The organism is Sphingomonas sp., assembly GCF_035490575.1.
Taxonomy (GTDB): domain Bacteria; phylum Pseudomonadota; class Alphaproteobacteria; order Sphingomonadales; family Sphingomonadaceae; genus Sphingomonas.
This window is the reverse complement of record NZ_DATJLI010000044.1, coordinates 1-43,450: the sequence shown is the minus strand read 5'-3', so window position 1 is coordinate 43,450 and position 43,450 is coordinate 1. Positions and strand designations below refer to the sequence as shown.

The following is a 43,450-nucleotide window of genomic DNA, read 5'->3' as shown; positions in this document are numbered from 1 at the left end:
ACCTTCTGGTCGACCTCGACACCCGGCAACGGGGTGACCGACGAACCCGTCGCGATGACGATGTCGCGCGCGGTGACGGTGCGGTCGCCGACCTTGACCGTGGTCGAATCAACGAAACCGGCTCGGCCCTTCAGCCATTCGACCTTGTTCTTCTTGAACAGATATTCGATGCCGCCGGTCAGCCCCTTCACCGCGTCAAGGCGCTGGGCGTGCATCGCGCCGAGATCGAGTTCGGGCGTCACCTTGATGCCCATCTTGGCCATCGCGCCATTGGCGGCCGCGTCGAAATATTCGGACGCGTGCAGCATCGCCTTTGACGGGATGCAGCCGACATTGAGACAGGTGCCGCCCAGCGTCTCGCGCGATTCGGCACATGCGACGCTGAGGCCCAGCTGCGCCGCGCGGATCGCCGCGACATAGCCGCCGGGGCCGGCACCGATCACCAGAACGTCGAAATCATATTCAGCCATGTTCATTCTCCGCCGCGCCGGGTGTCCGGTGCGCCACTTTGTCTCAAAGGTCGATCAGCAGCCGCGTCGGATCCTCGATCGCATTCTTGAGCGCGACGAGGAACGTCACCGCCTCACGACCGTCGATGATGCGGTGGTCATAGCTGAGCGCCAGATACATCATCGGGCGCACCACGACCTGACCGTCGCGCACCACGGGGCGATCCTCGATCCGGTGGAGGCCGAGCACCGCCGACTGGGGCGGGTTGATGATCGGGGTCGACATCAGCGAACCGAACACGCCGCCGTTCGAGATGGTGAAGGTGCCGCCCTTCATCTCGTCCATCTTCAGGCTGCCGTCCTTGGCGCGCTTGCCGAAATCGCCGATCGTCTTTTCGATCTGCGCGACCGACATGCTTTCGGCATTGCGGATCACCGGCACGACCAGGCCCTGCGGTGCCGACACCGCGACGGACACGTCGGCATAATCGTGATAGACGATTTCATCGCCCTGGATCTGCGCGTTGACCGACGGAATGTCGCGCAGCGCTTGGCACGCGGCCTTTACGAAGAAGCCCATGAAGCCCAGCCGGACGCCGTGCTTCTTTTCGAACAGGTCCTTATACTTGGTGCGCGCCTCGATGACGGCGGTCATGTCGACATCGTTGAAGGTGGTGAGCAGCGCGGCGGTGTCCTGCGCTTCCTTCAACCGCTTGGCGATCGTCTGGCGCAGACGCGTCATACGAACGCGTTCCTCGCGGCGATTGTCGCCGGCCGGCGCAGGGGCCGTTGCCGGGGCCGACGCGGCGGGAGCCGGGGCGCTCGACTTGTTCGAGGCGGCAGCGACCACGTCTTCCTTGGTGATGCGGCCGTCCTTGCCGGTGCCCTTGATCGTCGCGGGGTCGAGGCCATGTTCGAGGATCGCGCGGCGCACCGACGGCGACAGCGCGGCGGCGTCGACATTGTCGACAGGTGCGGGGTCGACAGATGCGGGTGCCTGCTGTCCAGCCTCTGCCGGCGCGGGGGTCGGCGTCGATGCCGCCTCCTGCTTGGGCGCGGCGGCGCCGCCGTCGCCCGCATCGATCGTGCCGATCATCGCCCCGACATTGACCGTATCGCCCGGCTGCACGCCATGCGCGCCCATGACGCCGGCGGCGGGGGCGGGCACTTCGACCGACACCTTGTCGGTTTCGAGGCTGGCGACAGGCTCGTCGGCTTCGACGCGGTCGCCGGGCTGCTTGAGCCATTCGCCCAGCGTCGCTTCGGTGATCGATTCGCCCAGCGTGGGGACGAGGATTTCAGTGGCCATGGCTATTTCGTCCTTCGTTCAGGCTTCAATCACGACGCGGCCTTGCCGGTCGGGTTCGTTTCGGTCTGGCGGGTGCGGCGGATTTCCTCGCGGACGCTATGGCCCAGCGCATCGGCGATCAACGCGCCCTGTTCGGCCTGGTGCCGCTTCATCAGGCCCGTGGCGGGCGAGGCGGACGCCGCACGGCCGGCATAACGCGCACGCTTCACTGCCGCGTTGGCGGTGGCCAGCGACTGCTCGATCTCCGGCTCGACAAAGAACCACGAACCGTTGTTCTTCGGTTCTTCCTGCGCCCAGACCACATCCTCCAGCCGGGGCATCCGCGCCAGGCGGACGGCCAGCGGCTCGCCGGGGAAGGGATAGAGCTGTTCGATGCGGATGATCTGCGTTTCGGTATCGCCCGCGGCGTCGCGTGCCTCGATCAGGTCATAGGCGACCTTGCCCGAACACAGCACCACACGCTTTGTATCGGCATCGGCGGCGCCATTGGGGTCCGACAGGATCCGCATAAAATGGCTGTTACCGACGAAATCCTCCGCCTTCGACACCGCCATCTTGTGCCGCAGCAGCGACTTCGGCGTGAACACGACCAGCGGCTTGCGGAAATTGCGGTGCATCTGGCGACGCAGCAGGTGGAAATAATTGGCGGGCGTGGTGCAGTTGGCGACCTGCATATTGTCCTGCGCGCACAATTGCAGGAAGCGTTCCAGGCGTGCCGATGAATGCTCCGGTCCCTGACCCTCATATCCATGCGGCAGCAGCATCACCAGGCCATTGGCGCGCAGCCACTTTGCCTCGCCTGAGGCGATGAACTGGTCGATCATGATCTGCGCGCCGTTGGCGAAGTCGCCGAACTGCGCTTCCCACAGGACCAACGTCTTGGGATCGGCCAGCGCAAACCCGTATTCAAAGCCCAGCACGCCATATTCGGACAAAGGGCTGTCGAGCACTTCGAACCGGCCGTGCGGGATTTCCTGAAGCGGCACGTAACGGCGCTCGTCATTCTGGTCGACCCAGACGGCGTGACGCTGGCTGAACGTGCCACGGCCCGAATCCTGGCCCGACAGGCGAACGCCGTAACCCTCGGACAGCAGCGAGCCATAAGCCAGCGCTTCGCCCGTGGCCCAGTCGAAGCCGGTGCCTGTGCGGAACATCTCCGCCTTTGCATCCAGCACGCGGCCCAGCGTCTTGTGCAACTCGAACCCGTCGGGCCGTTCGGTCAGCGTGCGGCCGAGCGAATCGAACAGCTTCTGCTCGATGCCCGTCTCCACGCCGCGCCGCGACGTTTCTTCATCCACCGGCGCGTGCAGACCCGACCAGCGACCGGCGAACCAGTCGGCCTTGTTCGGCTTGTATCCCTTGGCGGCGTCGAACGCCTCTTCCAGCGTCTGGGTGATCTCGGCGGTCTTGGCCTTGACGAAATCGTCGTCGACCACGCCTTCGGATGTCAGGCGCTGACCATAGACTTCGCTGACCGGCGGATGTTGACGGATCGCCTTGTACATCAGCGGCTGGGTAAAGCTCGGCTCGTCGCCCTCATTATGGCCGAAGCGGCGATAGCACCACATGTCGATGACCACGTCGCGCTTGAACGTCTGGCGGAACTCGGTGGCGACCTTGCAGGCAAAGGTGACGGCTTCGGGATCGTCGCCGTTGACGTGCAGGATCGGGGCCTGAACCCCCTTGGCCACATCCGACGGATAGGGCGAGGAGCGCGCGAATTGCGGGCTGGTAGTGAAGCCGATCTGATTGTTGATGACGAAATGGATGCAGCCGCCGGTGTTGTAACCGCGGATGCCCGAGAAGCCGAGGCATTCCCACACGATGCCCTGGCCCGCAAACGCCGCGTCGCCGTGGATCAGCACCGGCAGCGCCTGTTCGTGCTTTTCCAGATCCTGACGGAAGGTCTGCTGTGCGCGCACCTTGCCCAGCACGACGGGGTTCACCGCCTCCAGATGGCTGGGATTGGCGACCAGTGACATATGAACGTTGATGCCGTCAAATTCACGGTCGGTGGATGTGCCGAGGTGATATTTCACGTCACCCGAACCGCCGATATCGTCCGGGTTGGCCGAACCGCCAGCGAATTCGTGGAAGATGACCTGGAACGGCTTGCCCAGCACATTGGCCAGCACGTTCAAACGGCCGCGATGCGCCATGCCATAGACGATCTCGCGCACGCCCATCTGGCCGCCATATTTGATGACGGCTTCCAGCGCGGGGATCATCGCTTCGCCGCCATCCAGGCCGAAACGCTTGGTGCCGACATATTTGCGGCCCAGGAACTTTTCCCACTGCTCGGCCTCGATCACCTTGGACAGGATCGCCTTCTTGCCCTCGGTGGTGAATTCGATCGCCTTGTCCTGCCCTTCCATGCGCTCCTGCAGGAAGCGACGTTCCTGAACGTCGGCGATGTGCATATATTCGAGGCCGACATTGCCGCAGTAATTCTTCCGCAGCGTGTCGACGACCTGACGGATGGTCGCGGTCTCGAACCCCAGCGCGCCGCCCAGATAGACGGGTCGATCGATCTCGTTGTCCGAAAAGCCGTGATATTCGGTCTTCAGATCCTCGGGCATCTCGCGCTTTGACAGGCCCAGCGGGTCGAGATTGGCGGCCAGATGCCCGCGCACGCGATAGGTGCGGATCAGCATCATCGCGCGGATCGAATCCTGCGCCGCGCGCTGGATGTCGGCGGTGGAGGCGGCGGGGGCGGGCGCTTTGGGCGCGGCATCGCCCTTGCCGCCCTTGGCCGGCTTTGGCGCCGGCTCCATCTGGGTCGGGTCCATCGCCGCGGTCAGCGCGTCGGTGTCCTTGAGCGGCCAGTTGGCGCGCGCCCAGCTCGGCCCGGTCACGGTGTTCTCCAGCCCTTCGAAAAAGGCGCGCCAGCCCGCCTCGACCGAACCGGCATCCGCCTTGAACCGGGCGTAGAGCGAATCGATGAACGCGGGGCTGACGCCACCGGCGATATCGGAGAAATCCTGACCTTCGTAACCCATTGCACACCTCGTCCCCGCGCGGTGATGGCGGGGCTGTTCAGCAGCCAGCGTTGGCACGCGGCCGGTTGCCGCACCCGACGACATGTCGGGCGCGGCGGATAAGGATCAACCCTTGAGCACGTCGACCAGCGTTTCACCCAGCAGGCTGGGCGAGGGGCTGACGCGGATGCCGGCGGCTTCCATCGCCGCGATCTTGTCCTCGGCGCCGCCCTGGCCGCCCGATACGATCGCGCCGGCATGGCCCATGCGACGGCCCGGAGGCGCCGTGCGGCCCGCGATGAAGCCGACCATCGGCTTCTTGCGGCCACGCTTTGCTTCGTCCTGGAGGAACTGCGCGGCCTCTTCCTCAGCCGAACCGCCAATCTCGCCGATCATGATGATCGATTCGGTCGCGTCGTCGGCCAGGAACAGCTCCAGCACGTCGATGAAGTTGGTGCCGTTGACCGGATCGCCGCCGATGCCGACGGCCGTGGTCTGGCCCAGGCCCGCATTGGTCGTCTGGAACACCGCCTCATAGGTCAGCGTGCCCGAACGCGACACGACGCCGACCGAACCCTTGGAAAAGATCGAGCCGGGCATGATGCCGATCTTGCACTCGCCGGGGGTCAGCACGCCGGGGCAGTTCGGGCCGATCAGCCGCGACTTGGAACCCGACAGCGCGCGCTTGACCTTGACCATGTCCAGCACCGGAATGCCTTCGGTGATCGCGACGATCAGCGGCACCTGCGCGTCGATCGCCTCAAGGATCGAGTCCGCGGCGAAGGCGGGGGGCACATAGACGACGCTGGCGGTCGCGCCGGTCGTGTCAACCGCTTCGGCAACGGTGTTGAACACCGGCAGGCCGATATGGGTCGAGCCGCCCTTGCCGGGCGTCACGCCGCCGACCATCGCCGTGCCATAGGCAAGCGCCTGTTCGGTGTGGAAGGTGCCGGTCGCGCCGGTCATGCCCTGGACGATGACCTTGGTGTTCTTGTCGACGAGGATGCTCATCGGATTTCCCTGAATTGGCGGCCGGACGGCCCGGATAGGATGGCGCGGCCCCGGCGCGGTGCCCGGGACCGGGCGGGATCAGTTCAGCGAGCTGTCGATGCCCTTGCAGGCGACCAGCAGTTCCTTGACGGCAGCGACCGAGGTTTCGAAATTGGCCTTGGCCTCTTCCTTCAGCTCGATCTCGACAATGCGCTCGACGCCGTTCGCGCCGATGACGATCGGCACGCCGACATACAGGTCGTCGACGCCATATTGGCCGGTCAGATGCGCGGCGCACGGCAGCAGGCGCTTCTTGTCCTTGAGATAGCTCTCGGCCATCGCGATTGCCGAGGTGGCGGGCGCGTAATAGGCCGAGCCGGTCTTGAGCAGGCCGACGATCTCGCCACCGCCCGAACGGGTGCGCTGGACGATCGCGTCGATCCGCTCCTGCGTCGACCAGCCCATCTTGATGAGGTCGGGGATGGGGATACCCGCGACGGTCGAATATTCGACCACCGGCACCATCGTGTCGCCATGGCCTCCCAGCACGAAGGCGGTCACGTCCTCGACCGAGACGTTGAATTCTTCGGCCAGGAAATGGCGGAAGCGCGCCGAATCAAGCACGCCGGCCATGCCGACGACCTTGTTATGCGGCAGGCCCGAAAACTCGCGCAGCGCCCACACCATCGCGTCGAGCGGGTTGGTGATGCAGATCACGAAGGCGTCGGGGGCGTTCGCGGCGATACCCTCGCCCACGGCCTTCATCACCTTGAGGTTGATGCCGAGCAGGTCGTCGCGGCTCATGCCCGGCTTGCGCGGCACGCCGGCGGTGACGATCACCACATCGGCGCCGGCAATGTCCTCATAGCTGTTCGCGCCCTTGAGATTGGCGTCAAAACCCTCGACCGGACCTGACTGGGCGAGGTCGAGCGCCTTGCCCTGGGGCATACCCTCGGCAATGTCGAACAGGACGACGTCGCCCAGTTCCTTCATTGCGGCGAGATGGGCGAGCGTGCCGCCGATCATGCCGGCGCCGATCAGCGCGATCTTCTTGCGAGCCATGGGTCCTCCCTAGTCGGATGCCGGGCGGGCACGCGGCAAGGCGCCCCGCGAAACGCAGGCGACTTAAGCCTTTTGGGAAAGGCGGGCAACCGCCAATCGACCGGCTCGATCAATTATCTTTGCGAGTGTTTCGCAAGTGCATTAAGGGGAAAGCGCCAACCTTGCAGCGGCCTCGACCGCCGTGTCGTCAGGCTGCACGCCAGTGTAAAGGACGAACTGTTCACGGCCTTGCAGCACCAATACCGCATCGCCGGAAATGATCCGTCGGCCCGCCGCGCGCGCTGCCCGGATCAGCGGCGTTTCGACCGGAATGGCGACGACATCGAACACGATGTCGGCTTCTTCCACCGCCTCGATCGGGAAGGAGAGGGCCTCTGCCTCCGACCCGCCGGCCATGCCGACCGGGGTAGCGTTGACGATCATGCCGCAACCGACCGGCGGCTCTGCGGCGTGCGCCAGCCCGAGCCGTTCCGCCAGCGCCGTCCGCCTGTCGACATTGCGCGCGACGATGGTGCCGCCGGCATAGCCATGGTCGATCAGCGCCGATGCCACCGCCTTGGCCATGCCGCCTGCGCCCGCCAGCGCCCAGCGGATATCGGTCGGCACCCGGTGGCGTCGCATCAGCGCGATGACCGCGAGATAGTCGGTGTTGTAGCCGGTCAGGCGGCCGTCATCATTGACGATGGTGTTGACCGCGCCGATCGACGCGGCCGATGGATCGAGCGCGTCGATCAGCGGGATTACCGCTTCCTTGAACGGCATCGACACCGCGCAGCCGCGAATGCCCAGCGCCCGGATGCCGCGCACGGCGCCTTCGATATCCTGGGTCGCGAAGGCCTTGTAGACATAATCGAGGCCCAGCGTCTCATACAGGTGGTTCTGGAACCGGGTGCCGAAATTGCCGGGGCGGCCCGATAGCGACATGCACAATTTCGTGTCGCGGTTGATGCGTGCGGTCATCCCTGTTCCCCCTCGCCGTGGCCCAGCGCCAGATAATCGTCGGAACGCATTTCATTCAGGCGGCTGACGGTGCGCTCGAACTCGAACGCGCCATCGCCCTTTTCATACAAGGTCTCGGGCGTCGCGTCGGCAGCGGCCAGCAGCTTGACCTTGTGTTCATACAGCGCGTCGATCAGCGTGACGAAGCGGGCGGCTTCGTTGCGGTTGTCGGGACCCAGCCGGGGGATGCCGACGATGATGACGGTGTGGAAACGCCGCGCGACCGCCAGATAATCGGCGCTGCCCCGCGCTTCGCCGCACAGCCGCCTGAAGCTGAACACGGCCACGCCCTTAAGGCATTTGGGCACATGCAGCGTGCGCCCGCCGACATCCATGTCGCATGACGGAACGTGCTCGCGATCCTCGACGGGATAATCGGTCAGCCGGAAGAACGCGTCGGACAGCTTGGCCGTCGCTTCCTCGCCATTGGGCACCAGCCAGGTTTCCATGCTGCCCAGCCGGTCGCGCCGGTAATCGACCGGCCCGTTCAGCGCCACCACATCCATGCGTTCGCGGATCGTTGCGATGAAGGGAAGGAAATGTTCGCGGTTCAGGCCGTCCTTATACAGATCCTCCGGCACGCGGTTCGACGTGGCGACGACGGTCAGCCCCTGTTCGAGCATTGCGGTGAACAGCCGAGACAGGATCATCGCGTCGGCGGAATTGTTGATGACCATCTCGTCAAAGGCCAGCAGCCGCGCTTCGCCCACCATCGCCGCCGCAACCGGGGGGATGGGGTCGCCGCGTTCATGGTCGCGCTCCGCACGCAGCCGTTGATGAACTTCGATCATGAACGCATGGAAATGGACGCGGCGCTTGGCGGCGACAGGAACATGATCGAAGAACAGGTCCATCAGCATGGATTTTCCGCGCCCCACGCCGCCCCACATATAGATGCCGCGCGGCGCTTGGGTCGTGCGGCCGAACAGCCTTGAGAGCAGCCCGCCTTTGGGCGCGGCGACCAGTTCGGCGGCCAGCGCGTCGAGCCGCTGCGCGGCTGCGCGCTGATCGGGGTCGGCGCGAAGCTCCCCATTGGCGATCAGCGTCTCATAGGCTTTCAGAACATCGGTCATGCGTTGCGGCTCCCCGCCTTGCGCGCCGTCGCGGTGAAGCTGGCACAGGTTGTGCCGTGCTGCACGACCAGCCCGCGCACGAAGAACAGCCGCCCGGTTTCGCGCAGCAGCTCAACCTCCGCCTCGATCGGGTGCGCGGCGTCGGCCCCGGCAATGAACTGCGCCGACAGGTCGACGGTCGAGGCGCCTGCTTCATCCATGATGCCCAGTGCACGCGCGGCGGCAAAGACGGCGACATCCATGAAGCCCAGCAGCGCGCCGCCATGAACGTGATCGCGGATGTTGGCGTGAATGCGCTGCGGCACCATCCGCACACGCGCCGCCCGCTCACCCTCCGCACGGACCGACAGCGGTGCCAGAAAAGCATTGTAGCGGGTCGGATCGGTCAGTTCCCAGCGGTGCCAGCCGGGCAGTTCGGGATCGTCAATGAAGCGAAAGGGCGGCGTGGCTTCCAAGCGGCAATATCCGGGGTCCGGGCCTGTCGATCGGCCCGCCCCGGCGCGGGATTGGAAAAAGGACCGAACGGATCAGACGATCCGTTCGACCTCCATCTTCTTGATCTCGGCAATCGCCTTGGCCGGGTTCAGGCCCTTGGGGCAGACATTGGCGCAGTTCATGATCGTGTGGCAGCGATACAGGCGGAACGGGTCCTCCAGATCGTCCAGGCGCTCACCTGTCATCTCGTCGCGGCTGTCGGCCAGCCAGCGATAGGCCTGGAGCAGGATGGCGGGGCCGAGGAACTTGTCCGAATTCCACCAATAGCTGGGGCACGACGTTGAACAGCAGGCGCACAGGATGCACTCATACAGGCCGTCCAGCTTGGCCCGGTCCTCCGGCGACTGGAGCCGTTCCTTGCCCGCGGGCGGCGGGGTGACGGTCTGCAGCCACGGCTTGATCGAGGCATATTGCGCGTAGAAATGGGTGAAATCGGGAACCAGGTCCTTGATGACATCCATATGCGGCAACGGCGTGATTCGGATATCGCCCTTGATATCCTCGATCGCGGTGGTGCAGGCCAGACCGTTCTTGCCCGCGATGTTCATCGAACACGACCCGCAGATGCCCTCCCGGCACGACCGGCGGAAGGTGAGCGAGGGGTCCTGTTCGGACTTCATCTTGATGAGCGCGTCGAGCACCATCGGGCCGCAATCGTCGAGGTCGATCTCGAACGTGTCGTAACGCGGGTTCTGACCCGAATCAGGGTCGTAGCGATAGACCTTGAACCGTTTCACGCGGCCCGCGCCCTGCGGAGCGGCATGGACATTGCCCTCCTTCTTGATGACGCTGTTCTTGGGCAGTGTGAAGGTGGCCATGATCCGTCTCTTGTGTTTGCTGCGTCCGAAGTAGCGCGCGGCGCGCGCGCTTCAAGACGATGCTTCCCGATGACAGGAGCGGTGCTGCAATGCAACCCGGACCGAAGGCCGGGTCAGCGCCGCACGTCGCGCCCCCCTTCGAGGAAAGCGTCGATGTCGGCGCGGCGAAACAGGCTGGCGTCACCCGGCAGCGAATGTTTCAGGCACGCCAGCGCCAGCCCCGCTTCCACCGTCGCCTGGCCCGACAGGCCGTCATGGATGCCGTGCAGAATACCGGTCGCGAACGCATCGCCGCCGCCGATCCGGTCGACAATGCCCGACACCGCGACTTCCTCGGTCTGGAACGACGCGTCGCGCAGGTCGAGCCGCGCCGACAGGCGGTGGTGGTCGGCATCGTCGACATGTCGCGCGGTCGATGCGATGCGGGTCAGGCCGGGGAATGCATCGAACGCCGCTTGCGCCGCTTCGCGCCGCCGTTCCGGCCCGTCGCCCGAAAATTCGCGGCCCAGCAACAGCGCCATGTCACGGTGGTTGCCGAAAAACAGGTCGGCCAGCCCGACCAGGTCCGTCAGGACCGTGCGCGGATCGCTGTCCCACGCTTCCCAAAGCCGCGCGCGGTAATTGCCGTCGAACGAGACGGGCACGCCCAGTTCGCGCGCGGCGCGCGCGGCGGCGATGGCGGCTTGCGCGGTGTTCGCACCCAGTGCGGGGGTGATGCCCGACAGGTGCAGCCGCGCCGCGCCCGCCAGCGCCGCATTCCAGTCGATCGCATCGGGTGCGGCCAGCGCAAAGGCCGATCCCGCCCGGTCATAAACGATGTCGCTGGCGCGCAGCCCGGCACCCGGCGCCAGGAAATACAGGCCCATCCGCCCGACACCCGTCCGCACGCGCGAACAATCGACGCCCTGCGCGCGCACCGCCGCCACCGCGCCACGCCCCAGCGGATTGTCGGGCACGATGCTGACCATGCGCGTCGGGTGGTCGAGGCAGGACAGCCCGACCGCGACGTTTGCCTCTGCCCCGCCGACCACCACGTCCAGCCGGTGCGACTGCATCAGCAATTCACGCCCCGGCGCGCTGAGCCGCAGCAGCAATTCGCCGAAACAGACGATGGGTCCGGTGGACATGATCGGTATCCTTTCTGCGCTTCCCTGAACATGCGGGGGGCGGGGCGGCAAGGGCTAGTCGGTTGCCAGCGCTGGCACAAGGCGGTAACCGGGCCAGTGAAGGGACGGAGAATGTCCCGCATGACCTGAATGGGGAGGACCAATGCGCCCGCTCAAGCTCGACGCCGACCGCCTGTTTCCGGCCGACGCGCGCAGCCGCGACATCGCTCGCGCGCTGTATGCCGAAATTGCCGCGCTGCCGATCGTCAGCCCGCATGGCCACACCGACCCCGCCTGGTTCGCCACCGACGCGCCGTTCGCCAACGCGACCGAATTGCTGCTGTCGCCCGACCATTATCTGTTCCGTATGCTCTATTCACAGGGCGTGGCGCTGGCCGATCTGGGCGTGCCCGACCGCAGCGGCCCGCCCGCGACCGATCCGCGCGCGGCATGGCGGACCTTTGCCGCCAATTACCATCTGTTTCGCGGCACGCCGTCGCGCATGTGGCTGGACCATGTGTTCGCCGAGGTGTTCGGGTTCGAGGTCGCGCTGACCCCCGACAGCGCCGACCAGTATTTCGACGCGATCGGGGAAGCGCTGGCGACGCCGGGCTTTCGCCCGCGCGCGCTGTTCGAACGCTTCAACATCGAACTGCTCGCCACGACCGAGGGGGCGGACGACCCGCTTGAGCATCACAAGTCGATCCGGGCATCGGGCTGGGGCGGGCGCGTCGTCACCACCTATCGCCCCGATTCGGTCATCGATGTCGAGCATGAGGCGTTTCACCCGGCGCTGGAGCGCTTTGCTGAACTGACGGAGGAGGATGTGACGCGCTGGGACGGCTATCTCGCCGCGCATCGCCGCCGCCGCGCCGATTTCCGCGCGCTGGGCGCGACCGCGACCGACCATGGCTTTGCCACCGCGCGCACCGCCAACCTGTCGCGCGCGGAGTGTGAGGCGCTGTTCGACCGCGTGATCGCCGGCCGTGCCGATGCGAGCGACGCCGAGCTGTTCCGCGCGCAGATGCTGACCGAAATGGCGAAGATGAGCGTCGAGGACGGGATGGTGATGCAGATCCATCCCGGCTCGTTCCGCAACCACAATGCCGCGTTGTTCGCCAGCCATGGCCGCGACAAGGGCGCCGACATCCCGATGCGCGTCGATTATGTCTCGGCGCTGAAGCCGATGCTCGACGTGGTGGGGGGCGAGCGCGACCTGACCATCATCCTGTTCACGCTGGACGAGTCGACCTATGCCCGCGAACTGGCGCCGCTGGCGGGTCATTATCCGTGCCTGCGCCTTGGCCCGGCATGGTGGTTCCACGACAGTCCGGAAGGGATGCGCCGTTTTCGCGAGATGACGACCGAGACGGCGGGTTTCTACAACACGGTCGGCTTCAACGACGATACGCGCGCCTTCCTGTCGATCCCCGCGCGCCACGATGTCGCGCGCCGCGTTGATTGCGCGTTCCTGGCGCGGCTGGTCGCCGAAGGGCGGCTTGAGGATTGGGAGGCCGCCGAACTGGCGCACGAACTGACCGTCGGTCTGGTCCGCCGCGCATACAAGCTGGGAGCGCCCGCATGAGCCGCCTGTCGAACGCGACGCTCGCCGATCTGCCCCAAGGTGTCGGGCGCCCCGATTATGACCGCGACGCAATGCGGATCGGCGTCGTGCATTTCGGTCCCGGCGCGTTCCACCGCGCGCATCAGGCGCCGGTATACGACGCGCTGAATGCCGTTGACGCGCGCTGGGGCATCATCGGCGTCAGCCTGAATTCGCGGGGCGTCGCCGATGCGCTGAACCCGCAGGACGGGCTTTACGCGCTGGCGCTGCTCGATGCAGAGCCTGAGACGCGCGTGATCGGTTCGATCGCCCGCGTGCTGACCGCCGATCAGCGGGATGCGATTCTGGATGCCGTCGCCGCGCCCGATACCCGGATCGTCAGCGCGACCGTGACCGAGAAGGGCTATTGCCTGTCCGGCGATGGGTCGCTCGACATGGATCACCCGGCGGTCGCGCACGACCTGGCGGGCGACGGCGCGCCGCGATCCTTTGTGGCCTGGCTGGTCGCGGGACTGGCCGAACGACGGCGGCGCGGGGCGGGCGGGCTAACCATCATGTCATGCGACAATCTGTCGGACAATGGCCGCAAGCTTGGCGCGGCGACGGTCGCGTTTGCCCGCGCGCGCGACAAGGACTTGGCCGACTGGATCGAGCGCGAGGTGCGCTTTCCCAACGCCATGGTCGATTCGATCACCCCCGCCACCGACGATGCGGTGCGCGCGTCGGTCGATGTCACGCTGGGCGTGACCGATGCCTGGCCGATCCAGCGCGAGCGGTTCACCCAGTGGGTGGTGGAGGATGATTTCGCCCCCGGCGAGCGCCCCGACCTGGCCGCCGCCGGCGTCACGCTGACCGACGATGTGCGCGGTTACGAACATGCCAAGCTGCGGCTGCTGAACGGCGCGCATTCGACGCTCGCCTATCTGGGCGTCGCGCTGGGTCATGAAACGGTGGCAGACGCGATGGACGACGCGCGGCTGGCGCGCTTTGTCGAGCAGTTGATGCGCGAGGACATCGCCCCGTCCTTGAACCCGCCCGCCGCGCTGGACCTGAACGGCTATATCGACGCGATCCTGCGCCGTTTCGGCAATCGCGCCATCGCGCATCGGCTGATCCAGATCGCCGCCGACGGGTCGCAGAAGCTGCCCTATCGCATTCTCGACACCGTGCGCGACGCGCGAGCGGCGGGGCGGCCGGTCGATCGGCTGGCGGTGCCGATCGCGGCGTGGCTGCGCTTTCTGGAGCGCGACCATCCGGGCCTGGCGGACCCGATGGCCGACCGGCTGCGCGGGCGGCCCTGGCGTGAAAATCTGGCGGTCGAAGCGGTGTTCGGCGACTTGTCGCAGGACGCGGTGTTCGTCGATGCCCTGGCGCGCGCCCATGCCGCATTGGGCGATCCGGCGGGCTTCGCCTGACGCTTCAGGCCGCTGGCCCGGTCGATTCGCCGATCGACAGGGCCAGCGTCGCCGTCACATCGCTGGCCTCGGCCCGGCTTTCCAGCCGGTCGATCAACTGGTGCGCGGCGCGCTCGGCCATGTCGGCCAGCGGGCGGGCCACGGTGGTCAGCGCAGGGGTCAGCATCGTCGCCAGCGCGCTGCCGTCGAACCCGGCGACCGACAGCGCACCCGGCACCGACAGGCCCATGCGCGCCGCGACCTTGAGCACCCCGGCCGCCATCACGTCGTTCGACGCAAAGATCGCGGTCGGGCGCGGCTGGCCCGCCAGCAATCGCTCCGCCGCCGCGACCCCCGATGCAAAGCCATAATCGCCGCCCGCGACCATGGCAGGGTCGAACGGCGCGCCAGCCTGCGCCAGCGCCCCGGCAAAGCCCGCGCGCCGCTCCTCCGCCGATAACATGCCTGCCGGGCCGGTAATCATCGCGATCCGGCGATGGCCCAGCGACAGCAGGTGCCGCGCCATATCGGCGGCGCTTTCCCGCTCGTTCGATACCAGCATGGCGGGATAGCCGGGGATGCGCGCCGCGGCAAAGGCGATGCTCGGCATCGTCAGCGCGGCCGCCAGTCCCGGCGTTTCGCACACCGGCGGCAACAGGATGATGCCGTCGACGCGGGAACGCCGGGCAAAGGCCGTTACATCCTCGATCACCGGCGCGCCGGTGCCGTGCGCGGGATGCACGACCATTTCATAGCCGCGCGCGACGCACGCCGCGACGATGCCGCGCTGCACGGCGTCCAGCACCAGTGCGTTGGGATCGTCGTGCACCAGTCCGATCAGGAACGACCGCCCCGTCGCCAGCGCTCGCGCGCGCAGCGACGGCACGAAACCCAGCGTGTCGATCACCCGCTCAACCGTGTTGCGAGTGGTGGCATTGACCTTTGGCGAGCGGTTGAGGACGCGCGACACGGTGCGGATGGAGACACCCGCACGCGCCGCGACATCGTGGATCGTCGGTGTTTCCCCGCCCATCCGCCGGGGCTAGCGCGCGGGACGCATGATGAGAAGGGCGCTTACGCCGCTGACTGGTCGATCCCCAGTTCGCCCAGCTTGCGATACAGCGTCGATCGCCCGATCCCCAATCGCCGCGCGACTTCGGTCATGCGGCCGCGATAATGGCCGATCGCCAGGCGGATCACGTCGGCCTCGATCTCCTCGAGCGCGCGCAGGTTGCCGTCGGGCCGGAACAATGTGACGCCGCCCGACGGGGTGGGACCATGCGCGGTCGAATGGCCGGTCGCGGCCATGTTGGCGATCTGCGGGAAATCGGCGCGGGTCAGTGCGTCGCCGTCGCACAGCACGGCGGCGCGAAACAGCGCGTTCTGCAACTGGCGGACATTGCCCGGCCAGTCATAACTGCCCAACAGCGCCAGCGCCTCGTCGGTGATGCCCATCGGGCGCAGGCCCGGTTGTTCGGCGATACGGGCGAGCAGATGGCGGGCCAGCGGCGCGACATCGCCGGGGCGGTCGCGCAGCGGCGGGATCGTCACCTGAACGACATTCAGGCGATAGAACAGGTCCTCACGGAACCGGCCTGCCTCGATTTCGGTGCTCAGCGTCTTGTTGGTCGCGGCGACGACGCGAACGTCGACCTCGCGGATGTGGCGCGCACCCAGTGGCTGGACCTCGCCCGACTGGAGCACGCGCAGCAGCTTGACCTGCGCCTCCAGCGGCATTTCGCCGATCTCGTCGAGAAAAAGCGTGCCGCCGTCGGCTTCCTGGAAACGGCCGATCTTGCGTTCGAACGCGCCGGTGAACGCGCCCTTTTCATGGCCGAACAGTTCCGATTCGACCAGGTTGGCGGGGATCGCGCCGCAATTGACGCGGACCAGCGGCTTTTTTGCGCGCGGCGATGCGGCGTGGATGGCTTCTGCCACGACTTCCTTGCCGACGCCGCTTTCACCCTCGATCAGCACGGGAATGCGTGCGCGCGCCGCCTTGGCCGCGATTGCCAGCGCGGCGCGAAACCGGGGGGCGGAGCCGACGATCTCGTCAAAGGCCAGCGGCATCGACAGTTTTTCGGTCAGCGGCCGCAACTCGCCCGCCGCCTTGCCCGCGACGGCGGCTTCCAGCGCGGTGAGCAGGCGTTCGGCGGCGACCGGCTTGACCAGGAAATCGGTCGCACCGGCACGCATCGCGTCGACGGCGCTGGCGACCGATTCATTTGCAGTCAGCATCAGGATGGGTAGGGACGGGCGATTGCGCCGCAATTCCGCGATCAGCCCGGCCGCGTCGGCATCGGGCGCCCAACTGTCGAGGATGATGGCGTCCAGCCCCATGCCGTCCTGCGTGCCCAGCGTCGCCAGTGCGGTTTCATGATCGCCGGCGAAGATCGTCCGCCAGCCGCGTCGCGCGGTGATGGCGGCGACCAGCCGGCGCTGGGCCGGTTCGTCGTCGATCAGCATCAACAGGCGCTGTCCATTGCGTGTCATTGCGCGCGTTCTGTCCCTTATGTCCCGTCCTTGGACACATGCTGTAATCATCAACCGTAAAGCGCGGCTTAAGCCGCCAATGTTTCGCGGCTCTTGCGGATTGGCCACGGCGCTGGCTAAGGTCGCGGGCAGAACAGATTTTGGGGAATGACATGGCCGAGCATATCGACACGCCGTTGCGGTCGGACACCTATGCGGGTTTCATGCGGATGGTGAAGGTCGGGTCGATCATCGTGGCGCTGTTGGCCGCGGTCGTCATTGCCCTGATCGCCAGCTGACGACATGAAGATCGCCGCCCTGCGTGAAACCGTAAATGGTGAGCGCCGGGTGGCGATCACGCCGGAAACCGCACGCAAGTTTATCGCCCTCGGTGCCACCGTCGCGGTGGAGCGGGGGGCGGGCGCGCAGGCGGGCGTTGCCGATGACGCGCTGGTTCAGGCGGGCGCCACCGTCGGCGACCGGGCATCGGTTCTGGCCGATGCCGATATCGTGCTGGGCGTGCAGGGACCGGACCCCGACATGCTGACCGGCTTCAAACCCGGCGCGTGGCTGGTCGCGGGCCTCAATCCCTTTGGCGAGCGCGCGCGCGTCGACCGCTATGCCGCGCTGGGGGTGGAGGCGCTGGCGATGGAGCTGATGCCGCGCATCACGCGCGCGCAGTCGATGGACATATTGTCCTCTCAATCCAACCTGTCGGGATACAAGGCGGTGCTGGACGCCGCCGCCGAATATGGCCGCGCCTTTCCCATGATGATGACGGCGGCGGGCACGGTGTCCGCCGCGCGCCTGTTCGTGATGGGCGTTGGCGTCGCGGGGCTTCAGGCGATCGCCACCGCTCGGCGGCTGGGGGCGCAGGTTTCCGCTACCGATGTCCGCGCCGCGACGAAGGAACAGATCCTGTCGCTGGGTGCCAAGCCGATCTTTGTCGAGGCGGTGCAGGGTGTCGAAGGCGAGGGCAGCGGCGGATACGCCACTGAAATGTCCGACGAATACAAGGCGGCGCAGGCCGAACTCGTCTCCGCCCATATCGCCAAACAGGACATCGTCATCACCACCGCGCTGATCCCCGGCCGCGCTGCGCCGCGCCTGATAACCGACGCACAGGTGGCGTCGATGAAGCCTGGCAGCGTCATCGTCGATCTGGCGGTGGAGCAGGGCGGCAATGTCGAGGGCGCGGTGGCGGGCGAAGTGGTGGAACGGCACGGCGTCAGGATCGTCGGCCATCGCAACGTGCCCAGCCGGCTGGCGGCTGATACCTCCGCGCTGTTTGCGCGCAACCTGTTCAATTTCCTGTCGGCGTTCTGGGACAAGGATGCGGGCCGCCCCGTCCTGCCCGACGGTGACGAAATCGGCGACGCGATCCGCCTGACACGCGGCGGACAGGTGGTGCACCCCCGGTTGACGAGTGCTGCCTGATGGGGCTGTTCAACGCCACCCAGACCGACCCGGCCACCGTCGCGCGCGATTACGCGCCCGTGCTGATCGAGGGCGAGCGCGTGCTGATCGCGTTCAAGACGATCCGCGACCTCGTGTTCCTGACCAATTACCGGCTGTGCACCGTCAATGTGCAGGGCCTGACCGGTCGCAAGGTCGAGATCGAGAGCATTCCCTATAAATCCATCACCCGCTGGTCGATCGAGCGGGCGGGGACGTTCGACATGGACGCTGACCTGACCGTGTGGGTCTCCGGCGCCGAACAGCCGCTGGAGGTCAAGGTATCGGCCAGCGCCAATATCGTCGGCGTGCAGCAGGTGCTGGCGCATCACATCCTGGGCGGAGGGCGTTAGATGGACTTCATCTCGATCCTGTCGATCTTCGTGCTGGCGTGCTTCGTCGGCTATTATGTCGTCTGGTCGGTCACGCCCGCGCTGCACACGCCGCTGATGGCCGTGACCAACGCCATTTCGTCGGTCATCATCGTCGGCGCGCTGGTCGCCGCCGCCGCTGCCGCCGGGTTTGCGGTGTCGAAGTGGCTGGGGCTGCTGGGCGTGGTGCTGGCCAGCATCAACATATTCGGCGGCTTTGCCGTCACCCAGCGGATGCTGGCGATGTACAAGAAAAAGGAACGACCGGCAGCACCGGCGAAGCACTGACAGACAGGGGTTGGGGATGGAGCACGTAACCGCAGGCAATTCGTTCGCGGCGCTCGCCTATCTGGTGGCGGGCGTGTGCTTCATCCTGGCGCTGCGCGGGCTGTCGTCGCCGACGACCAGCCAGCAGGGCAACCGTTTCGGCATGATCGGCATGGCGATTGCCGTGGTGACGACGCTGCTGACGCACTTGCCGATGCAGGCGGTCGGGCTGGTGCTGGAAGGTCCGCAGGGCATGGTTGCCGCGACGGGGCCGGTGCTGGCGCGGATCGACATGGTGGCGATGCTGGAAATCCTCGCCGCCATTGGCATAGGCGCGGTGATCGGCATCGTCACCGCGCGGCGCATCGCGATGACGGCGATGCCGCAGCTTGTCGCCGCTTTCCACAGCCTCGTCGGCCTTGCCGCCGTGCTGGTCGCGTGTGCGGCCTATCTCAACCCGATGGCGTTCGGCATTGCCGACATGGTCATCCCGATGATCGGGGAGCCGTTCGCCTTCATAAACCCCGTCAGCCGGGTCGAAATGGCGCTGGGTGCGGCGATCGGTGCGATCACCTTTTCCGGCTCGGTTATCGCGTTCCTCAAACTGAACGGCAACATGTCGGGCAAGCCGATCCTGCTGCCCGCGCGCCATGCGATCAACCTGGCGCTGATCGCCACCATCCTGCTGCTGGTCGCGCAGTTCGCGCATCAGCAGGATGCGTGGCCGTTCTGGACGCTCCTGGTGCTGAGCTTTGTCATCGGTTTCCTTCTGATCGTGCCGATCGGCGGGGCGGACATGCCGGTCGTGGTGTCGATGCTGAACAGCTATTCGGGCTGGGCGGCGGCGGCGATGGGGTTCACGCTGCACAACAGCGCGATGATTATCACCGGCGCGCTGGTGGGGTCGTCGGGCGCGATCCTGTCCTACATCATGTGCCGCGCGATGAACCGCAGCTTCATCAGTGTGATCGCGGGCGGCTTCGGCGCGAGCGACGCGGGGGGCAGCGGCGGCGCGGCGGCCCCCGACCGGCCGTGGAAGCGCGGCAGTGCCGAGGATGCGGCCTTCCTGATGAGCCAAGCCGAACAGGTCATCATCGTCCCCGGATACGGCATGGCCGTGGCCCAGGCCCAGCATGTGCTGCGCGAAATGGCCGACAAGCTGAAGGAACACGGCGTCCGCGTGAAATACGCGATCCACCCGGTCGCTGGCCGGATGCCGGGCCATATGAACGTGCTGCTGGCCGAAGCGAACGTCCCCTATGACGAGGTGTTCGAGCTGGAGGACATCAATTCCGAGTTCTCGCAGACCGATATCGCCTTCGTCATTGGCGCGAACGACGTGACCAACCCGGCGGCCAAGACCGACAAATCCTCCCCCATCTACGGTATGCCCGTGCTGGACGTGGAAAAGGCCAAGACGGTGTTGTTCATCAAGCGATCGATGGGCGGCGTCGGCTATGCCGGCGTCGACAACGAGGTCTTCTACCGCGACAACACGATGATGCTGCTGGCCGACGCCAAGAAGATGGTCGAGGAAATCGTCAAGGCGCTGGATTGAGGGACGCACGTCACCTCGGACTTGTTCCGGGGTCCACCACCGGGCCGGAAAAGCCCGGCAGCGGTTTGAACCCTGGTCCGACCGCCAGATCGTGCCAGTCCGGGTTGTTCCGCTCGATCAGATTGCGTTTCCAATCCCGGCGCCATCGCTTCACCCGCTTTTCGTGCGCGATCGCGGTCTCCATCGTTTCGGTCGTCTCGAACCAGACCAGCCGCTTGACGCCGTAGCGCCGCGTAAAGCCGTCAAACGCTTCGGTACGGTGCTGCGCGATCCGGGCCATCAGGTCGGATGTGACCCCGACATACAGAGTGCCGTTTGGCGCGCTGGCCAGAATATAGATGCAGGGCGTGCGTCCTCTCATGCCATACGAGGCTTGGCGCACGGTGGACCCCGGAACAAGTCCGGGGTGACTCGAGGGTTACGTTACGCGATTTGACGCCACCCCCCTTTTGCCCGAAACCATCGCGCAGGAGGATGTGATGGCTGGAATGACGCGCTTCGACTGGGGCGATGCCCTGTTGCTCGACACCGGGTTGAGCGATGACGAGCGGATGATCCGCGATGCCGCGCGCGCGTTCGCACAGGACAAGCTGCAGCCGCGCGTCGTCGATGCGTTCGACCGCGAACACACCGACCCGGCCATTTTCCGCGAGATGGGCGAGCAGGGGCTGCTGGGCGTCACCATTCCCGAAGCGTTCGGCGGCGCGAGCGCGGGCTATGTCGCCTATGGCCTGGTCGCGCGGGAGGTCGAGCGGGTCGATTCGGGCTATCGCTCGATGATGAGCGTGCAGTCCAGCCTGGTCATGTATCCCGTCCACGCTTACGGCTCCGACGCGCAGCGCGCCCGATATCTGCCGGGGCTGGCAAAGGGCGAGTTGATCGGCTGCTTCGGCCTGACCGAGCCGGATGCCGGGTCCGATCCCGCCGGGATGCGGACGCGCGCCAAGCCGGTCGATGGCGGCTATCTGCTGTCGGGCGCCAAGACGTGGATCAGCAATTCACCGATCGCCGACGTGTTCGTCGTCTGGGCCAAGTCCGATGCCCATGACGGCGCGATCCGGGGCTTCATCCTTGAAAAGGGCATGAAGGGCCTGTCCGCCCCCAGGATCGAGGGCAAGCTTAGCCTGCGCGCGTCGATCACCGGCATGATCCAGATGGATGAGGTATTCGTGCCCGAAGACGCGCTGCTGCCCGGCGTGGAGGGGTTGAAGGGGCCGTTTGGCTGCCTCAACCGTGCGCGTTACGGCATCAGTTGGGGCGTGATGGGCGCGGCGGAGTTCTGTTACCACGCCGCGCGGCAATATGGGCTGGACCGCCAGCAATTCGGCCGCCCGTTGGCGGCGACGCAGCTTTTTCAGAAAAAGCTGGCCGACATGGCCACCGAAATCGCGCTCGGCCTGCAGGCCAGCCTTCAGGTCGGTCGGCTGATGGACGAGGGGCGGTTCGCGCCGGAGATGATCTCGCTGGTCAAGCGCAACAATTGCGGCAAGGCGCTGGAGATTGCGCGGGCGGCGCGCGACATGCACGGCGGCAACGGCATTTCGGGCGAGTATCAGGTGATGCGCCACATGGTGAACCTTGAAACGGTCAACACCTATGAAGGCACGCACGACGTCCACGCGCTGATCCTGGGCCGCGCGATCACCGGCCACGCCGCCTTTTGATGGCGGGGCCGCTTGCCGGCCTGCGCGTCGTTGAACTGGCGCGCATCCTGGCCGGGCCATGGGCGGGACAGGTGCTGGCCGATCTGGGCGCCGATGTGGTCAAGGTCGAAAGTCCCGAGGGCGACGATACCCGCCGCTGGGGGCCGCCCTTCATCGACAATCCCGACGGCAGCCGCGACGCGGCCTATTTCCACGCCGCCAATCGCGGCAAGCAGTCGGTCGTTGCCGACTTCGCGACGGCGGAGGGGCAGGCGACGGTCCGTGAACTGGTCGCCGGGGCCGATGTGCTGATCGAGAACTTCAAGGTCGGCGGGCTGGTCAAATATGGCCTCGATTATTCCAGCCTTGCGGCGCTGAATCCGCGCCTTGTCTATTGCTCGATTACCGGCTTCGGACAGGACGGCCCCTATGCGGGCCGCGCCGGCTATGACTTCATCGTGCAGGGCATGAGCGGGATCATGAGCCTGACCGGGGAGCCGGACGGCGCGCCGCAGAAGATCGGCGTCGCTTATGCCGACATCCTGACCGGTCTCTATGCCGTGATCGGTATCCAGGCGGCGCTGGCCGAGCGGGAGCGCACCGGGCGCGGCGCGCATGTCGACATGGCGCTGTTCGACGTGATGACCGGCACGCTCGCCAATCAGGCGATGAACTATCTGGTATCGGGGGTCGCGCCGACGCGGATGGGCAACGCCCACCCCAATATCGCGCCCTATGCCGCCTATCCGGTTCGTGACGGCTGGATCATATTGGCGGTGGGCAATGACCGTCAGTTTCTGCGCGCGTGCGATGTGCTGGATATCCCTCTGGACGCCGGGTTCGCCACCAATGCGTTGCGGGTCGCCGACCGGCAGCGGCTGGACGCATTGGTTTCCGCCGCCACGGTCAAATGGCAACGCGACGCGCTGCTTGCGGCGCTGGAAGCGGTGGGCGTGCCCGCCGGGCCGATCAACCGCGTCGATCAGGCGCTGTCCGATCCGCAGATCGCGCATCGCGGCCTGAAGGTGGATGCCGCGCGCCCCGGCGGCGATCGCGTGCCCGGTATCGGCCTGCCGATCCGCTTCGTCGGGCGCGAGCATTTCGTTGCCATGGCAGCGCCGATGCTGGGCGCAGCAAATGCGCGACAATCATCCGAAACGGATGTGCCAGACCTTCCCTGAACAGCGTAAATCAAGTCCGAAACGGCGGAAGTGAAAAGCCGGGTGTAAAGAACATGCCGATTACAAGGCGGCATGAACCGTTCCCGCCATCTTCTTTCAAACGCTAGGGGTGCTACGCTGATCGAGTTCGCCTTGCTGGCGCCGATCCTGATGGTCCTGTTGCTCGGCATCCTGGCTTACGGCCAATATATCCTGACCGCGCACACGCTTCAGCAACTTGCCAATGATGCGGCGCGGGCCGCGATCGTAGCCCCGTCGCGCGCGGATCGCGAAACGCTGGCGCGTGACAGCGTGGCGGAGGGTCTGGCGGGGGCGGCGCTTGCACGCCCCGAAACGGTCGATACCCGGTTCGATGAACAGAATGGCCGCGTGCTGGTCGCCGTGACGGTCGACACCCGCGACTTGTCGCTGCTGCGCGTGGCGATGGTGCCGATGCCCGCCCCGATCCTCGAACGGCGGGCCGTGGCGGAACTGGCCGAACTGCCATGATCCGGCTTTCCCGGCTGGCGAGCGAGCGTCGCGGGGCGGTCGCGGTGCTGGTCGCGGGTGCGATGCCGATGCTGCTGGGCATGGCGGCGCTGGCGGTCGATCTGGGCGTGGTGCAGCTTGAGCGGCGGCGGTTGCAGGGGGTGGCCGATGCTGGCGCGCTGGCGGCGGCGCGCGATCTGGAACGCGCACGCCCGCTGGCCGAAGCGCTGGTCGCGGCCAGTCCCGGCAACTTCCCCGTGCAAAGCGCGGTGGCGACGGGCCGCTATCGCACCGACACCGGGCTGACCGCCGACCAGCGACTTGTCGTGGGTTCGACCGGGGCCGATGCCGTGCGCGTCAGCGTGCAGGCAACGGTTCCGACCTTTTTCGCGCGCGTTTTCGGCACCGATGCGATCACCGTCGAACGCCGCGCCACGGCGCGCCGCGTTGACATGGCGGGCTTTGCGATCGGCAGCCGGCTGCTCGGCCTGAACGGCGGGGTCGCCAATGCGTTGTTGTCGGGCCTGACCGGCGGCAATGTGTCGCTTTCGGTGATGGATTATCAGGCACTGGCGTCCGCCAGGCTCGACCTGTTGCCATGGTTGCCGGTGCTGGGTGCCGATGCGGGGCTGAGCGTGGCGACCTATGACTCGGTGCTTCAGGCCGAACTGCCGGCAGGAACGGTGCTGGGCAGCTTGTCGCGACAGGTGGTCGATCCGGTCGCCAGCGCCGCGCTATCGCAACTGGCGACGACCGCGACCGGCACGATCCGCCTGGCCGAGTTGATCGACCTTGGCGAACTGGGCCGTCAGGATGGCGGCGGGGGCGGACTGGTCGAAGTCAGCACGCTCGATCTGGCGAGCAACGTCATTCAGGGCAGCGCCAGCAACCGGCAGGTCGCGATCGATCTTGGCGCGCAGGTGCCGGGCATCGCCACGACCAGGCTGTGGGTCGCCATCGGCGAACGGCCCAACAACGCGCCCTGGATCGCCCTGTCGCGCCACGGTTCGCCGGTCGTGCGGACGGCACAGACGCGGATTTATGCCGAGGCGAAGCTCAATGCCCAGCCATTGCCCGGCCTCAGCCTCGCGTCGGTCGAACTGCCGGTGTTCGTCGAACTGGCGAGCGGGGAAGCGCGGCTGGAGCGCATCGATTGTGCCCGTCCGCGCAGCGTCGTCCTAAGCGGGCGGCCCAGTCCCGGTCAGGTGGCGATCGCGCAAATCGACCCGTCGCGCCTGAACGATTTCAGGACCCCGATGACGCTGTCGCGCGCCGACTTGCTGAAGACGCTGCTGCTGCGGCTCGAAGGGCGCGCGGCGATCGACCTCGGCGCGGCCGAGCCGTTCCAGACGCGCCATTTCGATGCCGATGCCATCGCCGCGCGCAGCGTGCAGACGGTCAAGGGACAGGCGCTGGCCGGCGGCATCGCGGCCAGCCTGATGCAGCGCATCGAGCTTCGCGGCGTGGTGCTGGGCCTGTTGCCGATCCCGGTCGATCCGGTGGTTCAGGCGGTGGGCGGCCAATTGGCACTGCTGGCGCCGGTGCTCGACCCGCTGCTCAACACCGTCACCGGCCTGTTGGGGGTCGGCGTGGGAGAGGCCGATCTGTGGGTCACGGGCCTGCGCTGCGGCCAGCCGGTGCTGGTCGAATGACATGAAAAGCCCCGCCGTCGGTTTCGACGGCGGGGCGATACGCTTACGCTACTAACTGGATCACATTCGCATCAGAAGCGGAAAGCTGCCGTCGCGCGGACCGAATGGAAGCGGAAATTGTCGTCGCTGCGGCGCATGTCGGTGCCCGATGCATTGCCCAGCAGGAACGGGTTGGTCGCGGGCGCCGTGCCGGGGCCTGCGCGGACGACATAATCGTCATCCTGGTAGTTGTTATACATATATTCGAGGCCGAGCGAGATGTTGCGCGTCACCGACTGCTCGACACCGCCACCGACGGTGTAACCCCAGCTATTGTGCTTCGCATCCTCGCTGGTGAAGGCGTTGGCGCCGTTCGAGGTGGTGAAGCTGTTGTTGATGCGCGCATAGGCCGGGCCGCCCGCTGCGTAGAACAGCGTCTTGCCACCGGCGGCATAGCCCGCGCGGCCGCGGATGCTGGCATTCCAGTCAAAGCTGCGGCCGAACTGATAGAAAGCCGGCGTCGTGCTGTAGCCGGTCACATAGTCCTTGACCTGGCTCTTGCCGAACTCACCGACCACACCGACGACGATATTGCCCATCTGGGCGTCCCAGCCCGCGCGGGCCGAATATTCGATCTCGTCCTTGTCGTTGAAGCAGCCGCCCGCCGGGGTCGCGCCGCGCGCGCCGCCATTGCAGAACCCGGGCGAGAAGGCGTTGCCGCCCGCCGCCGTCGAGACGATGTCGCCGTAATTACCGTCAAGGTCGCGGTCGAACACGACCGATTCACCGACGTCGTTGCCCTGGACGCTGACGCCGAACGACCCGCCGACATAGGGGCCGTTGAAGCGCAGTTCGCCGTCGCTGGTCTGGGCCAGGGCCGGAACCGCTGCGGCCATCGCCGACATGCCGATGGCGGCGCGGATAAGGGTGCGCGTACGCATACGAAACTTACTCCTCACTGGTTTACGCTAACAGATACGAGCGCCGAACGCCCTTGATGCGAGTTAGCTGCATTGCGGCGGAATTAAGATGCGGGCGGTGTTGCGGATCGGCCACACTGCCTCGAATCCGGCTTTGCTTTGTTCCCGCGCGAACCCGGCTTATAGCAGGGGCATGTCCGACGATCTGTTCGCCAGCGCACCGACCCCGCCCAGTGATTACAACGCCGCCTCGATCGAGGTGCTGGAGGGGCTGGAGCCGGTTCGCCGCCGGCCCGGCATGTATATCGGCGGGACCGACGAGCGCGCATTGCATCATCTGGCCGCCGAAGTGCTCGACAATGCGATGGACGAAGCGGTAGCCGGCCACGCCACCCGGATCGAGATCACGCTGGGTGAAGGCAATCGGCTGACCGTCACCGACAACGGCCGCGGGATTCCGGTCGATCCGCATCCGCGCTTTCCCGATAAATCGGCGCTGGAGGTCATCCTGTCGACGCTGCATTCCGGCGGCAAGTTTTCGGGCAAGGCCTATGCCACGTCGGGCGGCCTGCACGGCGTCGGCGTCAGCGTCGTCAACGCGCTGTCGGACGATACGGTGGTGGAGGTCGCGCGCGACCGCCAGCTTTACCGCCAGCGTTTCTCGAAAGGGCAGACGCTTGGCCCGCTGGAGCATCTGGGCGGCACGCCCAACCGGCGCGGCACGTCGGTCGCCTTCACCCCCGACCCGGAGATTTTCGGGCCGGAAATGCTGTTCAAGCCGTCACGCCTTTATAAACTGGCGCGGTCCAAGGCGTATCTGTTCGCGGGCGTCGAGATCCGCTGGAAATGCGCGGCTGCTGTCATCACCGATGACACGCCGGTCGAGGCGGTGTTCCAGTTTCCCGGCGGCCTGGCCGACCATCTGAAGGAACAGGTCGGCGCTCGCGAATGCGCGACCGCCGATTTTTTTGCCGGCGCGCAGGACTTTCCCGATGGTGCGGGCAAGGTCGAATGGGCGGTCGCATGGCCGCTGTGGAGCGACGGCAGCTATAGCTGGTATTGCAACACCATTCCCACGCCCGATGGCGGCACGCATGAACAGGGGTTGCGCCAGGCACTGGTGCGCGGCCTGCGCGCGTTCGGCGAACTGGTGGGACAGAAAAAGGCCAGGGACCTGACGCCCGACGACGTGATGGTCGGGTCCGAACTGATGCTGTCGGTGTTCATCCGCGAGCCGCAGTTTCAAAGCCAGACCAAGGACCGGCTGACCAGCCCGGAAGCCGCCAGCCTGGTCGAAAAGGCGGTGCGCGACCATTTCGACCATTTCCTGTCCGACCGGATGGACCGGGGCAAGGCGCTGCTCGGCTATGTTCTCGACCGGATGGACGAACGCCTGCGCCGCAAGGCCGAGCGGGAGGTCAAGCGCAAGACCGCGACCAGCGCGCGCAAGCTGCGCCTGCCCGGCAAGCTGACCGATTGCGCCGCCGACAGTCCCGAAGGCACCGAATTGTTCATCGTCGAAGGGGATTCGGCAGGCGGTTCGGCCAAGCAGGCGCGCGACCGCAAGACGCAGGCGATCCTGCCCATTCGCGGCAAGATCCTGAACGTCGCATCGGCCACCAGCGCCAAGATCCTCGCCAATCAGGAAATCGCCGATCTGGTGCTGGCGATGGGATGCGGCACGCGCAAGGACTGCGCGCCCGACAATCTCCGCTACGAACGCATCATCATCATGACCGACGCCGATGTCGACGGCGCGCATATCGCGACGCTGTTGATGACCTTCTTCTTTCAGGAGATGCCCGAACTGGTGCGGCGCGGGCATCTGTATCTGGCGCAGCCGCCGCTTTACCGCCTGACAGTCGGCGCGAAGTCGCTCTACGCCCGCGACGACGCCCACCGCGCCGAGATCGAGCGGACGGCGTTTCGCGGCAAGAAGGTGGATGTCGCGCGCTTCAAGGGGCTGGGCGAGATGAACCCCGGCCAGTTGCGGGAGACGACGATGGACCCCTCGACACGCAGTCTGATCCGCATCACCCTGCCGCAGGAATATGAGGAGCGGGCGGGCGTAAAGGATCTGGTCGATCGGTTGATGGGCAACAACCCTGCCCACCGATTCGCTTTCATCCAGGAAAACGCCGCGCGGCTGGAGGCGGAGGAACTGGACGCCTGATCTGACCGCTCTAATTATTGCCGCCGACCCAGTCGCCAAGCCCGCCCAGCGCCGATCCTTCGCCGCGATTGCCGCCGCCGCCGCGCGCCGCAGCCATCATGCGGCCAGCCAGCCGGGCGAAGGGCAGCGACTGGATCCACACCTTGCCCGGCCCGCGCAGCCGGGCGAAGAACGCGCCTTCGCCCGCCGAGAACATCGTGCGGATGCCGCCCACCGTTACCAGATCGAAATCGACCGACGGGGTATAGGCCGCCAGGCAGCCGGTATCGACGTGCAGTTCCTCGCCCGCGCGTAATTCGCGTTCGACCACCGTGCCGCCCATCTGGACGAATACCCATCCGTCGCCGTCCAGCTTCTGCATGATGAAACCCTCGCCACCGAACAGGCCGGTCATCACGCGCCGCTGAAACGCCACACCGATCGACACGCCCTTGGCCGCGCACAGGAAACTGTCCTTCTGACAGATCAGCGTGCCGCCCAATTGGTCCAGCCGGATCGGCAGGATCGACCCCGGCGTCGGGCTGGCAAAGGCGACGCGCGCCTTGCCCGATCCCTGATGCGTGAACACCGTGGTGAACAGGCTTTCGCCCGTCACCAGCCTTTTGCCCGCGCCCAGCAGCTTGCCCATGAAACCGCCGTCCGCGCCGCCGGAACCGTCGCCAAACACGGTGGTCATGCCGATGGTGGCATCCTTCCACACCAGCGCGCCTGCTTCTGCCACCGCGCTTTCGCCGGGGTCGAGTTCGATCTCGACGAACTGAAGCTCCTGGCCCTTGATCTCGAAGTCGATGTCGTCGGCCACGCCGGCGCGGCGGTGATGGCTCCACGGACTATTGTTCATGCTCGCTCTCCGTTCAGACGGTCTTGCCGGCGCGCCCGGCCAGCTCGGTCACATAATGCCACGCAACCCGCCCCGACCGGCTGCCGCGACGTGTCGCCCATTGCACCGCATCGGCGGGATCGAACGCAAGGCCCATTGCGTTCGCATAGCCCGCGACGATCGCCAGATACCCGTCCTGATCCAGCGCGTGGAACCCCAGCGACAGGCCGAAACGGTCGGCCAGCGCCATCTGGTCATCAATCGAATCGCGCGGGTTGATGGCGCTTTCCTGCTCGGCGATGTCGCGGGGGATCAGGTGGCGGCGGTTCGACGTCACCACGATGCGCGCATTGGCGGGCCGCGCTTCCGCCCCGCCCTCCAGCAGTGAGCGCAGCGCCCGCGCTTCGCCCGCTGCATCAAATCCCAGATCGTCGAGGAAGATGGCATAGGCGCGCGCCCGGTCCGCCAGCAGCGCGAACAGCCGGGGCAGGGTGTCCAGCCGGTCGGTCATGACCTCGACCAGCGCTATCGCCTTGCCTTGTGCCTGCAGCGCGCCGACCACGCCCTTGACCAGCGCCGACTTGCCGGTTCCGCGCGCACCCCACAGCAGCGTGTCCTGTGCCGCCACGCCGTCCGCCAGCCGCGTGAAATTGGCCAGCAGCACGTCGCGGTTGCGGTCGATGCCCTTCAGCCGGTCGAGCGGTTGCGGGGCAAAGGCGCGAACCGCGCGCAGATTGGCGCCGTCCCAGACATAGGCCGGATGCGCCAGCGGATCGGCATCGGCGGGCGGCGGCGGGGCGATGCGGTCGAGCGCGTCGGCGATGCGGGCAAGCGGGTCGGTCATCGGCGCCTGCGATGCCGCCCGTGCGCCGTTGCGGTCAAGCGTCAACCGCGCCGCGCGACTGTCAGATGCGCGACCGCAGCGACGGGTGACAGCCGTTCGCGCACCGTGCCCTCGCTGGCAATGCCGTCCACCTCGACAATCGCCGCGTGCGCCTGTGGTCCGATGCGCCAGACATGCAGGTCGATGATGCGGGCATCGCCCGGTTCCTCGACCGCGTGGCGGATCGCGTCGGCCAGTCCCGGCTCGGCCCGGTCGAGCAGCACGCGCGCGGTGTCCGCCATCAGCCCCCATGACCAGCGCGCAATGACGATCGCGCCCAGCACGCCCACGATCGGATCGAGCCACACCCAGCCCAGATACGCCCCCGCCAGCAACGCCGCGATGGCCAGGACCGACGTGAGCGCATCGGCCAGAACGTGCAGATAGGCGGAGCGCAGATTGTTGTCGTGCGCGTGGCTGTGGTCGTGCCCGTGCCCGTGATGATGGTGCCCGCCGCCCAGCAGCAGCGCGCTGACCAGATTGACGGCCAGCCCGATGACCGCGACCAGGGTCGCTTCCCCAAACGCCACCGTGCCCGGTTCGATCATACGGCGCACGCTTTCAACCCCGATGCCGATCGCGAACAGCGCCAGGATGATGGCTGATGCAAAGCCCGCCAGGTCGCCGACTTTCCCGGTGCCAAAGGTGTAGCTGGGATCGCGGGCATGGACGCGGGCATAGCGATAGGCGATCGCCGCCACGCCCAGTGCACCCGCATGGGTCGCCATGTGAAAGCCATCGGCCAGCAGCGACATCGATCCGGTCCAGTAACCGGCGGCGATTTCCGCGACCATCATCGCGGCCGTCAGCCACACGACCCATAAGGTGCGCCGCGCATTCGCCTCATGCGCGTCGCCCAGATATTCGTGCGTGCGCGAACACGGGTGGCCCGTGTCGCGCGCCGGGGCAGGCGGGACGTGGCGATGTGCGTGATGGTGGTCGATGTGCGGCGGCATCGCGCGTGTCCTCAGCGAAAATGACGGCGAAGCACCGTCGCCAGTTCGTCGGCGCCCGCCGCGCGCTGTTCGGTGCTCAGCCCGTCGGCGGCGACATGTTCGCGCAAATGTTCCTCGACCAGCCCGTCCATCAGCCCGGCGACCGCGCCGCGCACGGCGGCGGCCAGGTGCAGCGTCTCGGCACAAGGCGCGCCGGCCTGCACCGCGCGTTCGATGGCGGCGACCTGCCCCGCGATACGCCGGATGCGTGCCAGCAGCCGGTCCTGGTCCTGCGATGTATGCGACATAGGATAGGGGGGTATCCTATTCTTCGGCGCGCCTCAACCGGGTTGGAAGGGCAGGATGCCGCGATACTGCTCCAGCGGCGGTGCTCCGGGCACAATCCGCCCCTGCCGCAACAGGAAGATGTGGCGGACGATCTCCGCCTGCTGCTCGATCCCATAGCGATCCAGCCGCCAGCCGGGCTTGAGGCTATAGCCGTATCGGCAGAACGGATGACGGCGGACCGGCAGGAACATGCCCTGCTGATGCTGCCACACATGCACCATTTCGTGGATGAACAACCCCTGCCGGTCGGCGTCCACACAGGCGAAATCGTCGCAATACAGTCCCCCGCCGGGGTGGAAATGGATCGAGCCGAGCGGCGCCATCGTAACGTTCCGGGGCTGAAAGAACGCCCATTTGCGGTTGGCGATGCCGACGCGCGCATAATCGATGGCATCGCCGAACACCGATCGCGCCAGCGCGATTTCATCGGCGGTCAGCGGGCGCCCCTTCATCGCGGCGCGACCGACGCGGCCAGCCGGTCGCAGCGCTGGGTCAGGTCATCGGCGACGGGCCAGATGCACATGGTGCGAAGATAGCCGCCGTCCCCCACGAAGCGCAGATGCTGGCGCAGCGTGACATAGCGCGCGCGGTCGACCGCGGTGCCGGTGATCGTCACCCGGTCGCCGCCCGTCGTCACGTCGCCGACGGTCAGCCGCGTGAAATTGGGCTGCCCTTCGAACAGCTTGCGGGCAAAGCCGGCGCGGTCGGGCGGTGCGCGCTTGTCGAGGCTGGATGCGATCACGACCAGCGGTTGCGCCCCGTCAGGGTCGGTATCGCGCGGCCCCTCGGTCAGGATCAGCCCCGATCCCATCAGCGTGCGAACCGCGCGAAACCCCGCCCGGTCGCCGATGACAAAGGGCAGGGCCGCAATCGCGCTTTCCAGATCGGCTGGCCGTTGGAACCGCAGCGTCGCCAGCGCGGCTTCGATCGCGGGCGCGCGATCCGCCGCGCGGGATGCCTCGACCTGAGCGGTCACGACGGCGGTCGTCTCGGCGCTTTCGGCCAGCACGATCCATTTGGCATGGCGGGTGCCGCCGACCTGTTGGTGCCCGCGCCATCGCACCGCCCGCTCGCCGTTCGGCAGCTTGATGAGGTCGCCCGGCCCGTCGAGGATCACGCCATTCGGCAGCGGCCGGCCCGGCGGGGTCGCGCTCAGGCGCTCGACCAATTGGGGCCAGGCCTCGCGCGGGAGTTCGGCGATGACGATGCTGTCGCCCGCCGCATTGGCAAAGCCCGTGAAATCGCTCGCCTCGCGCATGTCCGCGGGCGGCGTCAGGCCGATGGCGCCGCCCTGCGGAAACAGGGCTGCCGCCTGTATCAGCAGGGCCGCCAGCGCACTCATTCGGGCGCGGTGGCGCCCGGCGCGGTCAGTTTGGCGTCCAGTTCGATCGGTGGCGCCGAATCGAACACCAGCGTCATGCGCGTCGTCCCGCCGGGCTTGAGCGCGGGGTCAAGGTCGTGGAGCATTGCATGGATGCCGCCGGGCGCCAGCGAAACCGTCGTGCCCGCGGCGACGTCGACGCCGCCGACGGGGCGCATCGACATGACTGCGCCGTCCCCGACCGTTTCATGCAGTTCCACGCGCCGGGCGGCGGGAACGCGCAGGGTGTTCAGCCGGACATTCTCGCGCCCGCCCTGAATCGTCAGATAGGCCGCCGCCGGACGCCCGGACACGGCGGGCAGCCGGACCCAGGCGTCATGCGCGACCGGATCGCCCCCGCCGCCGCCGCACCCGCCCAGCGACGTTGCCAGCGATACCGCCAAAATCCCGCCTCGCACCGCGCTTCCCCGCATGGGACACCTTATCCACCATCGCCTGATCGACGCCTAGCCGTGCGGCAATCTTGCGGCAAGGCGAACCCCCACTATATCCGCTGCTGTAACGGGTTCCGCTGCCGGTCCGGGGCGGAGCCTTCTCAACATATTGAACCGGGGGCCTAACGAGGGAATATGGCTAAAGTAATCGGTATTGATCTCGGCACCACCAACAGCTGCGTCGCGGTGATGGAGGGTGGCAAGCCCAAAGTGATCGAGAATGCGGAGGGTGCGCGCACCACCCCCTCGATCGTCGCCTTCGCCAAGGATGGGGAGCGACTGATCGGTCAGCCGGCCAAGCGCCAAGCGGTCACCAACCCCGACAACACGATCTTCGCGGTCAAGCGCCTGATCGGCCGGCGTTTTGACGATCCGGTCACGCGCAAGGACACCGAACTGGTGCCCTATACCATCGCCCGCGGCCCCAACGGCGACGCATGGGTGTCAGCGGGCGGCCAGGATTACAGCCCGTCGCAGATTTCGGCCTTCACGCTTCAGAAGATGAAGGAAACGGCCGAGGCGTATCTGGGCGAAACCGTGACCCAGGCCGTCATCACCGTCCCCGCTTATTTCAACGACGCCCAGCGTCAGGCGACCAAGGACGCGGGCAAGATCGCGGGCCTTGAGGTGCTTCGCATCATCAATGAGCCGACGGCGGCTGCGCTGGCTTACGGTCTCGACAAGAACGAGAACAAGACGATTGCGGTCTATGACCTGGGCGGCGGCACGTTCGACATCTCGATCCTGGAGGTCGGCGACGGCGTGTTCGAGGTCAAGGCGACCAATGGCGACACGTTCCTGGGCGGCGAGGATTTCGATTCCAAGCTGGTCCAGTATCTGGCGAGCGATTTCCAGAAGGCCGAAGGCATCGACCTGACCAAGGACAAGCTGGCGCTCCAGCGGCTGAAGGAAGCGGCGGAGAAGGCCAAGATCGAGCTGTCGTCGGCGCAGACGACCGAGGTCAACCTGCCCTTCATCACTGCCGATCAGAACGGCCCCAAGCATCTGGTCAAGTCGATCACCCGCGCCGAGCTGGAACGGCTGGTCGATGACCTGATCCAGCGCACGCTCGATCCGCTGAAAAAGGCGATGGCCGATGCCGGCGTAAAGAATGACGGCATTGACGAAGTGGTGCTGGTCGGCGGCATGACGCGTATGCCCAAGGTGCGCGAAGTCGTGAAATCGTTCTTTGGCGGCAAGGAACCGCACACCGGCGTCAATCCTGACGAGGTGGTGGCGATCGGCGCGGCGATCCAGGCCGGCGTGCTGCAGGGCGACGTTAAGGATGTGCTGCTGCTCGACGTGACGCCGCTGTCGCTGGGCATCGAAACGCTGGGCGGCGTGTTCACGCGCATGATCGACCGCAACACGACGATCCCGACCAAGAAGTCGCAGGTCTATTCGACCGCCGACGACAATCAGGGCGCCGTGACGATCCGTGTGTTCCAGGGCGAGCGCGAGATGGCCGCTGACAACAAGATGCTGGGCCAGTTCGATCTGGTCGGCATCCCCCCCGCGCCGCGCGGCGTGCCGCAGATCGAGGTCACGTTCGACATCGACGCCAACGGCATCGTCAACGTGTCGGCCAAGGACAAGGGCACGGGCAAGGAACAGCAGATCCGCATCCAGGCATCGGGCGGTCTGTCGGACGCCGATATCGAGAGCATGGTCCGCGACGCCGAGCAGTTCGCCGAGGAAGACAAGAAGCGCCGTGCGGCGGCCGAGGCAAAGAACAATGCCGAAAGCCTGATCCACACGACCGAGCGCCAGCTTGCCGACAATGGCGACAAGGTCGACGGTGCGCTCAAGTCCGAGATCGAGGCCAAGATTGCCGAGGCCAAGGCCGCGGTCGAAAGCGGCGATGGCGATGCGATGCAGACCAGGACCCAGGAGCTGGCGAACGTCGCCATGAAGCTGGGTCAGGCGATTTACGAAAAGCAGCAGGCGGAAGAAGCATCGCCGGGTGCTGCGGCGGATTCGGCCAGGGACGACGATGTCGTCGATGCCGAATTCTCCGAGGTGGACGACAGCCAGAAGGCATAAGACTATGATCCGCCGCCGTTTTCAGGGTTCCCGGAACGGCGGCGGGCATAGGGGGCATGTATGACCACCCAGGTTGATTATTACGAAGTGCTTGGATGCGCGCGCGATGCTGACGGGGCGACGATCAAATCGTCCTATCGCAAGCTCGCCATGAAATATCACCCCGACAAAAATGGGGGGTGCAAGGAGCATGAAGCCAAGTTCAAGGCCATCAGCGAGGCCTATGAAGTCCTGAAGGACCCGCAGAAGCGCGCCGCTTATGATCGTTATGGCCATGCCGCGTTCCAGGGCGGCGGCGCGGGTGGCGGCGGACAGGATTTTTCCGGCTTTTCCGATATCTTCGAAAGCGTGTTCGGCGAGTTCATGGGCGGCCAGCGCGGCGGCCGGACGCAGCGGCGTGGCGCCGATTTGCGCTATGACATGGAAATCTCGCTCGAACAGGCGTTTCACGGGCATCAGACCGAAATTACGGTCGATGTGTCGAGCGCGTGCGACAGTTGCGCGGGCAGCGGCGCCAAGCCGGGCACGGCAGCGCGCGCCTGTTCCACTTGCGGCGGCATTGGCAAGGTGCGCGCGCAGCAGGGCTTTTTCGTGGTCGAGCGGACCTGCCCGACCTGCATGGGCGCGGGTGAGGTGATCGCCGATCCGTGCGCCACCTGTCGCGGCGATGGCCGGGTCGACAAGACCAAGACGCTCAGCGTCAGCGTGCCGCCGGGTGTCGATGAAGGCACGCGCATCCGCCTGAATGGCGAGGGGGAAGCCGGGCCGCGCGGCGCGCCGCCGGGCGACCTGTATATCTTCCTGCACGTCGCGCGCCATCCGGTCTTCTCGCGGGAGGGCACGACGCTGCATGCACGCGCGCCGATCAGCTTCGCGACCGCGGCGCTTGGCGGCGACGTGACGATCCAGGGGCCGGACGGCACCGAACATGTCATCCGCATTGCCCCGGGCACGCCTTCGGGCCGCGAAATCCGTCAGCGTGGGGCGGGGATGCCGGTGCTGCAGGGGCGCGGGCGCGGCGACATGGTGGTGCATGTCGAAGTGCAGGTGCCGACGCGCCTGACGGCCCGCCAGCGCGAATTGCTGGAACAACTGCGCGAGGCGGATGGACAGGCGCCCCCGATCGATGAGGATTCGGGCTTCTTTTCCAAGATGAAGGCGGCGTTCGGCGGTTGACGCCGCCGGACGCCCCCCGTCAGGCGCCCAGGATCGAGCCGAGCAGGCGCCGCAGATTGGCCGCCGTATAGGGTTTTTGCAGCACCGGCGTTTCGGCCAGCGCCTCTGGCAACGACAATTGTTCGCCATAGCCGGTGGCGAAAATGAACGGCACGCCGCGCGCCGCCAGTGCCTCGGCCACCACCAGGCTGGTTTCGTCGCCCAGATTGAAATCGAGCACCGCCACCGCGATCGTCTCCCGTTCGATCTCGGCCAGCGCCTGCGCCGTGCCGTTTGCCGTCACGACATTGGTGGCGCCCAGCGCATTCAGGATATCTTCGGCATCCATGGCGATAATCAGGCTGTCTTCGACCAGCAGCGCCACGCCATCGATCACGGCTTGATCGTGGATTGCCGATGAATCGCGTGGATCGCCGAGCGGCAAGGCGGCCGGCGCCGATGCCGCGTCGCCACCGCTGATGTGGCGGGCTGGAATGATGAGATCGGCCTCCAGCCCGGCGAGCTGATACCGGATCTCGGCGCGACCGCCCAGGTCATAGGGGATCGAACGCTGGATGATCGTCGTGCCGAACCCTTGTCGCGTCGGTGCATTGACGGGCGGCCCGCCATGTTCGCGCCATTCGATGACCAGTTCGTCAAGGTCGCTCCGATGCCAGCCGACCGCGACGGTGCCGCTGTCCGACAGCGCGCCATATTTGGCCGAATTGGTCATCAGTTCGTGCAGCACCAGCGCCATGGTCGAAAACGCCTGCGGGCTGAGCAGCGTCGGCTCTCCCTCCAGTTTCAGGCGAGATGCACGCCCGCCCAGATAGGCTGCCGCTTCGGTTTCGATCAGCCGGCGAAGCGGCGCGGGCGACCAATTGTCCTGCGTGATCTGGTCATGGGCGCGCGCCAGCGCCTCGATCCGGCCTTCCAGCATCCGCACATAGGTTGCGGTGTCGGCCTGCGGATCGCGCGACTGGCGCACCAGTCCGCGGATCAGGCTCAGGATGTTGCGGACGCGGTGGTTCAACTCCGCGATCAGCAGTTCCTGCCGCTCGGTCGCGCGGCGGCGTTCCTCCTGCGCGTCGTCGGACAGGCGCAGCACCACTTCGATCAGCGAGACACGCAGCATTTCGGCCACGCGCAGTTCGGCGTCGGTAAAGGGTTCGGCGCGTCCGCGCACTTCCTCGCGCCATGCCTCGAAGCTCTTGCGCGGGCTGAGGCGCGCGCCGTTCGGACCCCAACTGGCGGGTTTGTGGGGATCCCCCCCCCAGTTGACGCTGCGAATGCGTTCCTCGCGGAACAGCAGCACATAATCGCGCGGCGAACGCGAGATCGGCAGCGCCAGCATCCCGGCGGCGCGGTCGGCCCACGCGTCCGCCTGCGGCAACAGTGCGGACAGGTGGTCGGTCGCGAAAATATGTCCCGGCGTCATGGCGTTCAGCCGCTTGGCGATCACGGGGATGAAGTCGGCGGGCGGCGTCTGTCCCGACTGGGCGACATGCCCGTTCAGCCAGATGGCGATGCCGTCGCACGGGATGGCCGTTCCCAGCATCTCGGCAATGAAATCGGGATTGTCGAGCAACTGATTGTCGCCCGCAATCGCTGCCAGCAACCGGTCCGACGCTGCCCGCGCGGCGGATTCATAGGCTGAAAGCATCTGACGCTCGCGCGCTTCCAGTTTGAAGGCGAACATCTGGCCGAACAGTTCCGCGATCGAACGCCGCTCGAACCCCGGCCGGCGGGGGCCATAATGGTGACAGGCGAACAGCCCCCATAACCGGCCCTCGACGATGATCGAGATCGACAGCGAAGCGCCGACGCCCATATTGACCAGATATTCGATGTGGATCGGCGAAACCGAACGCAGCACCGACAGGGACAGGTCGACCGGCTGGCCACGTTCGTCCAGTGACGGCACGACGGGCACGGGTTCTGCGGCGACATCGGCGATGATGCGGAACGGCGTGCGAAGATAGAGCGCGCGCGCCTGTTTCGGAATGTCGGACGCCGGATAACGCAGGTCGAGGAAGCTGCCCAGGCCACCGCCCACCGCCTCTGCCACGACCGTTCCCGCGCCGTCGGCGTCGAAGCGATAGACCATGACACGATCGAACCCGGTCAGCGCGCGCACTTGCCGCGCGCCTTCACGATAGAAAGCCGAAAGGCCGTTGGTCGCATCGAGCCGGCCGATCATCGCGCGGATGGTGCTGGCAGTATCACTGACCGGTGTTTCCGCGCTCGGCTCGCCCTCGATCACGATGTCGCCGCCGCTGACATGCATGGCGAAGTCGAACCGGCGACCGCCCCTGATCTGGACACCGAACACCCGCTCGACCGCATCGGCGCCGCGCAGCAACGTCATGCGGTTGCGAAGCAGGTGGATTGCTTCCGCCCCGAAAAAATCGATGGCCGGCGATCCCAGCGCGTCCTCGGCACTGATGCCCAGATAATCGGGCAGGTTGGCGGTCGCGCGCCGGATGATCCAGTCGGGCGAAAGACAGAGCAGAAAGCCAAAGGGCTGGATCGCACCCAGTTGGTGGATCGGTTCCCGATCGCAATTGCCAAGGTCGACCGGGACGGTTTGCTGCATCTAGTCGTTCATCCAGTTACGCCCCGCCCGTTCGAAACAGTCGAACGTCGCCAGCGCGGCCGTAACCGCCTTGTCGCGAGTATCCAGACTGTAGAGGATCATATCGACGCGATCCAGCAATTTCCCCCAGTTTCCGGGCACTTGATCTATGTCAAGGAAACGCAACGGAAAGCCTGCGGCAACTTGTCTGACCAAGTGGCGGGCGCCGTGGCGCGACCCTTCCACGACATAAAGTGCCCCGGCAACGGATGGCAGACTGTCGAACACCGGCGCGGCGACGGGGCGGGGCGTCACGCCCAGGGCTGCTGCGTCTGCAAGCAACGCATCGCTGCGACGCCGCGACGGCCAGTCATCCACCACCTGTTCGGCGCCACCGTCGCCCAGCGCGGCTTCGACCGGCAGCATCGCGCTCGCCTGCGCGCCGATGAAGCGTCGATAGCCCGCATCGCTGCCCAGGTCGAAGCTGGCGAACAATCCGTCCAGCCGCTCATGCGCGGCATGGGTCGCTTCACGCAGCAGGCGGTGCCCGTCCCTCACGCGGTGCCGAACACGCGGGCGAAGATCGTGTCGACATGCTTCAGGTGGTAATCGAGGTCGAAGCGTGCCTCGATTTCCGCCACCGGCAGGGCGGCGGTGACTTCGGCGTCATTCTTGAGCAGATCGAGCAGCGACAGTTCGCCGTCCGATTCCCACACTTTCATCGCATTGCGCTGGACCAGCCGATAGCTGTCTTCCCGGCTGAGACCGGCCTGCGTCAGCGCCAGCAGCACGCGCTGCGAGTGCACCAGACCGCCCATGCGATCGAGATTCTTCTGCATCCGCTCAGGATAGACGACCAGCTTGTCGACCACGCCCGTCAGCCGCGCGAGCGCGAAGTCGAGCGTGATGGTCGCATCCGGGCCGATATAGCGCTCGACCGACGAGTGGCTGATGTCGCGTTCGTGCCACAGCGCGACATTTTCCAGCGCCGGGGTGACATAACCGCGCACCATGCGGGCAAGGCCGGTCAGGTTTTCGGTCAGCACCGGATTGCGCTTGTGCGGCATCGCCGACGAGCCTTTCTGGCCGGGCGAGAAATATTCCTCCGCCTCCAGCACTTCGGTGCGTTGCAGGTGGCGCACTTCGGTCGCCAGCCGTTCGATCGACCCGGCGATGACGCCCAGTGTGGCAAAGAACATCGCGTGACGGTCGCGCGGGATCACCTGTGTCGACACCGGCTCGACCGACAGGCCCAGCTTGGCGGCGACATGTTCCTCGACGCGCGGGTCGATATTGGCGAACGTGCCGACCGCGCCCGAAATCGCACAGGTGGCGATGTCGGCGCGCGCCGCCACCAGCCGGGCGCGGTTGCGGGCGAATTCGGCATGGGCCTGCGCCAGCTTGAGACCGAAGGTGACGGGTTCGGCATGGATGCCGTGGCTGCGCCCGATCGTCGGAGTCAGCTTGTGTTCGCGTGCGCGCCGTTCCAGCGCGGCCAGCAGCGCGTCGATATCGTCGATCAGAATGTCGGCGGCGCGCGACATCTGCACCGCCAGACAGGTGTCGAGCACGTCGGAGCTGGTCATGCCCTGATGCATGAAGCGCGCCTCAGGCCCCACTTGTTCGGAAACCCAGGTAAGGAAGGCGATGACATCATGCTTGGTCACGGCCTCGATCGCGTCGATCGCGGTCACGTCGATCGGGACTTCGCCGTCAGCACTTTTGGCCTTTTCGCCATCCCACCAACGCCACAGGGCGGCGGCGGCGTCGCGCGGCACGACGCCCAGATCGGCCAGCGCATCGGTCGCGTGCGCTTCGATCTCGAACCAGATGCGGAAACGGGCTTCGGGCGTCCAGATCGCCGTCATGGCGGGGCGGGCATAGCGCGGGACCAAGATTTTTCCTTTCGCAGGCGGAATCAGTTCGTCGCGCCGAAGGCTCCGAACTGCGACGGGCCGTGCGCTAGCAAAGGGCGAACGCCTTAGCAATCACGCTTATAACGGAACGCCCGATCCGAATAAAGCATTGTGTCCTCGCAATTCAGCGCTTCATGCCTATGTATAATGTCTGCACAGGCATGTGCACAACTAGGAGAAACCCGATGTTGAAGCCCATTCTGTTGGCAAGTGCCATGATTATCAGCGGACCTGTCTTTGCACAGGACATGCAGGGTCAGTCGACGACTATGCCAGATACGCAGACGACTGCACCCGCGCAGACCGAATCTGCTGATGCGTCAGCAGCCACCACGTCGAACCCAGGTGCGACTCAAGCGACTGATCCCTCGACCATGAGCGCCGACCCGGCCCAGAGCGCGGAAGCTGCGCCGACCGACGCCGCCGGCCAGCCGCAACAGGCAAGCGTGGCTCAGATCGCGCAGATCGTTGAGACCGAGTTCCCCAATTATGACGGGGACAAGGACGGCGAGATCACACAGGACGAGTTCGGCAAGTGGATGGTCGCGCTGCGTAGCGCCAGCGACCCCGCGACCAACGCGCAAAGCGCGGAAGTGCAGACCTGGGTCGGACAGGCCTTTGCCTCGGCCGATGCCGACAAATCGACCAAGGTGTCCAAGAACGAGTTGACGAGCTTTCTGGCGCAGGGCGCGTCTTAACCCGGCTTTCGAATAACCAAAATGACCGCCGGTCCCCCAACGGGATCGGCGGCCATTTTGCGTGTGCTTCAGATCAGACCCATCGCGCGCAGGCTGGCATGACCGTCGGTGCCGATCACCAGATGATCGTGCACGGCGATGCCCAGCGGCTTGCCAGCGCTCACGATCGCGCGCGTCAGGTCGATGTCCGCGCGGCTGGGCTGCGGATCGCCGGAGGGGTGGTTGTGGACCAGAATGATCGCCGCCGAACCCAGATCGATCGCGCGGCGGATGACCTCGCGCACATGCACGGCGGCCTGATCGATCGATCCTTCGCTCATTAATTCATCGCGGATCAGCATGTTGCGGCTGTTCAGGTGAAGCACGCGCACGCGCTCGATCGCGTGATGCGCCATTTCGGCACGCAGATAATCGAGCAGCGCCTGCCAGTTCGCCAGCACGGGCCGGGCAGCGACTTCGCCTTGGACCAGCCGGATCGCGGCGGCATGGGCGATCTTGATCGCCGCGGCCGATGTTTCCCCCATGCCATCAACCCGCATCAACGCATCGGCATCCGCTGCCAGCAGGCCGCCGATCCCGCCGAATTCGCGCAGCAGCGCCTTGGCCAGCGGTTTGGTGTCGCGCCGCGGGATCGCCAGCGCCAGCAGATATTCGATCAGTTCATGGTCGAGCAGCGCTTCGCCCCCATGACCCAGCAGCCGCGAGCGCAGGCGCGCGCGATGCCCGGTCGTGTCGCTGGCCCCCTCGTTCATGGGGAACGGGTTAGGGCGCTGGACGGCGCCGTGCAAGCAGACGGCTTGACCCCGTCCGTTCGACCGCGCAACGATCCGGTCGTTCGGCGGTTCGGGGATTTGTGACGGCAAAAGCTGAAGAAAGGCCGGGCGCCGCGCCGGCGCGGCGATGGTGGCGCTTGTTCGGCGTGCCGCGGCGGGGCCGTGTCCCGCTGGGCATCGCGCTGGCGTTGCTCGCCGGGCTGCTGGTGCTGTGGTCGCAACGCCGCCCGATTGCCGAGGGCTTCATCGCCCGCGAACTGGCGGCGCGCGGCGTTCGGGCGCGATATGACGTGGCCGAGATCGGCACATCGATGCAGCGGATCGAAAACCTGGTCATCGGCGACCCCGCGCGCCCCGATCTGGTCGCCGACTGGATCGAGATCCGCACGAAGCTGGGGTTCGGCGCGCCGGACGTGACGGGCATCGTCGCGGGCCGGGTGCGGATGCGCGCGGCATGGCGCGACGGTCGCTTGTCGCTGGGCGCGCTCGACCGGCTGATGCCGCCGCCATCGGGCAAGCCGTTCGCATTGCCCGAACTCGATCTGACAATCAGCGACGGTCGCGCGCGGATCGAAACGCCGGCGGGGGTGCTGGGCGCACGGTTGAGCGGGCAGGGGGCGCTGAACGATGGATTCCGGGGACGGCTGGCGCTGGTGTCCGAACGGCTGGCGGCGTCGGGCTGCACGGCGCAGGCGGTCGAAGCGGCGATGGGCATTGCCGTGCGCGCGCGCGCCATCGCACTGACCGGCCCGATTCGCGCTGCCAACGCCGCCTGCGGCGACAATGAAGCGCGCGGCATCGGTGCGACCGTCGATGTGCAACTGCCGGAGGCGCTGGACCGCTGGGCGGGCAGCGCGCGGCTGCGGGCCGACCGGATCGCCGCTGCGGGAGTCCGTGCTGCCGGGCTGGGTGGCACGATCCGGTTCGATGGTGCGCCGGCGGGCATATCGGGGCGCGGCGACCTGATGCTGGCGGGCGTTCGGGCCGGACGTGCAGAAGCGACCGGGCTGTCCTTTGCCGGGCCGTTTCGCTGGGACGGGGAACGGATGCGGCTGGCGGGCCGCATCGGGGCCGGTCGCGTGGTGCCCGGCGCCGGCGGGGTCGACCTGCGGC

General features: G+C 66.5%; 41 protein-coding genes. 16 read left to right on the top strand and 25 right to left on the bottom strand.

All coding sequences use genetic code 11. The features are described 5' to 3' along the window. The 10 genes from VL973_RS03285 to VL973_RS03240 all read right to left on the bottom strand — a co-directional run. Positions 1-470: FAD-dependent oxidoreductase (locus VL973_RS03285; protein ID WP_325282601.1), on the bottom strand; the 470-nt coding region annotated here is incomplete at its 3' end. Between the two features lie 43 nt (positions 471-513). After that, positions 514-1,758 (bottom strand): 2-oxoglutarate dehydrogenase complex dihydrolipoyllysine-residue succinyltransferase, encoded by a 1,245-nt coding sequence (odhB, locus tag VL973_RS03280; RefSeq protein ID WP_325282600.1) that lies wholly within the window; start codon positions 1,756-1,758, stop codon positions 514-516. Between the two features lie 29 nt (positions 1,759-1,787). Beyond that, positions 1,788-4,757: a 2-oxoglutarate dehydrogenase E1 component gene (locus tag VL973_RS03275; protein WP_325282599.1), complete on the bottom strand. Its 2,970-nt coding sequence runs from the start codon at positions 4,755-4,757 to the stop codon at positions 1,788-1,790. A 105-nt stretch (positions 4,758-4,862) separates the two neighbouring features. Beyond that, positions 4,863-5,747: a succinate--CoA ligase subunit alpha gene (gene sucD, locus VL973_RS03270; RefSeq protein ID WP_325282598.1), complete on the bottom strand. Its 885-nt coding sequence runs from the start codon at positions 5,745-5,747 to the stop codon at positions 4,863-4,865. A gap of 78 nt (positions 5,748-5,825) precedes the next feature. Continuing rightward, on the bottom strand, positions 5,826-6,788 hold the full coding sequence (gene mdh, locus VL973_RS03265) for a malate dehydrogenase (RefSeq protein WP_325282597.1): 963 nt from the start codon (positions 6,786-6,788) through the stop codon (positions 5,826-5,828). 141 nt (positions 6,789-6,929) lie between these two features. Then, positions 6,930-7,748 (bottom strand): shikimate 5-dehydrogenase, encoded by an 819-nt coding sequence (locus VL973_RS03260; protein ID WP_325282596.1) that lies wholly within the window; start codon positions 7,746-7,748, stop codon positions 6,930-6,932. Then, a complete protein-coding gene (zapE, locus tag VL973_RS03255; protein WP_325282595.1) occupies positions 7,745-8,860 on the bottom strand; it encodes a cell division protein ZapE in 1,116 nt (371 codons plus the stop codon). The genes VL973_RS03260 and zapE overlap by 4 nt, the downstream gene beginning before the upstream one ends. Beyond that, a complete protein-coding gene (locus VL973_RS03250; RefSeq protein ID WP_325282594.1) occupies positions 8,857-9,315 on the bottom strand; it encodes a PaaI family thioesterase in 459 nt (152 codons plus the stop codon). Before VL973_RS03250 ends, zapE begins: the two co-directional genes overlap by 4 nt. Before the next feature lie 72 nt (positions 9,316-9,387). Then, entirely contained in the window at positions 9,388-10,173 is a 786-nt protein-coding gene (locus tag VL973_RS03245; protein ID WP_325282593.1) for a succinate dehydrogenase iron-sulfur subunit, read from the bottom strand. Between the two features lie 113 nt (positions 10,174-10,286). After that, on the bottom strand, positions 10,287-11,300 hold the full coding sequence (locus VL973_RS03240) for a sugar kinase (RefSeq protein WP_325282592.1): 1,014 nt from the start codon (positions 11,298-11,300) through the stop codon (positions 10,287-10,289). A gap of 142 nt (positions 11,301-11,442) precedes the next feature. Between VL973_RS03240 and uxaC the strand changes: the two genes are divergently transcribed. Both uxaC and VL973_RS03230 read left to right on the top strand, forming a co-directional pair. Continuing rightward, entirely contained in the window at positions 11,443-12,864 is a 1,422-nt protein-coding gene (gene uxaC / locus VL973_RS03235) for a glucuronate isomerase (protein ID WP_325282591.1), read from the top strand. Continuing rightward, positions 12,861-14,258: a mannitol dehydrogenase family protein gene (locus VL973_RS03230; RefSeq protein WP_325282590.1), complete on the top strand. Its 1,398-nt coding sequence runs from the start codon at positions 12,861-12,863 to the stop codon at positions 14,256-14,258. Before uxaC ends, VL973_RS03230 begins: the two co-directional genes overlap by 4 nt. A 4-nt stretch (positions 14,259-14,262) precedes the next feature. Here the strand turns inward: VL973_RS03230 and VL973_RS03225 are convergent, their stop codons facing one another. Together VL973_RS03225 and VL973_RS03220 are read right to left on the bottom strand one after the other, a co-directional pair. Continuing rightward, positions 14,263-15,270: a LacI family DNA-binding transcriptional regulator gene (locus VL973_RS03225; protein ID WP_325282589.1), complete on the bottom strand. Its 1,008-nt coding sequence runs from the start codon at positions 15,268-15,270 to the stop codon at positions 14,263-14,265. 41 nt (positions 15,271-15,311) lie between these two features. Further along, positions 15,312-16,730, bottom strand: a complete 1,419-nt coding sequence (locus tag VL973_RS03220; RefSeq protein WP_325282588.1) for a sigma-54-dependent transcriptional regulator — start codon at positions 16,728-16,730, stop codon at positions 15,312-15,314. A 152-nt stretch (positions 16,731-16,882) separates the two neighbouring features. Between VL973_RS03220 and VL973_RS03215 the strand changes: the two genes are divergently transcribed. From VL973_RS03215 to VL973_RS03195, 5 genes are read left to right on the top strand one after another with little or no spacing between them, the layout of a single operon-like run. Continuing rightward, positions 16,883-17,008 (top strand): aa3-type cytochrome c oxidase subunit IV, encoded by a 126-nt coding sequence (locus VL973_RS03215; protein ID WP_325282587.1) that lies wholly within the window; start codon positions 16,883-16,885, stop codon positions 17,006-17,008. 4 nt (positions 17,009-17,012) lie between these two features. Next, positions 17,013-18,146 (top strand): NAD(P) transhydrogenase subunit alpha, encoded by a 1,134-nt coding sequence (locus VL973_RS03210; protein ID WP_325282586.1) that lies wholly within the window; start codon positions 17,013-17,015, stop codon positions 18,144-18,146. Further along, complete coding sequence (locus VL973_RS03205) at positions 18,146-18,517, top strand: PH domain-containing protein (protein ID WP_325282585.1); 372 nt, start codon at positions 18,146-18,148, stop codon at positions 18,515-18,517. Before VL973_RS03210 ends, VL973_RS03205 begins: the two co-directional genes overlap by 1 nt. Continuing rightward, the gene (locus VL973_RS03200; protein ID WP_325282584.1) at positions 18,518-18,823 is read left to right on the top strand and encodes an NAD(P) transhydrogenase subunit alpha part 2; all 306 of its coding nucleotides are present in this window, start codon (positions 18,518-18,520) and stop codon (positions 18,821-18,823) included. Between the two features lie 16 nt (positions 18,824-18,839). Further along, positions 18,840-20,360 carry an NAD(P)(+) transhydrogenase (Re/Si-specific) subunit beta gene (locus tag VL973_RS03195; RefSeq protein WP_325282583.1) on the top strand — a complete coding sequence of 507 codons (1,521 nt, stop codon included), beginning with the start codon at positions 18,840-18,842 and terminating at the stop codon, positions 20,358-20,360. Positions 20,361-20,370: 10 nt separating this feature from the next. Here VL973_RS03195 and VL973_RS03190 read toward each other — a convergent pair whose 3' ends face one another. Then, positions 20,371-20,721: a GIY-YIG nuclease family protein gene (locus VL973_RS03190; RefSeq protein ID WP_325282582.1), complete on the bottom strand. Its 351-nt coding sequence runs from the start codon at positions 20,719-20,721 to the stop codon at positions 20,371-20,373. Positions 20,722-20,839: 118 nt separating this feature from the next. On the opposite strand from VL973_RS03190, the gene VL973_RS03185 reads away from it, so the two are divergent. The 4 genes from VL973_RS03185 (at position 20,840) to VL973_RS03170 (ending at position 25,304) form a co-directional block, all read left to right on the top strand. After that, positions 20,840-22,024, top strand: coding sequence for an acyl-CoA dehydrogenase (locus VL973_RS03185; protein WP_325282581.1), 1,185 nt, complete (start codon positions 20,840-20,842; stop codon positions 22,022-22,024). Then, positions 22,024-23,184 (top strand): CaiB/BaiF CoA transferase family protein, encoded by a 1,161-nt coding sequence (locus VL973_RS03180; protein ID WP_325282580.1) that lies wholly within the window; start codon positions 22,024-22,026, stop codon positions 23,182-23,184. The genes VL973_RS03185 and VL973_RS03180 overlap by 1 nt, the downstream gene beginning before the upstream one ends. 72 nt (positions 23,185-23,256) lie before the next feature. After that, positions 23,257-23,673 carry a TadE/TadG family type IV pilus assembly protein gene (locus VL973_RS03175; protein WP_325282579.1) on the top strand — a complete coding sequence of 139 codons (417 nt, stop codon included), beginning with the start codon at positions 23,257-23,259 and terminating at the stop codon, positions 23,671-23,673. Next, a complete protein-coding gene (locus VL973_RS03170; protein WP_325282578.1) occupies positions 23,670-25,304 on the top strand; it encodes a pilus assembly protein TadG-related protein in 1,635 nt (544 codons plus the stop codon). The genes VL973_RS03175 and VL973_RS03170 overlap by 4 nt, the downstream gene beginning before the upstream one ends. A 71-nt stretch (positions 25,305-25,375) precedes the next feature. On the opposite strand, the gene VL973_RS03165 is transcribed toward VL973_RS03170, so the two are convergent. Beyond that, positions 25,376-26,224 carry an outer membrane protein gene (locus VL973_RS03165; protein ID WP_325282577.1) on the bottom strand — a complete coding sequence of 283 codons (849 nt, stop codon included), beginning with the start codon at positions 26,222-26,224 and terminating at the stop codon, positions 25,376-25,378. Between the two features lie 172 nt (positions 26,225-26,396). Between VL973_RS03165 and parE the strand changes: the two genes are divergently transcribed. Then, positions 26,397-28,376 carry a DNA topoisomerase IV subunit B gene (gene parE, locus VL973_RS03160; RefSeq protein WP_325282576.1) on the top strand — a complete coding sequence of 660 codons (1,980 nt, stop codon included), beginning with the start codon at positions 26,397-26,399 and terminating at the stop codon, positions 28,374-28,376. Positions 28,377-28,386: 10 nt separating this feature from the next. On the opposite strand, the gene VL973_RS03155 is transcribed toward parE, so the two are convergent. From VL973_RS03155 to VL973_RS03125, 7 genes are read right to left on the bottom strand one after another with little or no spacing between them, the layout of a single operon-like run. Further along, a complete protein-coding gene (locus VL973_RS03155) occupies positions 28,387-29,217 on the bottom strand; it encodes a TIGR00266 family protein (protein ID WP_325282575.1) in 831 nt (276 codons plus the stop codon). Positions 29,218-29,230: 13 nt separating this feature from the next. Further along, entirely contained in the window at positions 29,231-30,040 is an 810-nt protein-coding gene (locus VL973_RS03150; RefSeq protein ID WP_325282574.1) for an ATP-binding protein, read from the bottom strand. 41 nt (positions 30,041-30,081) lie between these two features. Next, positions 30,082-31,035 (bottom strand): CDF family Co(II)/Ni(II) efflux transporter DmeF, encoded by a 954-nt coding sequence (dmeF, locus tag VL973_RS03145; protein ID WP_325282573.1) that lies wholly within the window; start codon positions 31,033-31,035, stop codon positions 30,082-30,084. Positions 31,036-31,046: 11 nt separating this feature from the next. Beyond that, the gene (locus tag VL973_RS03140; RefSeq protein ID WP_325282572.1) at positions 31,047-31,322 is read right to left on the bottom strand and encodes a metal/formaldehyde-sensitive transcriptional repressor; all 276 of its coding nucleotides are present in this window, start codon (positions 31,320-31,322) and stop codon (positions 31,047-31,049) included. Positions 31,323-31,355: 33 nt separating this feature from the next. Continuing rightward, positions 31,356-31,814 (bottom strand): vgr related protein, encoded by a 459-nt coding sequence (locus VL973_RS03135; RefSeq protein WP_325282571.1) that lies wholly within the window; start codon positions 31,812-31,814, stop codon positions 31,356-31,358. Then, positions 31,811-32,704: a hypothetical protein gene (locus VL973_RS03130; protein WP_325282570.1), complete on the bottom strand. Its 894-nt coding sequence runs from the start codon at positions 32,702-32,704 to the stop codon at positions 31,811-31,813. Before VL973_RS03130 ends, VL973_RS03135 begins: the two co-directional genes overlap by 4 nt. Beyond that, positions 32,701-33,141 (bottom strand): copper chaperone PCu(A)C, encoded by a 441-nt coding sequence (locus tag VL973_RS03125; RefSeq protein ID WP_325282569.1) that lies wholly within the window; start codon positions 33,139-33,141, stop codon positions 32,701-32,703. Before VL973_RS03125 ends, VL973_RS03130 begins: the two co-directional genes overlap by 4 nt. A gap of 171 nt (positions 33,142-33,312) precedes the next feature. Between VL973_RS03125 and dnaK the strand changes: the two genes are divergently transcribed. Both dnaK and dnaJ read left to right on the top strand, forming a co-directional pair. Continuing rightward, entirely contained in the window at positions 33,313-35,220 is a 1,908-nt protein-coding gene (gene dnaK / locus VL973_RS03120; RefSeq protein ID WP_325282568.1) for a molecular chaperone DnaK, read from the top strand. A gap of 60 nt (positions 35,221-35,280) precedes the next feature. Further along, positions 35,281-36,396: a molecular chaperone DnaJ gene (gene dnaJ, locus VL973_RS03115; RefSeq protein ID WP_325282567.1), complete on the top strand. Its 1,116-nt coding sequence runs from the start codon at positions 35,281-35,283 to the stop codon at positions 36,394-36,396. A 19-nt stretch (positions 36,397-36,415) separates the two neighbouring features. Here dnaJ and VL973_RS03110 read toward each other — a convergent pair whose 3' ends face one another. From VL973_RS03110 to purB, 3 genes are read right to left on the bottom strand one after another with little or no spacing between them, the layout of a single operon-like run. Continuing rightward, a complete protein-coding gene (locus tag VL973_RS03110) occupies positions 36,416-38,971 on the bottom strand; it encodes an HWE histidine kinase domain-containing protein (protein ID WP_325282566.1) in 2,556 nt (851 codons plus the stop codon). Beyond that, on the bottom strand, positions 38,972-39,508 hold the full coding sequence (locus VL973_RS03105) for a biliverdin-producing heme oxygenase (RefSeq protein WP_325282565.1): 537 nt from the start codon (positions 39,506-39,508) through the stop codon (positions 38,972-38,974). After that, positions 39,505-40,845, bottom strand: a complete 1,341-nt coding sequence (purB, locus tag VL973_RS03100; RefSeq protein WP_325282564.1) for an adenylosuccinate lyase — start codon at positions 40,843-40,845, stop codon at positions 39,505-39,507. Before purB ends, VL973_RS03105 begins: the two co-directional genes overlap by 4 nt. 395 nt (positions 40,846-41,240) lie before the next feature. Between purB and VL973_RS03095 the strand changes: the two genes are divergently transcribed. Next, a complete protein-coding gene (locus VL973_RS03095; RefSeq protein ID WP_325282563.1) occupies positions 41,241-41,564 on the top strand; it encodes an EF-hand domain-containing protein in 324 nt (107 codons plus the stop codon). Between the two features lie 68 nt (positions 41,565-41,632). Here the strand turns inward: VL973_RS03095 and radC are convergent, their stop codons facing one another. Continuing rightward, positions 41,633-42,316, bottom strand: coding sequence for a RadC family protein (radC, locus tag VL973_RS03090; RefSeq protein WP_325282562.1), 684 nt, complete (start codon positions 42,314-42,316; stop codon positions 41,633-41,635). A gap of 167 nt (positions 42,317-42,483) precedes the next feature. Here radC and VL973_RS03085 point away from each other — a divergent pair. Then, on the top strand, positions 42,484-43,450 hold a 967-nt coding region (locus VL973_RS03085; protein WP_475526544.1), incomplete at its 3' end, for an intermembrane phospholipid transport protein YdbH family protein.

Coding starts and splice junctions, on each gene's coding strand:
- odhB (WP_325282600.1), bottom strand. CDS start 1,758: ATGGCCACTGAAATCCTCGTCCCCACGCTGGGCGAATCGATCACCGAA.
- VL973_RS03275 (WP_325282599.1), bottom strand. CDS start 4,757: ATGGGTTACGAAGGTCAGGATTTCTCCGATATCGCCGGTGGCGTCAGC.
- sucD (WP_325282598.1), bottom strand. CDS start 5,747: ATGAGCATCCTCGTCGACAAGAACACCAAGGTCATCGTCCAGGGCATG.
- mdh (WP_325282597.1), bottom strand. CDS start 6,788: ATGGCTCGCAAGAAGATCGCGCTGATCGGCGCCGGCATGATCGGCGGC.
- VL973_RS03260 (WP_325282596.1), bottom strand. CDS start 7,748: ATGACCGCACGCATCAACCGCGACACGAAATTGTGCATGTCGCTATCG.
- zapE (WP_325282595.1), bottom strand. CDS start 8,860: ATGACCGATGTTCTGAAAGCCTATGAGACGCTGATCGCCAATGGGGAG.
- VL973_RS03245 (WP_325282593.1), bottom strand. CDS start 10,173: ATGGCCACCTTCACACTGCCCAAGAACAGCGTCATCAAGAAGGAGGGC.
- VL973_RS03240 (WP_325282592.1), bottom strand. CDS start 11,300: ATGTCCACCGGACCCATCGTCTGTTTCGGCGAATTGCTGCTGCGGCTC.
- uxaC (WP_325282591.1), top strand. CDS start 11,443: ATGCGCCCGCTCAAGCTCGACGCCGACCGCCTGTTTCCGGCCGACGCG.
- VL973_RS03230 (WP_325282590.1), top strand. CDS start 12,861: ATGAGCCGCCTGTCGAACGCGACGCTCGCCGATCTGCCCCAAGGTGTC.
- VL973_RS03225 (WP_325282589.1), bottom strand. CDS start 15,270: ATGGGCGGGGAAACACCGACGATCCACGATGTCGCGGCGCGTGCGGGT.
- VL973_RS03220 (WP_325282588.1), bottom strand. CDS start 16,730: ATGACACGCAATGGACAGCGCCTGTTGATGCTGATCGACGACGAACCG.
- VL973_RS03215 (WP_325282587.1), top strand. CDS start 16,883: ATGGCCGAGCATATCGACACGCCGTTGCGGTCGGACACCTATGCGGGT.
- VL973_RS03210 (WP_325282586.1), top strand. CDS start 17,013: ATGAAGATCGCCGCCCTGCGTGAAACCGTAAATGGTGAGCGCCGGGTG.
- VL973_RS03205 (WP_325282585.1), top strand. CDS start 18,146: ATGGGGCTGTTCAACGCCACCCAGACCGACCCGGCCACCGTCGCGCGC.
- VL973_RS03200 (WP_325282584.1), top strand. CDS start 18,518: ATGGACTTCATCTCGATCCTGTCGATCTTCGTGCTGGCGTGCTTCGTC.
- VL973_RS03195 (WP_325282583.1), top strand. CDS start 18,840: ATGGAGCACGTAACCGCAGGCAATTCGTTCGCGGCGCTCGCCTATCTG.
- VL973_RS03190 (WP_325282582.1), bottom strand. CDS start 20,721: ATGAGAGGACGCACGCCCTGCATCTATATTCTGGCCAGCGCGCCAAAC.
- VL973_RS03185 (WP_325282581.1), top strand. CDS start 20,840: ATGGCTGGAATGACGCGCTTCGACTGGGGCGATGCCCTGTTGCTCGAC.
- VL973_RS03180 (WP_325282580.1), top strand. CDS start 22,024: ATGGCGGGGCCGCTTGCCGGCCTGCGCGTCGTTGAACTGGCGCGCATC.
- VL973_RS03175 (WP_325282579.1), top strand. CDS start 23,257: ATGAACCGTTCCCGCCATCTTCTTTCAAACGCTAGGGGTGCTACGCTG.
- VL973_RS03170 (WP_325282578.1), top strand. CDS start 23,670: ATGATCCGGCTTTCCCGGCTGGCGAGCGAGCGTCGCGGGGCGGTCGCG.
- VL973_RS03165 (WP_325282577.1), bottom strand. CDS start 26,224: ATGCGTACGCGCACCCTTATCCGCGCCGCCATCGGCATGTCGGCGATG.
- parE (WP_325282576.1), top strand. CDS start 26,397: ATGTCCGACGATCTGTTCGCCAGCGCACCGACCCCGCCCAGTGATTAC.
- VL973_RS03155 (WP_325282575.1), bottom strand. CDS start 29,217: ATGAACAATAGTCCGTGGAGCCATCACCGCCGCGCCGGCGTGGCCGAC.
- VL973_RS03150 (WP_325282574.1), bottom strand. CDS start 30,040: ATGACCGACCCGCTTGCCCGCATCGCCGACGCGCTCGACCGCATCGCC.
- dmeF (WP_325282573.1), bottom strand. CDS start 31,035: ATGCCGCCGCACATCGACCACCATCACGCACATCGCCACGTCCCGCCT.
- VL973_RS03140 (WP_325282572.1), bottom strand. CDS start 31,322: ATGTCGCATACATCGCAGGACCAGGACCGGCTGCTGGCACGCATCCGG.
- VL973_RS03135 (WP_325282571.1), bottom strand. CDS start 31,814: ATGAAGGGGCGCCCGCTGACCGCCGATGAAATCGCGCTGGCGCGATCG.
- VL973_RS03130 (WP_325282570.1), bottom strand. CDS start 32,704: ATGAGTGCGCTGGCGGCCCTGCTGATACAGGCGGCAGCCCTGTTTCCG.
- dnaK (WP_325282568.1), top strand. CDS start 33,313: ATGGCTAAAGTAATCGGTATTGATCTCGGCACCACCAACAGCTGCGTC.
- dnaJ (WP_325282567.1), top strand. CDS start 35,281: ATGACCACCCAGGTTGATTATTACGAAGTGCTTGGATGCGCGCGCGAT.
- VL973_RS03110 (WP_325282566.1), bottom strand. CDS start 38,971: ATGCAGCAAACCGTCCCGGTCGACCTTGGCAATTGCGATCGGGAACCG.
- VL973_RS03095 (WP_325282563.1), top strand. CDS start 41,241: ATGAGCGCCGACCCGGCCCAGAGCGCGGAAGCTGCGCCGACCGACGCC.
- radC (WP_325282562.1), bottom strand. CDS start 42,316: ATGAACGAGGGGGCCAGCGACACGACCGGGCATCGCGCGCGCCTGCGC.